At 63.9% G+C, this 57671-nt stretch carries 54 protein-coding genes (2 of these 54 only partly in view); 28 read left to right on the forward strand and 26 right to left on the reverse strand.

The annotated features are described in order from the left end of the window. The 7 genes from ACN0X7_RS01220 to ACN0X7_RS01250 form a co-directional block, all read right to left on the reverse strand. Positions 1–300, reverse strand: partial view of a P1 family peptidase gene (locus ACN0X7_RS01220; protein WP_417513253.1) — the beginning only. Its footprint begins 681 nt before the window's first position; the window shows 300 of its 981 coding nt (coding positions 1–300); it begins with the start codon at positions 298–300; its stop codon lies beyond the left edge, outside the window. A 145-nt stretch (positions 301–445) separates the two neighbouring features. After that, positions 446–820, reverse strand: coding sequence for an endonuclease domain-containing protein (locus ACN0X7_RS01225; RefSeq protein WP_417513255.1), 375 nt, complete (start codon positions 818–820; stop codon positions 446–448). A 65-nt stretch (positions 821–885) separates the two neighbouring features. After that, positions 886–1692: an ABC transporter permease gene (locus ACN0X7_RS01230; protein WP_417513257.1), complete on the reverse strand. Its 807-nt coding sequence runs from the start codon at positions 1690–1692 to the stop codon at positions 886–888. Then, a complete protein-coding gene (locus tag ACN0X7_RS01235) occupies positions 1689–2450 on the reverse strand; it encodes an ATP-binding cassette domain-containing protein (protein WP_417513259.1) in 762 nt (253 codons plus the stop codon). Before ACN0X7_RS01235 ends, ACN0X7_RS01230 begins: the two co-directional genes overlap by 4 nt. 4 nt (positions 2451–2454) lie before the next feature. After that, positions 2455–3336 carry a crotonase/enoyl-CoA hydratase family protein gene (locus ACN0X7_RS01240; RefSeq protein ID WP_417513261.1) on the reverse strand — a complete coding sequence of 294 codons (882 nt, stop codon included), beginning with the start codon at positions 3334–3336 and terminating at the stop codon, positions 2455–2457. A 47-nt stretch (positions 3337–3383) separates the two neighbouring features. Next, positions 3384–4070 carry a hypothetical protein gene (locus tag ACN0X7_RS01245; protein ID WP_417513263.1) on the reverse strand — a complete coding sequence of 229 codons (687 nt, stop codon included), beginning with the start codon at positions 4068–4070 and terminating at the stop codon, positions 3384–3386. Next, complete coding sequence (locus ACN0X7_RS01250; RefSeq protein ID WP_417513265.1) at positions 4067–4834, reverse strand: NAD kinase; 768 nt, start codon at positions 4832–4834, stop codon at positions 4067–4069. Before ACN0X7_RS01250 ends, ACN0X7_RS01245 begins: the two co-directional genes overlap by 4 nt. Positions 4835–4971: 137 nt before the next feature. Between ACN0X7_RS01250 and ACN0X7_RS01255 the strand changes: the two genes are divergently transcribed. After that, entirely contained in the window at positions 4972–5445 is a 474-nt protein-coding gene (locus ACN0X7_RS01255) for a molybdopterin-guanine dinucleotide biosynthesis protein A (protein ID WP_417513267.1), read from the forward strand. A gap of 123 nt (positions 5446–5568) precedes the next feature. Next, positions 5569–7857 (forward strand): CHASE2 domain-containing protein, encoded by a 2289-nt coding sequence (locus tag ACN0X7_RS01260; RefSeq protein ID WP_417513269.1) that lies wholly within the window; start codon positions 5569–5571, stop codon positions 7855–7857. A 2-nt stretch (positions 7858–7859) separates the two neighbouring features. Here ACN0X7_RS01260 and ACN0X7_RS01265 read toward each other — a convergent pair whose 3' ends face one another. The 4 genes from ACN0X7_RS01265 to ACN0X7_RS01280 are packed head-to-tail and all read right to left on the reverse strand — an operon-like array spanning position 7860 to position 14272. Then, entirely contained in the window at positions 7860–8708 is an 849-nt protein-coding gene (locus ACN0X7_RS01265) for a phytoene/squalene synthase family protein (protein WP_417513271.1), read from the reverse strand. Continuing rightward, on the reverse strand, positions 8705–10627 hold the full coding sequence (locus ACN0X7_RS01270; protein ID WP_417513273.1) for an alkyl/aryl-sulfatase: 1923 nt from the start codon (positions 10625–10627) through the stop codon (positions 8705–8707). Before ACN0X7_RS01270 ends, ACN0X7_RS01265 begins: the two co-directional genes overlap by 4 nt. After that, complete coding sequence (locus tag ACN0X7_RS01275; RefSeq protein WP_417513275.1) at positions 10627–12120, reverse strand: indolepyruvate oxidoreductase subunit beta family protein; 1494 nt, start codon at positions 12118–12120, stop codon at positions 10627–10629. The genes ACN0X7_RS01270 and ACN0X7_RS01275 overlap by 1 nt, the downstream gene beginning before the upstream one ends. 1 nt (position 12121) lies before the next feature. Beyond that, on the reverse strand, positions 12122–14272 hold the full coding sequence (locus ACN0X7_RS01280; protein ID WP_417513277.1) for a thiamine pyrophosphate-dependent enzyme: 2151 nt from the start codon (positions 14270–14272) through the stop codon (positions 12122–12124). An 82-nt stretch (positions 14273–14354) separates the two neighbouring features. On the opposite strand from ACN0X7_RS01280, the gene ACN0X7_RS01285 reads away from it, so the two are divergent. From ACN0X7_RS01285 to pntB, 3 genes are all read left to right on the forward strand, one after another. Continuing rightward, entirely contained in the window at positions 14355–15494 is a 1140-nt protein-coding gene (locus ACN0X7_RS01285; protein ID WP_417513278.1) for an NADH:flavin oxidoreductase/NADH oxidase, read from the forward strand. 648 nt (positions 15495–16142) lie between these two features. Beyond that, positions 16143–17696 carry a Re/Si-specific NAD(P)(+) transhydrogenase subunit alpha gene (locus tag ACN0X7_RS01290; RefSeq protein WP_417513711.1) on the forward strand — a complete coding sequence of 518 codons (1554 nt, stop codon included), beginning with the start codon at positions 16143–16145 and terminating at the stop codon, positions 17694–17696. A 15-nt stretch (positions 17697–17711) separates the two neighbouring features. Then, positions 17712–19097 carry a Re/Si-specific NAD(P)(+) transhydrogenase subunit beta gene (gene pntB, locus ACN0X7_RS01295; RefSeq protein ID WP_417513280.1) on the forward strand — a complete coding sequence of 462 codons (1386 nt, stop codon included), beginning with the start codon at positions 17712–17714 and terminating at the stop codon, positions 19095–19097. Between the two features lie 24 nt (positions 19098–19121). Here the strand turns inward: pntB and ACN0X7_RS01300 are convergent, their stop codons facing one another. The 5 genes from ACN0X7_RS01300 to ACN0X7_RS01320 form a co-directional block, all read right to left on the reverse strand. Next, positions 19122–19937 (reverse strand): tetratricopeptide repeat protein, encoded by an 816-nt coding sequence (locus ACN0X7_RS01300; protein ID WP_417513282.1) that lies wholly within the window; start codon positions 19935–19937, stop codon positions 19122–19124. Between the two features lie 87 nt (positions 19938–20024). Further along, positions 20025–21362: a sensor histidine kinase gene (locus ACN0X7_RS01305; protein ID WP_417513284.1), complete on the reverse strand. Its 1338-nt coding sequence runs from the start codon at positions 21360–21362 to the stop codon at positions 20025–20027. Beyond that, complete coding sequence (locus tag ACN0X7_RS01310) at positions 21362–22036, reverse strand: response regulator transcription factor (RefSeq protein ID WP_417513286.1); 675 nt, start codon at positions 22034–22036, stop codon at positions 21362–21364. The genes ACN0X7_RS01305 and ACN0X7_RS01310 overlap by 1 nt, the downstream gene beginning before the upstream one ends. Positions 22037–22040: 4 nt before the next feature. Next, positions 22041–22334, reverse strand: coding sequence for a PepSY domain-containing protein (locus ACN0X7_RS01315; RefSeq protein WP_417513288.1), 294 nt, complete (start codon positions 22332–22334; stop codon positions 22041–22043). Positions 22335–22364: 30 nt separating this feature from the next. Next, positions 22365–23066, reverse strand: a complete 702-nt coding sequence (locus ACN0X7_RS01320; protein WP_417513290.1) for a hypothetical protein — start codon at positions 23064–23066, stop codon at positions 22365–22367. 174 nt (positions 23067–23240) lie between these two features. On the opposite strand from ACN0X7_RS01320, the gene pcaF reads away from it, so the two are divergent. Further along, positions 23241–24446: a 3-oxoadipyl-CoA thiolase gene (gene pcaF / locus ACN0X7_RS01325; protein WP_417513292.1), complete on the forward strand. Its 1206-nt coding sequence runs from the start codon at positions 23241–23243 to the stop codon at positions 24444–24446. Between the two features lie 12 nt (positions 24447–24458). Here pcaF and ACN0X7_RS01330 read toward each other — a convergent pair whose 3' ends face one another. Continuing rightward, entirely contained in the window at positions 24459–25013 is a 555-nt protein-coding gene (locus ACN0X7_RS01330; protein ID WP_417513294.1) for a PAS domain-containing protein, read from the reverse strand. Positions 25014–25207: 194 nt separating this feature from the next. On the opposite strand from ACN0X7_RS01330, the gene ACN0X7_RS01335 reads away from it, so the two are divergent. The 5 genes from ACN0X7_RS01335 to hisI are packed head-to-tail and all read left to right on the forward strand — an operon-like array spanning position 25208 to position 29404. Further along, positions 25208–26161, forward strand: coding sequence for an ABC transporter permease (locus ACN0X7_RS01335; protein ID WP_417513296.1), 954 nt, complete (start codon positions 25208–25210; stop codon positions 26159–26161). Next, positions 26154–27044 carry an ABC transporter permease gene (locus ACN0X7_RS01340; RefSeq protein WP_417513298.1) on the forward strand — a complete coding sequence of 297 codons (891 nt, stop codon included), beginning with the start codon at positions 26154–26156 and terminating at the stop codon, positions 27042–27044. The genes ACN0X7_RS01335 and ACN0X7_RS01340 overlap by 8 nt, the downstream gene beginning before the upstream one ends. Further along, entirely contained in the window at positions 27041–28033 is a 993-nt protein-coding gene (locus ACN0X7_RS01345; RefSeq protein WP_417513300.1) for an ABC transporter ATP-binding protein, read from the forward strand. The genes ACN0X7_RS01340 and ACN0X7_RS01345 overlap by 4 nt, the downstream gene beginning before the upstream one ends. After that, positions 28030–28992, forward strand: a complete 963-nt coding sequence (locus tag ACN0X7_RS01350; RefSeq protein ID WP_417513302.1) for an ABC transporter ATP-binding protein — start codon at positions 28030–28032, stop codon at positions 28990–28992. Before ACN0X7_RS01345 ends, ACN0X7_RS01350 begins: the two co-directional genes overlap by 4 nt. A gap of 40 nt (positions 28993–29032) precedes the next feature. Continuing rightward, positions 29033–29404 carry a phosphoribosyl-AMP cyclohydrolase gene (gene hisI / locus ACN0X7_RS01355; protein ID WP_417513304.1) on the forward strand — a complete coding sequence of 124 codons (372 nt, stop codon included), beginning with the start codon at positions 29033–29035 and terminating at the stop codon, positions 29402–29404. Here the strand turns inward: hisI and ACN0X7_RS01360 are convergent. Further along, complete coding sequence (locus ACN0X7_RS01360; protein WP_417513306.1) at positions 29382–31190, reverse strand: ATP-binding protein; 1809 nt, start codon at positions 31188–31190, stop codon at positions 29382–29384. The genes hisI and ACN0X7_RS01360 overlap by 23 nt on opposite strands. 65 nt (positions 31191–31255) lie before the next feature. Further along, positions 31256–32263, reverse strand: coding sequence for a 4-hydroxyproline epimerase (locus ACN0X7_RS01365; RefSeq protein ID WP_417513308.1), 1008 nt, complete (start codon positions 32261–32263; stop codon positions 31256–31258). A gap of 88 nt (positions 32264–32351) precedes the next feature. Here ACN0X7_RS01365 and ACN0X7_RS01370 point away from each other — a divergent pair, with 88 nt between their 5' ends. Genes ACN0X7_RS01370 through ACN0X7_RS01405 form a run of 8 tightly spaced genes read left to right on the forward strand, consistent with a single transcriptional unit; the run spans position 32352 to position 40723 of the window. Continuing rightward, complete coding sequence (locus tag ACN0X7_RS01370) at positions 32352–33635, forward strand: glycerate kinase type-2 family protein (protein ID WP_417513310.1); 1284 nt, start codon at positions 32352–32354, stop codon at positions 33633–33635. Further along, positions 33625–35043 (forward strand): pyruvate kinase, encoded by a 1419-nt coding sequence (gene pyk / locus ACN0X7_RS01375; RefSeq protein WP_417513312.1) that lies wholly within the window; start codon positions 33625–33627, stop codon positions 35041–35043. The genes ACN0X7_RS01370 and pyk overlap by 11 nt, the downstream gene beginning before the upstream one ends. A gap of 32 nt (positions 35044–35075) precedes the next feature. Continuing rightward, positions 35076–35846 carry an enoyl-CoA hydratase/isomerase family protein gene (locus ACN0X7_RS01380; RefSeq protein WP_417513314.1) on the forward strand — a complete coding sequence of 257 codons (771 nt, stop codon included), beginning with the start codon at positions 35076–35078 and terminating at the stop codon, positions 35844–35846. Between the two features lie 11 nt (positions 35847–35857). Further along, positions 35858–37174, forward strand: coding sequence for an acyclic terpene utilization AtuA family protein (locus ACN0X7_RS01385; protein ID WP_417513316.1), 1317 nt, complete (start codon positions 35858–35860; stop codon positions 37172–37174). Then, complete coding sequence (locus ACN0X7_RS01390) at positions 37171–37482, forward strand: hypothetical protein (protein WP_417513318.1); 312 nt, start codon at positions 37171–37173, stop codon at positions 37480–37482. Before ACN0X7_RS01385 ends, ACN0X7_RS01390 begins: the two co-directional genes overlap by 4 nt. Positions 37483–37524: 42 nt before the next feature. After that, positions 37525–39003, forward strand: a complete 1479-nt coding sequence (locus ACN0X7_RS01395; protein WP_417513320.1) for a P-loop ATPase, Sll1717 family — start codon at positions 37525–37527, stop codon at positions 39001–39003. A 25-nt stretch (positions 39004–39028) separates the two neighbouring features. After that, positions 39029–39652: a LysE family translocator gene (locus tag ACN0X7_RS01400; protein WP_417513322.1), complete on the forward strand. Its 624-nt coding sequence runs from the start codon at positions 39029–39031 to the stop codon at positions 39650–39652. Positions 39653–39703: 51 nt separating this feature from the next. Next, a complete protein-coding gene (locus tag ACN0X7_RS01405; protein ID WP_417513324.1) occupies positions 39704–40723 on the forward strand; it encodes an alpha/beta fold hydrolase in 1020 nt (339 codons plus the stop codon). A 30-nt stretch (positions 40724–40753) separates the two neighbouring features. Here the strand turns inward: ACN0X7_RS01405 and ACN0X7_RS01410 are convergent, their stop codons facing one another. From ACN0X7_RS01410 to ACN0X7_RS01435, 6 genes are all read right to left on the reverse strand, one after another. Further along, positions 40754–41563, reverse strand: coding sequence for a transglutaminase-like domain-containing protein (locus ACN0X7_RS01410; protein WP_417513326.1), 810 nt, complete (start codon positions 41561–41563; stop codon positions 40754–40756). Between the two features lie 88 nt (positions 41564–41651). After that, positions 41652–42854, reverse strand: coding sequence for a pyridoxal phosphate-dependent aminotransferase (locus ACN0X7_RS01415; protein WP_417513328.1), 1203 nt, complete (start codon positions 42852–42854; stop codon positions 41652–41654). A 92-nt stretch (positions 42855–42946) separates the two neighbouring features. Beyond that, positions 42947–43450, reverse strand: coding sequence for a hypothetical protein (locus tag ACN0X7_RS01420; RefSeq protein WP_417513330.1), 504 nt, complete (start codon positions 43448–43450; stop codon positions 42947–42949). After that, a complete protein-coding gene (locus ACN0X7_RS01425; RefSeq protein ID WP_417513332.1) occupies positions 43443–44864 on the reverse strand; it encodes a LutB/LldF family L-lactate oxidation iron-sulfur protein in 1422 nt (473 codons plus the stop codon). Before ACN0X7_RS01425 ends, ACN0X7_RS01420 begins: the two co-directional genes overlap by 8 nt. Before the next feature lie 17 nt (positions 44865–44881). Beyond that, positions 44882–45313 carry a hypothetical protein gene (locus tag ACN0X7_RS01430; protein ID WP_417513334.1) on the reverse strand — a complete coding sequence of 144 codons (432 nt, stop codon included), beginning with the start codon at positions 45311–45313 and terminating at the stop codon, positions 44882–44884. A 63-nt stretch (positions 45314–45376) separates the two neighbouring features. Beyond that, positions 45377–46150 (reverse strand): (Fe-S)-binding protein, encoded by a 774-nt coding sequence (locus ACN0X7_RS01435; protein WP_417513336.1) that lies wholly within the window; start codon positions 46148–46150, stop codon positions 45377–45379. A 151-nt stretch (positions 46151–46301) separates the two neighbouring features. Between ACN0X7_RS01435 and ACN0X7_RS01440 the strand changes: the two genes are divergently transcribed. From ACN0X7_RS01440 to ACN0X7_RS01450, 3 genes are read left to right on the forward strand one after another with little or no spacing between them, the layout of a single operon-like run. Next, positions 46302–48596: a bifunctional salicylyl-CoA 5-hydroxylase/oxidoreductase gene (locus ACN0X7_RS01440; RefSeq protein WP_417513338.1), complete on the forward strand. Its 2295-nt coding sequence runs from the start codon at positions 46302–46304 to the stop codon at positions 48594–48596. Positions 48597–48599: 3 nt separating this feature from the next. Next, a complete protein-coding gene (locus ACN0X7_RS01445; RefSeq protein WP_417513340.1) occupies positions 48600–49079 on the forward strand; it encodes a MarR family winged helix-turn-helix transcriptional regulator in 480 nt (159 codons plus the stop codon). Further along, positions 49076–50710 carry an AMP-binding protein gene (locus ACN0X7_RS01450; protein WP_417513342.1) on the forward strand — a complete coding sequence of 545 codons (1635 nt, stop codon included), beginning with the start codon at positions 49076–49078 and terminating at the stop codon, positions 50708–50710. The genes ACN0X7_RS01445 and ACN0X7_RS01450 overlap by 4 nt, the downstream gene beginning before the upstream one ends. Here the strand turns inward: ACN0X7_RS01450 and ACN0X7_RS01455 are convergent. Then, the gene (locus ACN0X7_RS01455) at positions 50696–51544 is read right to left on the reverse strand and encodes an endonuclease/exonuclease/phosphatase family protein (RefSeq protein WP_417513344.1); all 849 of its coding nucleotides are present in this window, start codon (positions 51542–51544) and stop codon (positions 50696–50698) included. The two genes, ACN0X7_RS01450 and ACN0X7_RS01455, sit on opposite strands and share 15 nt — an antisense overlap. Positions 51545–51741: 197 nt before the next feature. On the opposite strand from ACN0X7_RS01455, the gene dnaK reads away from it, so the two are divergent. The 6 genes from dnaK to ACN0X7_RS01485 all read left to right on the forward strand — a co-directional run. Continuing rightward, a complete protein-coding gene (dnaK, locus tag ACN0X7_RS01460) occupies positions 51742–53673 on the forward strand; it encodes a molecular chaperone DnaK (RefSeq protein ID WP_417513346.1) in 1932 nt (643 codons plus the stop codon). Positions 53674–53836: 163 nt separating this feature from the next. After that, positions 53837–54979, forward strand: a complete 1143-nt coding sequence (dnaJ, locus tag ACN0X7_RS01465; RefSeq protein ID WP_417513348.1) for a molecular chaperone DnaJ — start codon at positions 53837–53839, stop codon at positions 54977–54979. Between the two features lie 24 nt (positions 54980–55003). Continuing rightward, entirely contained in the window at positions 55004–55330 is a 327-nt protein-coding gene (locus tag ACN0X7_RS01470) for a phosphoribosyl-ATP diphosphatase (protein ID WP_417513350.1), read from the forward strand. Positions 55331–55387: 57 nt separating this feature from the next. Continuing rightward, positions 55388–56770 carry an SLC13 family permease gene (locus tag ACN0X7_RS01475; protein ID WP_417513352.1) on the forward strand — a complete coding sequence of 461 codons (1383 nt, stop codon included), beginning with the start codon at positions 55388–55390 and terminating at the stop codon, positions 56768–56770. Then, positions 56763–57182 (forward strand): DUF1489 family protein, encoded by a 420-nt coding sequence (locus ACN0X7_RS01480; RefSeq protein WP_417513354.1) that lies wholly within the window; start codon positions 56763–56765, stop codon positions 57180–57182. Before ACN0X7_RS01475 ends, ACN0X7_RS01480 begins: the two co-directional genes overlap by 8 nt. A gap of 94 nt (positions 57183–57276) precedes the next feature. Next, on the forward strand, positions 57277–57671 hold the 5' end (the start) of the coding sequence (locus ACN0X7_RS01485) for an HD-GYP domain-containing protein (RefSeq protein ID WP_417513356.1). The gene runs 1615 nt beyond the window's last position; only the first 395 of its 2010 coding nucleotides appear in the window; its start codon is at positions 57277–57279; its stop codon lies off the right edge, out of view.

Genomic DNA, 57671 nt, shown 5'->3' on the forward strand with positions numbered 1-57671 from the left:
GCCGCCGATCGGGAAGCCGCGTCCGGCGCTTGCGAGACGGCTCATCACACCGCCCGCCGCTTCCAGCCCGAACGCGGACCCGCCGGACAGGCAGATCGCATGGATATTCTCGACCAGATTGGCGGGATCCATGACGTCGATTTCGCGTGTGCCGGGACCGCCGCCGCGCACGTCGGCAGCGGCAACGGCGGGCTCATCGGGGATCAGGACCGTCGTGCCGGTCAGGGCATCCCTGTCCTCGGCATTGCCGACCTTCAGCCCGGGCACGTCGGTGATGAGGTTCTTCGGTCCGGGTTTCATGGCTTTTCTCCTTTCGGACAGGCGCGCACTCCCTCCGACCGCCTGCGGCGGCCACCTCCCCCTCGCGAGGGGGAGGGGTTGAGACACTTTTCCCTCCCCCTTCGAAGGGGGAGGGTCAGGGTGGGGGTTGAAGCGCTGACGGCATTCACTGCGCTGGACCTCTTCTGACAGACGGCATCGACAGCAGTACATCCTGGATTGTCAGAAGGACGCCTTCGAGGTTTCGGAAGACCTCGAAGTTCGGAAAGCGGATGACACGATAACCTTGCTTTTCAAGCCATTCGGTCCGGCGTCGATCTTCGCGTTCGGTGAGGCCATGCTGGCTGCCGTCCAGTTCGACGATCAGGCGCTTCTCGGCGCAGCAGAAATCGCCGATGAACGGTCCCACCGGATATTGCCTGCGAAAGTGAAAGCCGTCGATCTGGCCGCGTCGCAATCTCGACCAGAGCAGTCTTTCCGCCCGGGTCATTTCGGAACGCAGATGCCTTGCGCGGGCCAGGGTGAAAGGCTGACGCCGCACCCCCCTCCGGCCGCCTGTGGTGGGGACCTCTTCCCCGTGGGGGGGCGGAGCGCTGCCGGACCGCCTCATCCCCTGGGCGGGCCACCGCCGCCTTTCAGGCCGCGCGATGGCGAATAGACGTACAGGGCGGCCGCGCTGACCAGTGCGAGCGCCAGAACCGACCAGCCGAGCGCGGGGCCATTGGACTGCAGGTAGAGCGCGTGGCGGATCAGTTCGACGACGTGCGTGAACGGGTTGATCTGGCAGATCCAGTAGAGGGTCTCGCTGGATTCTTCCATTTTCCAGAGCGGGTAGAGCGCCGATGACAGGAAGAACATCGGGAAGATCACGAAGTTCATGATCCCGGCGAAGTTTTCCAGCTGCCGGATCGTGGCGGCCAGCAGCAGGCCGAGACTGCCCAGCATCAGGCCGCCTAGCACCAGCGCGGGAAAGATCGTCAGCAGGCCGGGAATCGGCAGGTCGATCCCGAACAGCAGGGCGATGATCAGGAATGCATAGACCTGCAGGATCGAGACGAAGGTGCTGGCCAGCAGGCGGCAGAGCAGCAGATACCAGCGGGGCAGGGGCGTGGTCATCAGCATCCGCATCGATCCCATCTCGCGGTCATAGACCATCGACAGCGAACTCTGCATGCCGTTGAACAGCTGGATCATGCCGCACAGGCCGGGGACGATATAGACCTCGTAGACGATGTAGGTCTCGTAGGGTTCGATGATCGACAGGCCCAGCGCGGCCCGGAACCCGGCGGCGAAAACGACCAGCCAGACCAGCGGGCGCACCAGCGCGGCGAAGAAGCGTTCCCGCTGCTGGAAGAAGCGCATGGTCTCACGCACCAGAATGCCCTGAAGGCACAGCAGCCAGATACGGTTCATGCCGCGTCCCCCCGCCGGAGACCCTGCAGCGGTGCCTGCGGCTTGCGCCCCGTCAGGCCGTCGAACATCGCGCCGATGTCATCGGCCTCGTGCCGGTCCAGCAGCTCCATGATCTCGCCCATGGCGCGGACCTCGCCCTGATGCAGCACCGTGACCCAGTCGCCCGCCTTCACCTCGTCGATCAGATGCGTCGCCCAGAGCACGGTCGTGCCCTTCTCCCGGGCCAGCGCATGCACGTCATCGACGATCTGCCGCCGTGTCGGGATGTCCAGCCCGACGGTCGGTTCGTCCAGCAGCAGGACCTTCGGTTCGTGCAGCAGGGCACGGGCGATCTCCAGCCGCCGCCGGTGTCCGCCGTTCAGGGCGCGCACCTTGTCGGCACGGCGGTCGGCGAGGTCGAGGCTTTCCAGTTGCACTTCGATCCGCCGTCCTGATTCCGACGCTCCGATGCCACGCAGGCGGCAGAAATATTTCAGGTTCTGCAGGACCGTCAGGTCCAGATCCAGCGTCTGGGACTGAAAGACGATGCCCAGATCCCGCAGTGCCGCCAGATTGCCGCCTTCGACCGTGTGTCCGGCAATTGCGAGATGGCCGGACTGTACGGACAGCAGCTGGGTCAGCAGGCCGTAGAGCGTGGATTTCCCGGCACCGTTCGGACCGAGCAGCACACCGAAGCGGCCTTCGGGCACCTCGAAACTGGCCTGTTTCAGCGCCTGCTTGCCGCCATAGCTGTGGCTGACACCCTCGACGGTCAGCATCGGGTCACGCCGTGCCGCTCTTTTTCCCGGCACGGCTGCCCAGGATCGGATCCGCGGGCCACAGATCGCCGAAGCTGGCCTCCGTCCTGGAAAGCTGCGCCGCGATTGCCGCGCGGACATCCGGGTTGATCAGCATCGCCGCATTCCAGGTGGCGACATAGTTCAGGCCATCCTGGACGCTGTGATCGCGGGTGTAATTGAGCATTTCCTTGGTGCCGGTCATCGCCAGCGGTGACTTGGAGGCGATTGTCCGGGCGATCTCCATCACGCGGTCCATCATGGCCTCGCGCGTGTCGAAGACATCGTTGTAGAGGCCGTACTGCATGGCGCGATCAGCGGCCATCTTCTCGCCCGTGAAGGCCATCTCGCGGACGACACCTTGCGGCATCAGGTGCGGCATCCGCTGCAGCGAACCGACATCGGCGGCGATGCCGATGTTGATCTCCTGGATGGAGACGAAGGCGTCCCGGCTGGCGTAGCGGCAGTCGCAGGCGCTGATGAGGTCCACGCCGCCGCCGATGCAGGCCCCGTGGATGGCCGCCAGAACCGGCACCCGGCAGCGTTCGATCACGCTGAACGTCTCCTGCATGGACAGTACCGTGCGGCGCAGGCGCTCGCGCTCCCGGCCCGGATCGCCGCCGGAGCCATCCCCGTCGTCGCTTTCGAACAGGCCGGTGAAGTCCTTCAGATCAAGGCCAGCGCAGAAATGCCTGCCGCGTCCCGAGATGACCACACAGCGGATCGACGGGTCGGCGGCGATCGTGTCGAAGGCTTCGATCATCTCGCCCCAGAACGGCCGGTTCATGGCGTTCAGCGCATCGGGACGGTTCAGTTCCAGATGGGCCACACCCGTATCGACGGACAGGGCGAGGGTGGTCAGGGTCATGACGTGCTCCCGGAAGAATTCGAAACACTGTAGCGCCCCGCAGGCGTTCAGATAAGCCGTTCGATACCGGGATGCGTGATTTCCGAGCCGAAGCGTGCCAGCGCCTGATTCAGTTCCCTGCGATAGGCGACATCCTGCACATGCCTGCCGACGAAGGCTTCCAGATCGCCATCGAAGCCTGTGCAGGCCATGACATGCTTCTGCGCCTCGGTCTGGCTGACATCCTTGAGCGGCATCAGCCGCCCTTCCGGCGTGAATGCCCCGTGGACGGACAGATAGGCGAAAGCGCTGTCGGGTTTGCCGTGCACGCCGAGATCCAGATCGAACCCGCTCAGCCGCGACCAGGAATAGCCGACACCGACGGACTCCGTCCCGTGCATGATCTCGATCTGTGCATCGGTCAGCCAGGTCACGTGCACCTGTGCGGTCGCCCCTTCGATCACGGCCAGGGTGGCGGGGATGGAACCGTAGCTCGTGACCCGGGCGGCGAAGACCGGTACCAGATCCCGGATCGTACCGTAGGTCACGGGGATTTCGGCGCTGTCCGCATACTTTTCCGCCAGACGCTGCGGCGATCCGTTCGAGCCCGAGGCGACGACGGGTGTCCGGCCCGCCTGGTCGAACGACGTCAGCGGTTCCATCCGACCCTTGCGGAACAGATAGCTCTGCTCGGGTGGGCTGAACGGATAGCTCAGGCCGTGCGCGATGCGCCGCGCCAGATCGCCCGTAGTCACGGGACGAACTGTTCGTTCAGAATGCGCTCTTCCAGGCTGTGCTCGCTGTCGAAAAGCAGGCGCATGGTGACGTCCTTGGCTTCGGAAACGGTGACCCGCTTCACGTGGCGCACCTCGAACGTGTCGGCGACCGCGCTGACCGGCCGCTTGTACATCTCGCGCACCTCGAAACTGACGGTGGCTTCCTTGGGCAGCAGTGCACCTCGCCAGCGCCGGGGCCTGAAGGCGCTGATCGGCGTCAGGGCCAGCACACCGGCGGTCAGCGGCAGGATCGGACCGTGCGCGGACAGATTGTAGGCCGTGCTGCCCGCGGGCGTCGAAAGCAGCAAGCCGTCGCAGATCAGTTCTTCCATGCGCACGCGTCCGTCGATCTCGATCCGGACCTTCGCCGCCTGCCGGGTCTGGCGCAGCAGCGAGACCTCGTTGATGGCGAGCGCTTCCTGCTTGCCGCCGGATTCCGGTTCGGCGACCATTCTCAGGGGATGAATGCCGGCCATGGTCGCCGCATTGATTCTTTCCAGAAGATTCTCCTCCTGGAACTGGTTCATCAGGAAGCCGATGGTGCCCTTGTTCATGCCGTAGATCGGAATGTCGCGTGCCAGATATTCGTGCAGCATCTGCAGCATGAAGCCGTCGCCGCCCAGCGCGACGATGACGTCGGCCTCTTCGGCGGGAAGGTCGCCGTAGCGCGCGATCAGGGTCTCGGCGGCGCTTTCCGCGGCCGGCGTGTGAGACCATTTGAATGAAATCCGCTCAAACGCCATTGGCGCGCTCCCCCCGGCTTGCCGCAGCCCCCAACGTAGCTCGGCGGAGTATAGCGGCAAGTCCGGCGCTGGCCAGTGCGGCGACCGGCAGCGCTTCGGGTCTTGCGCAATCGGAAGGCCGGAGCAATCATCCCCGCATGAAAAGACTGTTGCTGATTCTGTTCGCGTCGGGCCTGGTCTGGCCGGCGGCCATACAGGCCGACGACCGGCATACTGAATACTACTATCCGGGGCCGGTGACCGAGGAGGTCTACGGCAGCCGCGCCGAGACCATGCCCGAAGCCGAACGGTCGCTGCGGCTGAGGTTCATCACCGGCTTCACGCAGGAGCAACTGAACCGCCCTTATCCGCCCCCGCATGCACTGTTCGCAAAGGGCGCGGACGGCGAGAAGCTGTTGCTGGTCGCCACGGGTGCGGGCAGCTTCGAAAACATCTACCACGCGCGTGCTGTGCTGGCCCAGATGACCGCGATCGCCCGCGGGACGCCGCTGTTCCGCGACATGCAGGTGGAAGACGTGTTCACCTTTTTCGACCTTGCCAAGATGATGGGGTTCACGCAGATCACCGTCTCGGACGGGAAGAGCTTCGCGCATCGCATCAATATTCAGTAGTGTCTGGCCAGACAGTGCGAGGGGCCGTTTCGTGATCGCCGTGCATGCTGTTGTCCGGTGAACCTGATATTTACATCCTGGACGTAGGTTTGCGCGCGACTTGAGGATACAGAGGGGCTGGCCATGAAGAAATTCGGCAGACGGTTGTGGAAGTTCACCGCGTTGCGGTGGCTGGCCTTCATCATTCTGGTCGGCATGGTCTGGCTGCGCGCGCAGGATTACGAGCAGGTCAAGTTCATTCGCCAGAACGTGCTGTTCGACCAGTTCCAGAAATTCGACAACTATGTCCCGCCGGAACGCCACACGGCTATCATCGACATTGACGAAGCCAGTCTGGGCAAGATCGGACAATGGCCATGGTCGCGCTATCAGATTGCGGTGATGGTGCAGATCCTGGGTCAGCTCGGCGCCAAGGTTGTGGGCTTCGATATGGTGTTTGCCGAAAGCGATCGCCTATCCCCGACCGTCTACAGTCAGCAGAATGCGCAATTGCCGCCGGAGATCGCCAAGGCGCTTGCGCAGTTGCCGAACACGGATGCGCAGCTTGCCGCCGTGCTGAAACAGAGCCCGGTCGTGCTGGGCGGGACAACGACGTACCTGCAGATCGAACAGGACAAGGACACCCTGCCGAAGGGCGTGCCGATTCTGGAAGAGAACGGTCCCGGCAAGACATGGCTGCCGCTGTTTCCGTCTCTGGTCCACAACAACCCGATTCTGGAGCAGGCGGCACCCGGGTTCGGGGTTTTCAACACCGATACCAGTTCCGATGGTGTTGTGCGCCGCGTCCCGGCGCTGACCCGTGTCGGACCCCCGAACGAGAGCAGGAAACAAAGCGTCTATGCCAGTCTGGGCATCGAGATGCTGCGTCTGGTGCACCAGTCGAAAGGCGTCATCATCAGCAAGGCCGACAAGGCGTCCGGCATTGCCTCGATCCGGATGCGCTCCAAGATTCGCGAGGACAAGAAACTTGTCATCCCGACGGACGAGCACGGCATCATGTGGGTCCGCTTTCAGGAGCACAATCCCGACATCTACATTCCCGCGCACGAGATCATCCAGATCGATCCGTCCAATCAGGAGAAGATTCAGGAACTGTTCAAGAAGGTGCAGGGCAAATATGTCCTGATCGGTACATCGGCAGAGGGGCTGAAGGATATTCGTGCCACCCCGCTGGAAGGGGCCGTGCCCGGTGTCGAGGTCCATTCCAACATCATCGACATGGTCGAGAACGACGATTTCCTGATCCGGCCGTCCATCGCGTCGGCCATCGAGATGGCGATCATTCTGGTAGCAGGGCTCCTGCTGATCGCTTTCGTGCCGAACCTGTCGGCCATCACGACGGTCGTGTTCTTCATTCCTCTGGTCGGCGTGCTGCTGGGTGGAAGCTGGTACCTCTATCTGGAAGAGTCGCTGCTGGTGGACGGGCTGACCCCCGCGCTGGCCCTGTTCATCCTGTTCGTGCTGCTGGTCTATCAGAAGTTCGCGCGTGAGCAGGCGCAGAAGAAGCAGGTGCGCGGCGCCTTCGCACAGTATCTGTCGCCCGCGCTGGTCGAGCAGCTGGCTGATGACCCCTCCAAGCTGACGCTCGGCGGAGAAACGCGCTCGATGACGTTCCTGTTCTGCGACATCCGCGGCTTCACGCCGATCTCGGAGAGCTTCAAGGGCAATCCGCAGGGCCTCACCAAGCTGATCAACAAGTTCCTGACGCCGATGACCGACATCATCATGGGCAACCATGGCACCATCGACAAATACATGGGCGACTGCATCATGGCGTTCTGGAATGCGCCGCTGGATGATCCTGATCATGCGCGTCACGCCTGCGAATCGACGCTGAAGATGCAGACGGACCTGATCGAACTGAACAAGCAACTGGAGATCGAGGCCAACGAGGAAGGCCGCGTCTTCATCCCCATCCGCATCGGCATCGGCGTGAACACGGGCGAATGCGTGGTTGGCAACATGGGCTCGGAACAGCGCTTCGACTATTCCGTGCTGGGCGATGCGGTGAACCTCGGCGCGCGCATCGAGGGCCAGTCGAAATCATATGGCGTCGAGAACGTCATCGGTGAACTGACCGCCGAGGAAGTGCCCGACTTCGCCATTCTGGAGCTCGACCTGATCGCCGTGAAGGGCAAGGACGAGGCCGTCCGCATCTTCACCATGCTGGGCGGGCCGGAGATGGGCAACGATCCCGACTACATCGCCATCCGCGACGAAACCACCGCCATGATCAACGCCTATCGCGAGCGCCGGTTCGAGGACAGCCAGCGGCACCTCAACAAGTGCCGGGAACTGAAGCCGGAACTGAATGTGCTTTGGGACGATGTCTATCAGCCGCGTCTGGACGAATATCTCGAAAACCCGCCGCCCGAGGACTGGGACGGCGTTTTCCGCGCGACCACGAAGTAACTCTATCCCAGCCAGCGCGCCCGGAAGATCGTTGCAATCCGGGCTGCGTTGCCGGGATCCAGTCCGGGATCGCTCAGATCGAAGTCCGCCTTGCGCAGCCGCCGCAGATAGAGCCGCGCCAGGGCGAGGGGCAACAGGGCAGGGCGTGCTGCCCCGGGCAAGCCTCTGACCTGCCGCGCGTCGCTGACAGATCGGTCGGCGATATCGGCAAGCGCCGTCAGCACCGCCTTCAGTTTCTCCGGATCACGCCGCCCGAGCGACTGCCGCGCATCCATGATGCCGTGGCTGGCCAGCAGCTGGCCGGGCAGCAGCACGCGGCCCTGCACGCCATGAAACGGCACGGCCCGGATGATCCCGGCCAGGGCATAAGCGCGGCCGGCGGGAAGCGCAGTCTCGTGCGCCGGGCCGGTCGTCACGTCCAGTGCGATCAGCGCCAGCCGCATCAGGTTCGATGACGTCGCTTCGGCATACGCGAGCAGCTGGTCGACCGTCTCGAAGGGCGCTTCGTCCATGTCTGCCTCGCGCGCATCGATCAGCCGGGATGCCAGATCGAAGGCCGCATTACCCGCTTGCGGCATCCATGTGGCCAGCGACTCCACGACCGGATGGCGACGCGGATTTCCATTGCGGATTTCCGCCAGCGCGTCCCGCCACCATTGCAGCCGGATCTGCCCCAGCATGGGTTCCGAGACACGTTCGCGCGTGCTGGCCACTTCCAGGTTGAAGCCGTAGAGACCGATCAGCCGGTCGCGCGCCGCGCCGGACGCGAACAGCGCGGTATACAGCCGGTCAGGATCCTTCGCCCTGAGTTCTTCGATCAGTTCGCCGGTCTGGGTATCTCTGTCGCTCAAAGGTGCTCCGGTCCCGGCGTCAGGATGTCGAACTGCATCTCGAACGTGTCCAGCATGGCGAACAGGCCGGTCACGGCGTCCGCATCGCCGTCTATGCTGAGACTGCCGGTCTTGAGGGCATCGGCGACGGAGATCTTGCCGACGATGATCCCGACCAGCACCTCGCGCGGCAGGCTGGCCGTCGCGACCGGACTCGCAGCCTGCTTGTCCATGATGTGGGTCAGCGTCTCGTTGGCGAGCGTCTGGCAGACCGTCTCATCGCGGTCGGTCATGCGCCAGTTGATCTGCCAGCGCTTGCCCAGCGCTTTCTCTGGGTCGAGCCGGACCGAGATGAAATCGAACAGGGTCGTCGTTGCAACGGCACCCAGCAGATCGGGACTGAGCACCGGGCGCGGCGGCAGCTTGACCACGCCGTGCCGAAGCTCCTGCGCTGCGTAAAGGTACGCATTGCGCCAGGTCGCGCTTTCGGCCTGATAGCCAAGCTGTTCGAAGGCATCGGCGGCCAAGTGCCGGGCCTGCTGATTGTTCGGATCGGCAAACAGCACGTGGTAGAGCACCTGCGCGACCCAGCGATACTCACCCTTGTCGAAATCGGCACGGGCCTTGGCCAGAACCTCGTCCGCGCCGCCCATGTAGCCGACATATTTCCGTGCCGCCTTGACCGGAGGCAGGGGATTGAGGTTCGCCGGGTTGCCGTCATACCAGCTGAGGTAACGCTGGAAGACGGCCTTGGAATTGTGGCTGACGGTGCCGTAGTAACCGCGCATCCGCCAGTCCTCGCGCAGGGACGGGGGCAGGTCGAGCACCTCGGCGATTTCGGCAGGCCGCCAGCCGTGGTTCATCAGGCGCACGGTCTGGTCGTGGATGTGCTTGTACAGGTCCCGCTGTCGTTCGAGGAAGTCCGTGACTTCCTGCCGGCCCCAGGTCGGCCAGTGATGCTGGCAGACCAGCACCTCGGTCCTGGCGCCGAACCTTTCGACTGCGTCGGCCAGGAAGTGGGACCAGATGCGGGGATCGCGGACTTCGGAGCCACGCAGGGGACAGAAGTTGTGCAGCAGGGGCGTGGCGTTCTCGGCCATGTTCAGCACGCCCAGTTCGGGGAAGAACATGTGCATCTCGGCGGGAGCCTCGGTGCCCGGTGCTAGGTGGAAATCGACGTTCAGGCCGTCGACGACGTGCCGCTCGACCGGCTCGACAACGACGTGGGTCGGCGCCAGCAGGCCGACCGTGCCCCGTGCGGTGATCTTGCCCAGACCGGCATCGACCTGACCGCGCGGCCCCTTGCGCAGCAGCCCGCCGAATTGGAATTGCGCGCGGCGGGTCATCGGGTTGCCGGCCAGCACGTTTTCGCCGCCGACGGCCTCCAGGAATCCGTCCGGCGCGAAGACCTGTGCCTGCCCGTCGTCAATCAGGTCCTGCGTCAGCACGCCCTTTGCGCCGCCGTAGTGATCGACATGGCTGTGGGTGTAGATCAGGGCCTTCACGGGGCGATCGCCGCGATGCTTGCGATAGAGGGCCAGCCCGGCGGCGGCCACCTCGGCGGTGGTCATGCAGTCGATCAGGATGACGCCGGTGTCGCCCTCGATGATGGTCATGTTGGCCAGATCCAGTCCGCGCACCTGCCAGACCCGGTCGCAGACCTCGAACAGGCCGTTGGCCATGTTCAGACGCGCCATCCGAAGCAGGCTCGGATTGATGGTGTCGATGTCATCCTCGCCGTCCAGAAATCCGTATTCGTTCAGATCCCAGACTTTGGTCCCTTTACCGGTGGCGATGGTGCCGCCTTCCAGACTGGCGACGTGGCCGCGCGCGGCGTTCTCGAAATCGCGCCGGTTCTCGAAATCCAGCTTCTCGGCCAGCGCGGTATTCGCGGCGAGCGTCTGCGCACTGGCAGGCTTCTGTTGTTTTTCATCAGTCATCAGGCAGCCTCTTTTTCGTGTGAGAGCAGGCGTTCCAGACTATCGCCTTCGGGATCATCCCGGGCGGCGTCCAGCAGCGGGCGGAACTGCGCTTCCGGGTCAGGCTGTGCGAGGCAACGGTCAAGCTGCTCCAGCAGCAGCGCATGCTTTGCGACGCCGCGACGGTGCGTGTCAGAATAGCCGCGCACGAGCTTGGCGGACCGGGCGACCAGCAGGGCCGTTCCGCGATCGATGGCGATGCTGCGATCCAGCGCGTCGAGCCAGCGCGTGATCCGTGCCTGCTCGTCGGCATAGCGCAGGGAGCGGGGCCGCCAGCGTTTCAGCTTCGACAGGCACCACATGGGCAGATAGCCGGAGACGGATGTGGTCTTCACGTGCATGCCGACGTTCCATTTGTGACGGACGCCCAGCCTGTCGGACCGCGAGAGGATGCCGCGCCCCAGCCACGGCGGCATCAGCGATGCGACCTCCTCGACACCGGGTTTCAGGAATTCGGTCACGGTGACGATCTGGTCGTCTCCGGCCTGTGCCTCGGCGCGCACGCGATCGATGCGCTCTGGGCGGATCTTCAGATCGGCCACGCGGATCAGGTCCTCGAAAGCCATCCACAGCGCCAGCCGCCGCGCGACCTCGACCGAGACATCGAAACCGGCCATCTGGCCGCCGTGCGCCGCATCCGATTCCGTCACCTTCGCGAGCCGGTCAAGATAGAGGCGGGCGTACCCGATCCCCTGATAGTCGATCAGCCGGTTCACGCCCTGTCGCGCCATATCGCGCACGGGTGCCGGAAGCTCGTCAGCGATGCGTTTCTCCAGCGCACCGCTGGATGCCGTCACAGTTTCGGGTTCCATGGACGCTGCGGGCTGCGCTGCGCCGGAGGCCAGATCGAAGCCGGCCTCGAACCCGCGCAGATTGGCGTCCACCGCAATGCCGCCGTCGATGATCGCCTGGCGCAGCGTGTCGGCCGGGATCGGCATGGCAGCGCTGCCCGCCATGGCTCCCAGCAGAACGGCGTTGATGATGGCGCCAGCTTCCTCTGACAGTTGCTTCAGATCGCTCAGAATGGGCTGCCGTGCCATCTCCCTCGCGGCCTGGATGATGCGGTCCTCGTCGAAGCGCCCGTCCGTGGTCGCCATCTTCTCGACCATGGCGTAGAAGCGGTGGGTCGAGGCGATCAGGGTCGTCCGGTCCGGCGTGATGTAGCCGTTCTCGACCGCGCGCCCGGCTTCCAGAAGTTCGGACGCCACCATCAGGTCGACATTGCCGGGGCTGGCGGTGAGTGCAAAGACCGGGCGGCGCGTATCATCCACCTTCGGCATCATCTCGATGTAATAGGTCGTGGCACCCGTGCGCTGGGCGACACCCGGAATCGACGTCGCCTGCACCCACAGGCCCGTGGCGCGGGCCGCATTGACCACCCAGTCGGCCAGCACGCCGCCACCTTCGCCGCCGATGGCGGCAATCAGCACGGATGTCGGTCGGGTGTTTTCCAACTCAGGCGGCCTTCCGTACGGAAAGGCGGGCGATGATCCGATCGGCGAAGCGCTGGCGAAAGCGGTCCCAGCGGCTGGGATTGCTGACGATGCCGGTGCGATAGAAGGACGGACACAGGACGGCAGCATGGCTGACCTCTCCGCACAGGCCGCAGCCGACGCAGTCGTTGTTCACATGCGCGACCGGGTCGTCTTTCAGGGGATCGGTCGCATCCTTCACCGTCAGCGACGGACAGCCGGACAGGCGGATGCAACTGTGATCGCCGGTGCACACGTCCTCGTCGACGCCGAACCGTTCGCGCACCGACCGTTTGCCGTCGGCGATGCGCTTGCGGATCTCGGGCTTGATCCGGCGTTGCCGGGCGAGCTGGCATTCGCCATCCGCGATGATGACTTTCAGTCCCTTCTTCTTCTCGGTCATGGCAGAGCGCAGCACCGAGATGACCTTCGGCACCGAGTAGGTGCGCACGTGGCGGATCCAGGTCACGCCGACGCCGCGCAGCGCGCGTTCGATATCCTGACCGTCCGGCTGAAAACCGCCGGTGCGGACGCCGCCACCCTTCACCGATGACGGGATCGCCTGATGCCCGGTTGCGGCGGAATAGCCATTGTTCATGATCACCAGCACGCCGTCGTCGCCCTGAAAGACTGCATTGGCCACGCCCGATGTCAGCCCGTTGTGCCAGAAACCGCCGTCGCCCATCATCGACACGGTACGCTGTTCGAAATTCGGACCGATGCCGGACGAACTGGCCAGCCCGAGTCCATAGCCCAGCACCGTGTTGCCGATGTTGAACGGCGGCAGCGTCGAAAAGGTGTGGCAACCGATGTCGGCGGAGACATGAAACTTGCCCACCTCTTTCTCCGCCAGCTTCATGGCGGAAAACACGGGCCGCTCGGGACAACCGGTACAGAAACTCGGCGGGCGGGTCGGCACGGGTTCGCCCAGCAGTTCCTGGCCGCGCGCCCTGTGGCCATCGATCACCGCGCGCTTTTCCAGAACCGGCCTCAGATCGACACCACGGGGCACAGCACCCTCGACGAAATCCGCGACACCGGCCAGCACGACCGCGCCGGTATACTCGCCCGCCATCGGCAGCAGGCCCTTGCCCATCACGCGGGTCTGGACATCCGCCTTTCGCAGCACCGTGTTGATGGCGTCTTCCAGATAGGCGGGCTGGCCTTCCTCGACCACCAGCACCGCGCGCTTCGAGGCGCAGAAGCCGGATACCTCGTCCGGGACCAGCGGATAGGTGACGTTCAGGCAGTAGATCGGAATCCGGGTCTCGCCCCAGGCATCGGCCAGCCCCAGTTGCTGCAGCGCGCGGATGACGGCGTTGTACATGCCGCCCTGACAGATGATGCCGACATCGTCCGCCGACCCGTCGAACACCTCGTTCAGCCGGTTTTCGCGTACGAAGTTCACGGCGGCGGGCCAGCGGGTCTCGATCTTTTCCTTCTCCTGCGCGTAGGTGGATGGCGGCAGGCAGACCTTGGCGTAATCGAACACCGGTTCGGTCAGCCTGTTCACACCGGAGAATTCGCCCTTGCGGTTCGTCTTCGTCGGGAAGCTGCCCTGCACGTGACAGGCGCGGATGCGCAGTTCCAGCATGACCGGGGTCTGCGACGCTTCCGACAGTTCGAAGCCCTTCTCCACCATGCGCACGATGGTCGGATGATCGGGACGGGGATCCAGCAGCCATATCTGCGACTTCATCGCGAAGGCGTGGGAGCGCTCCTGGATGATGGAGGCACCCTCGCCATAGTCCTCGCCGACGACGATCAGCGCGCCGCCGACCACGCCCGCCGACGCCAGATTGGACAGGGCGTCCGAGGCGACGTTGGTCCCGACGGTCGACTTCCAGGTCGCCGCACCGCGAACGGGATAGTTGATGGAGGCGCCGAGCATGGCTGCGGCACCGGCTTCCGACGCGCAGTTCTCCACGTGGACGCCCAGTTCTTCCATGATCGGACGGGCGTCGTTCAGCACGTCGATCAGATGGCTGACGGGCGCACCCTGATAGCCGCCGACATAGGACACGCCGGACTGCAGCAGGGCCTTGGTCACGGCCAGGATGCCTTCGCCCTCGAAGGTGTCGCCGTCGCCCAGCCGCAGCTGCTCGACTTCCTTCGCAAAGCTGCGCTCTGCCATGACCCACTCCCCAAAGTGCTGAAGGTGCTCTATCTGTGCTGGCCAAGACTATCGGGTTAATCGCAGAGGCGGAACAGGTCCCATGAGCAAACTTTTCTCTTCCTTCGATCTGCGCGGGGTCGAACTGGCCAACCGCATCGTGATTTCGCCGATGTGCCAGTACCTGGCGGATGACGGCTCTGCGAACGACTGGCACCTGATGCATCTGGGCAACCTGTCGATGAGCGGGGCATCGCTGCTGTTCACCGAGGCCACGCACGTCAGCGCGCAGGGCCGGATTTCGCACCGGTGCCTGGGGCTCTACTCCGACGAGAACGAGGCGGCGCTCAAGCGCGTGGTCGATTTCTGCCACGAACACGGCACGGCGAAGATGGGCATCCAGATCGGCCACGCGGGCCGCAAGGCCTCGACCCATGTGCCGCTGAAGGGCGGGCAGGCACTGGGGCCGGATGAAGATCCCTGGCAGACGATCGGCCCGTCGGCGATTCCCTATACCGAAAGCTGGCACACGCCGCAGGCCTTCACGGACGCCGACTTCGGCAGGGTCAAGGACGCGTTCGTTCAGGCCACGATCCGCGCGGCACGCATCGGCTTCGATGTGGTCGAACTGCATGGCGGTCACGGCTATCTGCTGCATCAGTTCCTCTCGCCGCTCAGCAACCGGCGCGACGACGGCTATGGCGGCGATACGTCCGGTCGGATGCGGTTCCCGCTGGAAGTGTTCGATGCCGTCCGTGACGCATGGCCCGACGACCGGCCCCTCGGCATTCGTTTGTCGGCAACCGACTGGGTCGAAGGCGGATGGACGCCGGAAGAGACTGTCATCATGGCACGGGAACTGAAGGCGCGCGGCTGCGACTTTGTCGATATCACGACGGCCGGTCTCCATCCGGCGCAGAAGATTCCGGTCGGGCCGGGCTATCAGGTGACGTTCGCGGAACAGGTGCGGCGTGAAGCCGAGGTGACGACCATGGCGGTGGGCATGATCAACCAGGCGCAGCAGGCCGAGGACATCATCGCGGGCGGGCAGGCGGACTTCGTGATGCTGGCCCGGGGCATGATGTACGATCCGCGCTGGGCCTGGCACGCCGCGGAAGAACTGGGGGCGGAAATCGTCTATCCCGAACAGTACGCCCGCGCCAATCCGGCGAAATGGCCGCAGGCCTTTCCGAACCGCCGGGACACGGCCCCGAAAGCGATCAGCGACCCGCGCCAGACTTAGCTACGTACGTACGCACTCCACATTTCTTTACATTTTGTGTTGTGTAAGAAAACGGCTACTATATTTTGTTGTGTGGTCTAAATTTTCAACATAACAAAGAAAGAGCGGATGATGAAAGAAATCAACTTGGTCCCAGGTCAACATGTCAAGTTCAAGAGCATTATTTATGATCATGTGACGGTGGTGAGTGACCGGTGGGGACAGGATGGTCTGCCTCGATTACTGCACCTCGCTAAGGGAGCCAAAACTCCCTCTCTAATCGATTTCACTGAATGTGCTGCCGGAAGGGACTGGTCGGTTTCCCAGCCACTCGTTGTTCGTGATTTTTCCGACATTTTGCGATCCGCTCTTTCGCAAAAATGGAATTACAATCTGGTGAATAGAAACTGTGAGCATTTCGCGAACGAAATTACTGGGTTTGGGCCGAAAAGCCCGCAAGTTCGACTGTTCGCGATAGTAGCACTTGCCAGTCTGGTTGTTGGAGTTCTGGCGTCACGCTAATTTTCATCCCCGTAGTGAATTGGTCGACCGTTTCGCCCGCGACGATATCAAACACCCAAATGCCGCATTTTGATGCTGCATTGCAGCGAGAGGCGACTATAGTCCGGCGGTTTGAACGGTAATCGCAGGATTTTGTACTCAATGGCGATGAAGATCGGTGTTCCGAAAGAAGTCCACGACGGCGAAAAGCGCGTGGCGCTGACGCCTTCGGTGGCGTTGCAGATCAAGAAGTTCGGCTATGAGCTTGCCATCGAGAGCGGCGCAGGCGAGACGGCGGACTTTTCCGACGAGGCCTACAGGGATGCGGGCGTCGAGATAGTCGATGATGCGAAGGCCCTCTGGGACGCGTCAGACATCGTGATGAAGGTACGTGCGCCTGAGGCGCATCCGTCCGGCGTGCATGAAACCGAGTTCATGCGGGAAAACCAGACGCTGATGAGTTTCATCTGGCCGGGTCAGAACCCGGATCTGATGGACCAGATGGCAGCGCGGGGCGGCAATGTCATTGCGATGGACATGGTGCCGCGCATCAGCCGTGCGCAGAAGCTGGACGCCCTGTCGTCGATGGCCAACATCGCGGGCTACCGCGCGGTCATCGAAGCCGCGAACCATTTCGGGCGCTTCTTCACCGGCCAGATCACGGCGGCGGGCAAGGTCCAGCCGGCCAAGGTCATGGTCATCGGTGCCGGTGTCGCCGGACTGTCGGCGGTCGGCACGGCGCGCGGCCTGGGTGCGATCGTCCGCGCCTTCGACACGCGGCCCGAAGTGAAGCAGCAGGTCGAGAGCATGGGTGCCGAGTTCCTGGAGATGGACTTCGAGGAAGACGGCTCCGGCGGTGGCGGCTATGCCAAGGTCATGTCGAAGGAATTCATCGACGCCGAGATGGCGCTGTTCCGTGAACAGTGCGCCGAGGTCGATATCGTCATCACCACGGCACTTATCCCGGGCAAGCCCGCACCGAAACTGATCCTGGCCGACATGGTCGAGATCCTGAAGCCGGGCTCTGTCATCGTCGACCTGGCGTCGGAGCAGGGCGGCAACTGCGAACTGACCGTGCCCGGCGAGGTCGTGGTGCGCCACGGCGTCACGATCATCGGGTACGTGGACCTGCCGAGTCGTCTGGCCGCGCAGTCCAGCCAGCTCTATGCATCGAACCTCCGCCACTTCCTGGATGACCTGACACCCGAGAAGAACGGCGAGCCGAACCACGACATGGAAGACGTCGTCATCCGCGGGGCGACGGTGATCAAGGACGGCACCATCACCTGGCCGCCGCCGCCCGTGCAGGTATCGGCCGCGCCCAAACCGGCCGCACCCAAGCCAAAAGTGGTTGAAGACAAGGATACGGCGAAGAAACGCGGCATCGGCTCGTTCATCGCGCTGGCCGTCGGCGCGGTCGCAATAATCGCGCTGGGGTCCGTCGCACCGCCGGACTTCATGGCGCATTTCACCGTGTTCGTGCTGGCCTGCTTTGTCGGCTATCAGGTGATCTGGAACGTGACGCCCGCGCTGCATACGCCGCTGATGGCGGTGACCAACGCGATCTCGGGCATCATTGTCATCGGCGCGCTGCTGCAGGTCTCCAGCCCATCATGGGTGGTGGGCGTGCTGGCATTTGTTTCGGTGCTGATCGCCACGATCAACATCACCGGCGGCTTTCTTGTGACCCAGCGCATGCTGGGCATGTTCCGCAAAGACTAGGCGAGGGATCAGATCATGGCTCAAGGGCTTGTCACCGTCGCCTACATCGCGGCGTCCATTCTATTCATCCTCGCGCTGAGCGGCCTGTCGAAGCAGGAAACCGCGCGCCGGGGCAACGTGTTCGGCATCGCGGGCATGGCGATCGCCATCGTCGCGACCATCGCCGCGCCGCAGGTGGTCTCCTACGCCATCATCGCCCCGGCCATGATCATCGGTGCGCTGATCGGCGGTTATGTGGCGAAGAAGGTCGAGATGACCGGGATGCCGCAGCTTGTCGCGATCCTGCACAGCTTCGTCGGCCTTGCCGCCGTGCTGGTGGGCATCAACAGCTATATCGATCCGAACAGCGTCTTCACCGGGATCGAGAAAACGATCCACGAGGTCGAGATCTTCCTGGGCGTGTTCATCGGCGCCATCACCTTCACCGGTTCGGTCATCGCCTACGGCAAGCTGGATGGCCGCATTTCCGGCACGCCGCTGATGCTGCCGTTCCGGCACGGCATCAACGCCGGGGCGGTGTTCATCTGCCTGCTGCTCGGCTACTGGTTCCTGGGGGTCGAGGATCATGGCGGCATCTGGCTGCTGCTGCTGATGACGCTGATCGCCTTTGCGGTCGGGGCGCATCTGGTGATGGGCATCGGCGGCGCGGACATGCCGGTGGTGGTCTCCATGCTGAACAGCTATTCCGGCTGGGCGGCGGCGGCGACCGGTTTCATGCTGGGCAACGACCTGCTGATCGTGACCGGCGCCCTGGTCGGCTCGTCGGGCGCGATCCTGTCCTACATCATGTGCCGGGCGATGAACCGGCACTTCGTGGCGGTCATCCTGGGCGGCTTCGGTACCGGCGGCGGTGCTTCCGCGGCGGTGGAAGGCGAGGCGGTTCCGACCAGTCACGACAATGTCGCCGAGATGCTGTCGGAAGCGAACGAGGTCATCATCGTTCCGGGTTACGGCATGGCCGTGGCGCAGGCGCAGCAGACGGTCTCGGAAATCACCCGGCGTCTGAAGGCCAAGGGCGTCAACGTGCGCTTCGCGATCCATCCGGTGGCCGGACGCCTGCCGGGGCACATGAACGTGCTGCTGGCGGAGGCCAAGGTGCCTTATGACATCGTGCTGGAAATGGAAGAGATCAACGAGGACTTCGCCAAGACGGATGTCGTGCTGGTCATCGGCGCGAACGACATCGTCAACCCGGCGGCGCAGGACGATCCGAACAGCCCGATCGCGGGGATGCCCGTTCTGGAATGCTGGAACGCCCGGACGACGGTCGTGCTGAAACGTTCCATGGCGACGGGCTATGCGGGTGTCGACAACCCGCTGTTCTACAAGGACAACACCCGGATGCTGTTCGGCGATGCCAAGGAGAGCCTCGACCTGGTCCTGAGCAAGATCGAGAGCTGATTCATCCGTTGGGCGTCCGCCGCTTCAGAAGGGCGCGCGCCCACCGTTGATGCTCAGTTCCTGGCGCCACTCGCGGGCGATTTCCCGGCAGTGATAGGACTGGTCCAGCGTGATGTCGTCCTGCACGCGGAAGACCCAGTCCGACGCCTCTCGGCGTACGAGCGGATCGACGGCTGAATCGACCGCAAACCGGAAGAAGGCGCAGGCGCGCACCTTGTCGCTGTTGTACCTGTTCCGGCGGAAGAAATAGCGCCCCATCTCGATCTGGGCATCCGACAGTCCGCGAAACGCGGCGGTGCGCAGATATCTCAGTTCGGCGCGCAGATCCGGCGCACGCGCGACATGTGCGCGGTGCATCATCGCCATCCGGTAGGCAGCGCGGGATGAACCGCCTCTGATCGCCTTGCGGTACATGGCGGCGGCCATGTCATAGTTCTGCGAGACGCCCTTGCCGGTCTGATACATGGCACCCAGCGCCAGGGCGGCGCCGGCGTCGCCCTGGTCGGCAGCCTTCCGATACCATCTGGCTGCTTCGCCCAGATCACGCTTCACACCGCGGCCACGCTGGTACATCAAGCCCAGGTTGCGCTGCGCCACCACATCGCCCTCGGCGGCAAGCGCCTTCCATATGCGAACAGCGCCCGCGTAATCGCCCACGCGGTATTCCAGCACACCGACGCACGCGTCGATTTCCAGATCGCCGTCGCAATGGTTCGCGTTCAGCATCGAACGCGAGGGAATCTGTTGTGGCAGTTGCTGGGCCGCAGTCCCGACCGTCAGGGTGGTCAGTACTGCGATTGCAGCCATCGTCCGCTTCAGCGGCTTCTTCATGAACGCCATTACTCTACTCCGGCTGTTTTATGAAACAGATGGGGCCTGCGCGGCGACCGCCAAGCTGCCGCGACATGGTGACCCTGCCGGCGGAGATCAGCACGCCAGGGTGATCGTGATGAGCAGACCGCCGAGGTCCGATCGGCCAAGTTCGAACACGCCCTCGTAGCTCTCCACCATGTCGCGCGCGATCGACAGTCCCATGCCGGTTGCGCCCGGTCCGCCGTCCATGCTGTTGCCGCGCCGCATGGCATCGTCAATGCCCGCGCCGTGAAGGCCTTCCCCGTCATCTTCAATGCGCAGCACCAGCGCGGCATCGACCCGCTCTGCGGAGATACGGACGCGTGTACGGGCGTGGCGCACGGCGTTCTCCAGCAGGTTCCCGACAACATCGTGCAGGTCGGCTTCCTCGACCTTGGCCGAGAGTTGGGGAGCGATGGCTGTGTCGACCTGCAGGCCGGCCTCCTCGATCCGGGGACGGAGCACCCTGACGATGCCCTCGACCACGGGCAGCAGCCGCGTCACGGCGTGCCGCACACCGGGGCCGGCCGAGCGGGCGAGCGCCAGATGATGGTGGACATGGTCGAGTGCCGCCTGCGCCTGTGCGCGGACCTCCCGATCCGAGGCCGTGCCCGATTTTTCCGCCGCCTGGATGATGATGCTCAACGGCGTCTTCAGCGAGTGCGCCAGCGCACCGGCCTGCTCACGGGCGCGGTTGATCAGGTTGGTCTGGGCCGTTTTCAGCGCGTTGACCTCCTGCGCGGCGACGGCCACCTCGTCGGGCACATCCTCGCTCAGCCTTTCGATCTTCCCGGCCCTGAGGTCCGCCATTTCCTGATTGAAGCGGCGCATGGACCGCAGCGACAGGAAGGCGATCAGGGTTGCGGCCAGCAGCGCCAGCAACCCCTCTGCCACCAGCGCCATCAGGAAAAGCCGGCCGATATTCGCCTCGATCCGTTGGAAATCGCTGACATCGAGGCCGACGGTCAGGCTGGCGGGCTTGCCCTCGAACGTGATCGGCAGGCGGATCGTCCTGAGCGTCTGGCCGACCGGGCCGTTCATCTCTCCGAGGACTTCCTGATCGGGCGGTACGGGGCTTGCGGGCAGCGTGGTGTCCCACAACGACCGGGATCGGATCGGGGCCAGGGGCGCGCCGGCGTCCAGGCCGATCTGCCAGTAGGCACCGGAGAAGATCTCCGAGAATCGCGGCGGGCCGAAGCTGGCGAATTCGCCGTCCGCCCGGTTCATGCCCTCACGGGCGTCCGCGGCGACGTGCTGGGCCAGCAGTTGCAGTTCGCGATCCCGAAGGTTCGACAGTTCGCTCTGCAGCAACTGGCGGGCGATCAGGGTGGAGATGATCGTCACGCCCAGAATACCGAGCGCCGACAACAGCAGAATGCGGTAGGTCAGCGGCCAGCGCGTGAGGGCGGACATCACGCGGCCGCAGGATGATCAGCGTCAAATCGATAGCCCAGGCCGCGCACGGTTTCGATCCGCTCCCGACCGATTTTTCGCCGGATGCGGCTGATCAGGACTTCGGTGCCGTTGGACAGCGCTTCGGAGTCAAGATCATGCACGTGATCCATGATCTGGTTCTTGGACATGACCCGCCCGGCATTGTGCGCCAGATAGTTCAGGATGCGGTATTCGTGCGCCGTCAGCCGGACATCCTGACCGTCGACGAAAACCCGCTGGGCAGCGGTGTCGATCTCCAGCGAGCCGAACCGCAGGGACGCTTCTTTCTGTCCCCCGGCGCGGCGCAACTGGGCCCGCACCCTGGCCAGCAGTTCCTCCTGATGGAACGGCTTGGTGATGTAATCGTCCGCGCCCGCGTCCATCCCGGCGACCTTCTCCCGCCAGCCGTCCCGCGCCGTGAGCAGGATCACCGGGGCATCGTTCTTCTCGCGCCGCCAGCCTTTCAGCAGGCTGATGCCGTCTTCGCCCGGCAGATTCACGTCCAGCAGCACCAGATCGAAGGGCGCGATGTCCATAATCTCGGCGGCATCTTCCGCGCTCTCGGCGACGTCGACCGCATAGGAAGCCCGTTCCAGTGTGTCCTTCAGCCCTTCGCGCAGGGCGCGTTCGTCTTCCACCACCAGAATACGCATGATCTCAACCCACCTTGCGGACGTCGCCGGTGGCGGCGTCGGCCTCGAAACGTTGCAGCTTGCCGTCCGGGTAGCGCCACAGAATCCGGTACACGCCCTCATCGAACTTGATCGAGGCCGCCTCGCCACCGCCACTGCTGCGGATCTGCTCCACGATCTGCGACAGGGGCACCTTCTCTGTCTGTGCGATCCCTGTCTGCGCGATGCGGACCGGCTCACCGCTGCCGGCGGCCCAGGCGGGGGCCGCCAGCAGACACGCGAGCGTCAGTGCAATGGCGATGGGTAGTCTGCGGTACACGATCCTGCCTTCTGTTCGCGTTCTTCCCGATCAGCGATTGAAATCGCGGGAAAACCTTCTGTCTCTGTTGGTACGCCGGTTGACCTCATTGTCGGACCTTTCGGCGCGTCTGCCAATGGTCCGGTTGCGCGAAGGGTAACTTTCGACGACGCGGCCGGTTTCCCCGTCGACCCGGACCACGACGGATCCGCGCGAACGGTTGAAGCCGCGCACGGTGTATATGCGATCATCCAGCGTGATTTCACGCACCCGCAAGTCGATATGGGCGTCGGCGATCCGCGCCGCCCTGGTCGCGCTGATCAGGCGGGGCCGGCGCGTGTCGTCGCGGCGGGCGTGTCGTCGTCCCAGACGATCGACCCTTTTGACCCTGGCCGTACGGCCATCGACATTGACGGCGATGCGGCCGAGCCGCGGGCTGAAACCCCGTACGATATAGGTGCGCCCCTGCCGTTCGACGTTGCGGATACGCAGCGGCGTATGCGCGTTGGCGGCCCGGCGGGCACGATCTTCGCTGATCAGCCGGTTGTGATGCTGCCCGCGATTGAGCAGCCGGAAGAAATCCCGGATATCGAACTGATGGTCGCGGCCATCGACGTGCAGGAAGGCACCGGCAGGGCCGCCGGCATGCTGTGCCTCAACCGGTTTCAGGACGCCCGCTTGGGCGGACAGGCTGGTGCCGATCAGAGCTGTCGCGACGACGACGAAGGCTGCTCGGGTTCTGAATGCTGACATCGGGATTCTCCCTTCGATTGTTGTTGCGGAAAACAATCTGGGCGAGTCGCGTGAACGACCTCTCAATTCAGTATTCATTCTCCGTTCAGAACGATTGACGGACGCGTGGTCTTTGATTTCTCAGCGGCAGGCTCTAGGTTTGCCGCTGATCAGTTGAAGCGATGGGAGACCCACATGACCGAAGCCTTTATCTGCGACGCCGTACGGACACCGTTCGGCCGCTTCGGCGGTGCCCTGAAGTCGGTTCGCGCCGATGATCTGGCCGCGCAGCCGATTGCCGCCCTGATGGAGCGCCAGCCGGACGTGGACTGGGCCGCGCTGGACGATGTGATCTACGGCTGCGCCAACCAGGCGGGTGAGGACAACCGCAACGTGGCCCGCATGGCCGCCCTGCTGGCCGGACTGCCGGAATCGGTGCCGGGATCGACCGTCAACCGGCTGTGCGGTTCGTCCATGGATGCGGTGGGTACCGCCGCCCGTTCGATCAAGTCAGGCGATGCGGACTTCCTGATCGCGGGCGGTGTCGAGAGCATGACCCGTGCGCCCTTCGTCATGGGCAAGGCCGAAGCGGCCTTTTCGCGGTCCGCCGACATCTACGACACGACCATCGGCTGGCGCTTCGTCAACCCGATGATGAAGAAGAATTTCGGCGTCGATTCCATGCCGGAGACGGCCGAGAACGTGGCCGAGGAATTCCAGATCAAGCGCGAGGATCAGGACGCCTTCGCCGCCCGCAGCCAGCAGCGCGCGGCGCGGGCGCAGGCCGACGGCATCTTCGCGGACGAGATCGCATCCGTTTCGATCCGTCAGCGCAAGGGCGATCCGATCATCGTCAGCGATGACGAGCATATCCGCGGCGATACGACGGCGGAGAAGCTGGCCAAACTGCCCGCACCGTTCCGCGAAGGCGGCAGCGTGACCGCCGGCAATGCATCGGGCGTCAACGATGGTGCCTGCGCGATGTTCGTGGCCAGCGAGGCCGCCGCCTCCCGCAACGGACTGACGCCGCGGGCCCGGATTCTGGGCATGGCCACACACGGGGTCCCGCCCCGCATCATGGGGTATGGCCCCGCACCGGCTTCGGAAAAGCTGCTCGCACGGCTGGGGCTGGAAATCGGCCAGATCGATGTCATCGAACTGAACGAGGCGTTTGCTGCCCAGGCGCTGGCCGTGACGCGCCAGCTGGGGCTGCCCGACGATGCGGAACATGTGAACCCCAACGGCGGCGCCATCGCACTTGGGCATCCGCTGGGTGCGTCCGGCGCGCGGCTGATCCTGACGGCCGTCAACCAGCTGCATCGCACCGGCGGTCGCTATGCGCTGTGCACCATGTGCATCGGGGTCGGCCAGGGGATCGCCATCGCGCTTGAGAAAGTCTGATCCGGGAACGGCTCAGACGGGTTCGGGGACGCCGAACCCGACATCGACGAAATCGCGTTCGCGGACGTGGAAAAGATCCAGCGGCTGGGCGCGCTGGTCGAGGTCGTGCACGTCCTTTTCGATCAGTTCATCGACGAACATCATCAGCGGCTGCCCCCTGGACCCCGTCAGCGGATAGCCCATCGATTCCCCGACCGTCCGCTTACCCGATCTGTAGCGCGCCTCGATGACGACCCGCATGCCGCAGGGCTGGGTCGCGGTATTCCAGAGGGCACGGTAGGCGGTTGCGCGCCGGTCTTCCGAGACGAACTCCAGGTAATCCCGGCCCGTCGGATCGAAACCGAAGCGCTCGCTGATGGCGGTGCCGATCAGCCGCAATATCGATTTGTCCGGCTGCGAAAGATCGTGCAGCAGGACAAAGGGCAGGACGGTCTTTACCTGGGCCGGATCGAACATGCCGCGCGTCGGTATGGCATCGCCGCTGCGGGCGCGCAGTTCCCACCAGTAATCGTGGTGTCTGCGGCAGTGTGCACCGATCAGCCGTTGTTCGATCTCATTGCGTGTCATGACATGCTTTTTTCTGCTGCGGGTGAGTTTGGTACGCAGTGGTTCAACCGACCTTGTTAGGGAAAGAGGTTGAACGAATGGTTGCTTTCGGATCAACTTCCTTCAATGGCGCTTCAGATTGAAAAGAAAGCGCCAACGGGAGGAACGGTCATGGTGCGAACCGGAGCCGTGCCGGCTTTCGAAGGCTGGCACGCGTGAATTTCGTCTTTCGGAAACTGATGCGGCTGGTCGGCGTCGTTTTCGCCGTCTCCGTGATCACCTTTCTGATGGTCAGTGTCCTGCCGGGCGATGTGGCCTACGCAATCGCCGGCGAAGACGCGACGCTGGACGAGATCAACCGGATCCGCGCGGAACTGGGGCTGAACGATCCGATCCTAATCCGCTACTGGGACTGGGTGATCGGCTGTCTCTCCGGGGATTTCGGCGCAAGCATCCGTACGGGCGAGCCTGTTCTGGAAGCCATTTTCAGCCGTTTGCCGGTGACCATCGAACTGATGGTCCTGTCCCAGGTCTTCGCGGTTCTGCTGGCGATCCCGCTGGGTCTGTATTCGGCGTACCGGGCCGGGTCGCCCGCGGACAAGTCGATCACCACGGTGGGCTTCGTGTTTGTCTCGATCCCCAACTTCGTCTTCGCGCTGATCCTGATCTACGTGTTCGCAACCACGCTCGACCTCTTCCCCGTGTCCAAATACACCCGTATTGACGAGGGCCTGTGGGCCAACCTGCATTCGATGGCCTTGCCTGCGCTGGCGATTGCCGCAGGGGAGTGGGTCGTGCTGATGCGCGTGCTGCGCTCCGACCTGATCAACGTGCTGAAGGAAGACTACATCGCCATGGCCCGTTCCAAGGGTCTGCCGCCGGCCTATGTCCTGTTCCGGCATGCCCTGCGCCCGGCCTCGTTCACGCTGCTGACGATCATCGGCCTGCAGGTCGCCAACGTCATGAGCGGCGCGCTGGTGATCGAGACCATTTTCGCCCTGCCGGGGCTGGGTCGGTTGCTAGTCGAGAACATCTTCGCCCGCGATTTCATGATGGTGCAGGGCTGTGTGCTGTTCATCGCGGTATTCTACACGGTGATCAATTTCTCGGTGGACATGCTCTATGCCGTCATCGATCCGCGGGTCAGGATGGAGCGGCGGCATGGCTGAGGTGGAGGAGAAACCGCGTCGCCGCCGCAGGCTGGGACTGACGTTCTGGCTTTCCGTTGTCTGGCTGATCATCGTCGGACTGGGGGCGCTGACCGCCGATTTCCTGCCGATTGCCGATCCCGCCAACGCCGACTTCCTGTCGGTTGCGCAGCCGATCGGCGCGCAGGGCGAGCAACTGATGCAGCACACCGGCGAGTATGAGGAGCACACTTACTGGCTCGGATCGGACAACATCGGCCGGGATGTGTTCGCGCGTCTGCTCAAGGGGGCCCAGGCGTCGCTTCTCATCGGTCTGCTCTCGCCGCTGATCGGGCTGATCGTGGGCGGCAGTCTGGGTCTGATCGCCGGTTTTTACCGCGGCTGGTCCGAGGCCATCGTGGTGGCCGGGATCGATATCGTGCTGGCCTTCCCGGCGCTGGTGCTGCTGACCGCCGTGATCTTCTACGCCGGAGCCACCACGACGAACGTCATTCTGTCGCTCGGATTTCTCTCGGTCCCCGCGTTCACGCGTGTGGCGCGGGCGACCACGCTGGCGTTCGCGCAGCGGGAGTTCGTGCTGGCCGCGCGGGCCAGCGGGGCGAGCGATTTCCGCATCCTGACGCGGGAACTGCTGCCGAACGTGCTGGTGCCGATGCTGGTCTACGGCCTGCTGGTGACGGCGGTGCTGATCGTGGTCGAGGGCGTGCTGAGCTTTCTGGGCCTGGGCGTTCAGCCTCCCGCGATGTCCTGGGGCACGCTGATCGAATCCGGTCGCGATTTCCTGGAGGACGCCCCGCACATCACCTTCATCCCGGCGGCCGTCATGTGCCTGACCGTGCTGTCATTCAACCTGATCGGAGACCAGTTGCGCAATCTCGGCGACACGCGGGAGAGCCGGCTGTGAGCGGGCCGCTGCTTTCCCTGCAGAATGTGGCAGTGCATTTCGACACGCCGCAGGGGCGCCTGCGGGCGGTCGACGGGGTGGATCTGGAACTGGGCCACGGCCGCACGCTGGGGATCGTCGGCGAGTCGGGCTCCGGCAAGTCGGTGCTGTCGCGCACCATCATGGGACTCTGGCCGTCGAATGCACACCTCGGCACGTCCAGCCGCATAATGCTGGAAGGGCAGGATCTGCTGTCGCTGCCGGAGAAACAGCTTCGCCGGATTCGCGGACCCGAGATATCGATGATCTTTCAGGATCCCATGACTTCCCTCAATCCGGTGATGACCATCGGCCGCCAGATTTCCGAAGCCCCGATCCGGCATCTGGGCAAGTCGAAAGCCGAGGCCCGCGATCTGACCATCGAATTGCTGACGGCGGTCGGCATCCCCCAGCCCGAAGAGCGGATCAGGGCCTATCCGCATCAGTTGTCCGGCGGAATGCGCCAGCGCGTGGCGATTGCCATGGCGCTGGCCTGCCAGCCGAAGCTGCTGATTGCCGACGAACCGACCACGGCGCTGGATGTGACCGTGCAGGCAGAGATCCTGGACCTGCTGGCGCGGCAGACCCGCGAACGGCAGATGGCCCTGATCCTGATCACCCACGATCTGGGCGTGGTCGCGGGACGGACCGACGATGTGGCCGTGATGTATGCCGGGAGGGTGGTGGAGCGCGGGTCGACCCGGCAGTTGTTCGGGGACATGCGCATGCCCTATACCGAGGCGCTGCTGAAATCGATACCGCGCCTGGATGATCCGCCGCACAAGGTGCTCAATACGGTCGGCGGACGGCCACCGAACCTGGTGGCACCGTCTGCCGGCTGCCGGTTCGCGCCGCGGTGCCCCTACGCGGACGCGGGGTGCGAGGCGGCTGAACCGTCGCTTGAACAGGCCGCAGACCCCGGCCATCAGTTCGCCTGCTTCAAACCCCTGAACACCCGGGCTGTGGCATGACCGATCCCGTACTGGAAGTGGAAGGGCTGGTGGTCGAATTCGGGCCGGTGAAAGCCGTTTCCGACATCAGTTTCACGGTCCGGTCCGGCGAGACGCTGGGGCTGGTCGGCGAGTCGGGTTGCGGCAAGTCATCGACCGCGCGCGCGATCATGCAACTGCCCCGGCCCACCGGCGGATCCGTGCGTCTGAGCGGACAGGAACTGACCACGGCCAAGGGGGAGAGGCTGCGGGCGCTGCGCCCGAAACTGCAGATGATCTTTCAGGATCCGATCTCTTCGCTGAACCCCCGGCGCACGGTACTGGAGATCGTCAGCGCACCGCTGGAAGTGATCGGATGGGGGGATCGCGACAGCCGCCGGGGAGCCGTCGTCAAGGCACTGGAAGCCGTCGGGCTCGATCCGGAGATTTCGCTGAACAGGCGGCCTCACGAATTCTCGGGCGGGCAGTGCCAGCGCATCTCGATCGCCCGCGCGCTGGTCCTCGACCCGCAGATGCTGATCTGCGATGAACCGGTTTCGGCGCTGGATGTATCCGTGCAGGCGCAGATCCTCAACCTGCTGCACGAGATGAAGGCCCGCTACAATCTGACCATGCTCTTCATCAGCCACGATCTGGCGGTGGTGAAGAACATCTGCGACCGGGTCGCCGTCATGTACCTCGGCAAGATCTGCGAAGAGGCGGGGTCGGAGGAACTGTACCGCCATCCGCGCCATCCCTACACCAGGGCGCTGCTCGCATCGGTGCCGGAACCGGACCCCGAGATCCGGCCCGAACCGGTGAACCTGACTTCCAGCGAACTGCCGTCGCCGATCAATCCGCCGTCCGGCTGCCGGTTCCGTACGCGGTGCCCGAAGGCACAGGCGGTCTGCGCCGACACCGAGCCGCCGCTGGAAGAACTGGCGCCGGGGCATCGGGTTGCCTGCCATTTCCCGATTGAAGAGCCGGCGGCGAGCGTCTAACCACAGAGCCTGCGGTACAGCACAGGCGCGGAGCGGGAAGATGAGCGGCAGACCAACTTTTATCGACGACCTCGATTTCAATGCCGACGGACTGATTCCGGCCATCGCGCAGCAGCACGATACGGGCGAGGTTCTGATGATGGCGTGGATGAACGCCGCCTCGGTTGCCGAGACGCTGGAAACGGGAAGGGTGTGTTACTGGTCGCGATCGCGACAGCAGTTCTGGCGCAAGGGCGAAAGCTCCGGCCATCGGCAGCACCTGAAGGAACTCCGCTACGACTGCGACGCGGACACGATTCTGCTGCTGGTCGATCAGACCGGACCGGCCTGCCACACCAACCGCAGAAGCTGCTTCTATCGCGCGGTGCGGGACGGCGAGACTGTCGAGATCATGACGCCGGAGGCGACGTAACCTCGATCTCCGAAGCGCCTGTCGACACGCGCGCGGACGGAAAGACCAGCGTTGCCGTCGATCCGACGCCGACCCGGGATTCGAATTCCAGGTGACCGCCGTGCAGTTCGATCATGCGCTTCACCAGCGGCAGGCCCAGGCCCGTGCCCTCCTGCTCCGCGCGGTTCAGCGATGATTCCACCTGACCGAAGGGGCGCATGATCTTGTGCATGTCCTCAGGCGCGACGCCGATGCCCTGATCCGTGACGGCGATGGCCATCCCGTCGTCGTCGGTGCGACGGGCCGTGATCGTGACCTCGCCCTCATGGCGCGAGAACTTGATCGAGTTGCCCACCAGGTTGATCAGCATCTGTTTCAGCACGCGGGCATCCGCCGTCAGTTGCGGCAGATCGTCGGGAATGTCCTTGCGCAACCGGAGTTTGCGCGCGGAGGCCCGCTCGACCAGCATCCGCATGGCGCCGTCGACGATGGTCGGGATATCGATCGCGCTTTCCTGCAGTTCGAACTGCCCGGCCTCGACCTTGGACAGGTCCAGCAGTTCGTTGATGATCTCCAGCAGGTGCGTGCCGCTTTCGTGGATGTCCTTTGCGTGCGTCTTGTAGCGCGGATCGGAATGCGGCCCGAAGCCCTCAATCATGAACAGTTCCGAGAAACCGAGGATCGAGTTCAGCGGCGTGCGCAGCTCATGGCTCATCAGCGCCAGGAACTCCGATTTGGCGCGGTCGGCGGTCTCGGCCCGCACCAGCGCGTCGCTCAGCTCGGTCTCGCGGTTCTTCAGTGCCGACAGATCCAGCAGGGTGGAAACCACGCCGCCCTTGCGGGTGCGGTTGTGGTTCATGGCGATCCAGGTGCCGCTCTGGAATCGCACGACATCGCTGTTGGTGCCGGACTGGTGCTCATTGACGGTCTGGCGGATCCACCGTTCGTAGCCCGTCATGTCGTCCAGCAGGTCCGCAGGCACCATGCCCGCCCGCAGCAGGGTCTCGAACCGGGTGCCGGGCTGCGCCACCTCTGCCGGAAGTCCCAGCATCCGGGCGAACCGGTCGTTGTTCACGGTCAGATGGCCATCCACATCGAACTGGGCAAACCCTTCGGATGTGCTCGCGATGGCGTCCAGCAGGTTGGTCCGCGCCACCGACAGTTCGGAAAGCAGGGCGTCATTGGCGACCCGGGCCTTGATCATGTCCGCGAAAGAGACATAGACGCTGCGCGCCATGGTCAGCAGGACGGCGACATACAGCACGATCATGATGCACAGCATCAGGTACAGCGGGTCGCCGATGGAGACGTATCGTATTGCCAGCGGCAGCACGCAGCCGATGGTGAAGCCGATCGAGGCGGCCGGGACCGTGGCGAGCACCATCGCGCCGCCCGCGCCCATCGCGGCGATGATCAGGCCGATGATCGCCTGCTCGGGCGATGGCTCGACCGGGATCAGCCATGCCGCGCCAGCGCCCCAGATGATACCCTGGATCGTCGCCGCGCGTGCCAGCCGTCGCGGGCCGCGTTCACTGACATGCAGCGGCGGTCTTTGCTTGCGACGGCTGCGCCAGCGGAAGAAAGCGGCCGTCGCCATGATGGTCAGAAGCCCCGCCCAGACGGCGCCGAACAGGCTGTTCTCGTCCGTGCGTGCGATCAGGGCGGTCAGGATGGCGTTCACGGCCAGCGCGATGAACATCAGCGGCGCGCGGTTCACGACCACGGCCATCTGCTGCACGCGAATCTGGACCGCTTCCGGCGTTTCGCCCAGATCGTGACTTACCCAATATGTGCGGAAGCCGGACATCTCGGGGTCGATCGCTCCTTCAGGTTGGCAGGACGTGCCGGTGGAATCTCTCGCAGGTGGTGTTATTACACTACATGAAAGCCGTGGGCGAAAGGATCGCGGGAATCGATGAATATTGTGTTCAGGCCGTGAATATGTGCCCAGCCCCGGATCGAGGGGCGTATGGCCGGTCTGCCCGCGACGTCCAGAACCTCTTCGACACGTCCTTCGAACTGGCTGCCGATGATCGATTCGTGCACGAAGTCTGATCCCTCGGCCAGATCGCCGCGCGCGAAGAGCTGTGCCATGCGCGCCGAGGTGCCGGTGCCGCAAGGGGAGCGGTCGATGGCCTTGTCGCCGTAGAAGACCGCATTTCGCGCGTCAGAGGTTTCGAGCCTGGGCACGCCGGTCCACATGATGTGGCTGACCCCTCTGATGGTCGGGTCTTCCGGATGGATCGCCTCGATCTTCGCATTGATCCGGTCCCGCAGCGGCGGACTCAGGCGCTGGATGTCGCCCGGCGAAAGGTCGGCCATGTCCGTGAAATGCGCCTGCGGTTCGATGATCGCATAGAAATTTCCGCCATAGGCGATGTCGACCGTCAGGCTGCCGAGTTCAGGACAGTCTACCGAAACGCCGGTTTCCAGCAGGAAGCCGGGTACATTGGTGATCCGGACCCACGCGACGTGTCCCCCTTCCAGCGCGTATTCCGCCCGCACCACACCGGCGGGCGTATCCAGCATCAGGACACCGTCCTCCCGCGGGACGACCAGCTTGCGTTCGATGATGGCGGTGACCGTGCCAATGGTCCCGTGGCCGCACATGGGCAGGCAGCCCGAGACCTCAATATACAGTACGCCGATATCGCAGTCGTCGCGGCAGGGCGGCACCAGAATGCTGCCCGACATGACGTCGTGGCCGCGCGGTTCGAACATCAGACCGGTACGGATCCAGTCGTACTCGGCCATGAGATGCTGCCGCTTTTCGCTCATCGTGCCGCCGCGAACGACCGGCGCACCGCCCGCGACGACGCGCACGGGATTGCCGCAGGTATGTCCGTCGATGCAGAAGAATGTGCCTTCGCCTGTGCCCATTCGATCCCCCTCCATGCCGGTGGCCTGTACCGCCGCCCGCATCTATTGTGTGAGCACACAGCCTCGCCGCCAACCGGGAATGCCGCACATGAGCCAGATCGCCGACGACCGTGCGCTGCTGCGCCGCCTGCTGGATGCCGCGATCGACCGGGTCCGGCCGGAAAACTGCGTGGCGCCGTTCCTGCCCGGTCCGGCTGCGGGGAAGACCGTGGTGGTCGGAGGCGGCAAGGCGGGCGGGGCCATGGCCGCCGCGTTCGAGACCGCCTGGGCCGCCGCCGGTCATGCGCCGGTCGAGGGGCTGGTCGTGACCCGCTACGGCTACGCCAAGCCCACCCGGCACATCCGCGTCGTCGAAGCCGCGCATCCGGTGCCCGACGAAGCCGGGCTGAAGGCCACGGCGGACATGCTGGAACTGGTCAGGGGGCTGGGCCCGGACGATCAGGTGATCTGTCTGCTGTCCGGCGGCGGATCGGCACTGCTGACCTGCCCGGCGGAGGGCGTGAGCCTTGCCGACAAGCAGGCGGTGACGAAGGCCCTGCTGCGCTCGGGCGCACCCATTCAGGACATCAATGCGGTCCGCCGTCACCTGTCGGCGATCAAGGGCGGGGGGCTGGCCCGTGCCGCCGGCCCGGCGAAGGTGGTGACCCTGGCAATTTCGGATGTCGTGGGGGACGATCCGCTGGTGATCGCCTCCGGCCCGACCGTGCAGGACCCGACGTCGGCTGCCGATGCGCTGGCCGTACTCGACCGCTGGAAGATCACACCGCCGCCCGCGATCACGGTACATCTGAAAAAGCCGACACAGGCGGAATCATCATTCCCCGACACCGACTATCGCCTGATCGCCACGCCGGGCCAGGCGATGAAGGCGGCGGCGGAGATGGCGCGGGCCAACGGGCTTCAGGTGATGGACCTGGGCGATGCGCTGGAGGGCGAGGCGCGTGACCTGGGCGCACGCCATGCGCGACTCGCCCGCAGCCTGCAGCGTGACACCCAGGATACGCTGATCCTTTCGGGCGGCGAACTGACGGTAACCGTCGCGGGCGAAGGCGGGCAGGGCGGTCCGAACCGGGAATATGCGCTGGGCCTGGCATTGGCGCTGGGCGGCGCGGGCGGCATTACGGCGATCGCGGCGGATACCGATGGCGTCGACGGGTCGGGCGAGGCCGCCGGGGCGCTGGTCGATGCCACGGTATGGCAACGGGCGCGGGACGCCCGTATCAGTCTCGGGGCGATGCTGGCCGCCAACGACAGCCATGCCTGTTTCGAGGCGCTGGGCGATCTTGTCGCAACCGGGCCGACGTTCACCAACGTCAACGACTTCCGTGCCATCATCGTCCGGTCACGCAGGGAGAGGTTTCATGCACCGTAATCGCCAGACCAAGATCCTTGCAACGCTGGGGCCGGGCACATCGACGGCGGCACGCATCGCCAAGCTGTTCGATACCGGTGTCGATGTGTTCCGCTTCAATTTCAGCCACGGCAGCCATGCCGATCACCGCAAGCGCCATCGCATCGTGCGCGCGCTGGAGGAGGCGCGGGGCCGGCCCATCGGCATTCTGGCCGACCTGCAGGGACCGAAGCTGAGGATCGGCGCGTTCGAGAACGGCAGGATCGAGATCAAGCGCGGTCAGAAGCTGCGCCTGGACCTGGATGACAAGCCGGGCACCGCGAAGCGGGTTCAACTGCCGCATCCCGAGATCTTCGAGGCGATGGAGGTTGGCAGCACGCTGCTGCTGGATGACGGGCGGGTCCGGCTGAAGGTGCTGGATCATGATGCGAAATCGGCCGAGACCGAGGTTATCTCGGGATCCGCCCTGTCGAACAACAAGGGCGTCAACGTGCCGGACATGCTGCTGAACCTGGCGGCGCTGTCCGACAAGGACCGCAAGGACCTGGATTTCGCGATCTCGCTGGGCGTGGACTGGCTGGCGCTCAGTTTCGTGCAGCGCGCCGACGATATTGCCGAGGCGCGCAAGCTGACCGGCGGGCAGGCGCACATCATGGCCAAGATCGAGAAGCCGTCGGCGGTCGAGCATATCGACGACATTCTGGAGATCGCGGACGGCATCATGGTGGCGCGCGGCGATCTGGGCGTCGAAACGCCGGTCGTGGGCGTGCCGTCGCTGCAGAAGGCGCTGGTACGTACCGCGAGGTCGATGGGCAAGACCGTCGTCGTCGCCACCCAGATGCTGGAGAGCATGGTCACGAGCCCGTTCCCGACACGGGCGGAGGTCTCGGATGTGGCGACGGCGGTCTATGACGGCGCGGATGCCGTGATGCTGTCGGCGGAAACCGCGGTCGGGGATTTTCCGAACGAGGCCGTGGCGACGATGGACGGCGTGATCGAGGCGACCGAAAACGACAAGCACTATCGCGCCATCCTGGAAGCCGAGCACGCCGTGCCCGAGGCCACCGCCGCGGATGCGATCACGGCGGCGGCGCGGCAGGTGGCGGAGACCATCAAGGCGGCGGCGGTCGTTACCTATACCACCTCGGGTTCGACCACCCTGCGGGCCGCGCGGGAGCGTCCTTCGATGCCGATCCTCTGCCTGACGCCGAAACAGGAGACCTCGCGGCGTCTGACCCTGTCGTGGGGGGTGCGTCCGGTGCTGACCGACGACGCCAGCAACATGGCCGACATGGTCGAGCGGGCCTGCCGCATCGCGCTGCGCGAGGACCTGGCCAAGCCGGGCCAGCGGCTGGTGATCACCGCCGGCGTGCCCTTCGGGACGCCCGGGGCGACGAATATCCTGCGCATCGCGTGGGTGGACGGGTAACATAGACCGAGCTTGCACCTGGGGAGGACGCAATGAGCTGGAAGAATGTCGAGATCGAGAAACGAGGCCCGCTGGCCATCGTCACCATGGACCGGAAGGAAAAGCTGAACGCCTTCAATCCGACGCTGATGCGGGAGATGACCGAAGTCGCGCGCAGCTTCCATGGCGATCAGGAGACGCAGGCGGTCGTGCTGACGGGTCCGAAGGACTATTTCAGCGCCGGTGCCGACCTGACCGATACCGAAATGTGGCAGATGGACGGTCTGACCGACGTGCAATTGCGCGACCGGTTCTATCTGGGCGTCCGTCTGAGCGAGGCCTGGGAAACCATGCCCCAGATCACCGTCTGCGCGATCGAGAAGCTGGCGGTCGGCGCCGGCGTCGCCCTGCCGCTGGCCTGTGACTGGCGGGTGATGGGCAAGGGGGCCTACCTCTATGTGCCCGAGATCAAGATCGGCCTGAACCTGCAATGGGGCGCCCAGCCCCGGCTGACGCGGCTTGTCGGTCCGGCCCGCGCGAAACGGATCATCATCCTGTGCGAGCGCATGTACGCCGATCAGGCGCTGGACTGGGGCCTGGTCGATGAGGTTGCCGAGGATGGGCAGGCGAAGGAGAAGGCCATCGAACTGGCGTTGCGCTCGACCGAGATGCCAGCCGCCGCCGTGCGCATGGTTAAGGAAGCGGTGAACGCCACGGCGAACGCCCTGAACCATGTCGCCAGCTATGCCGATGCGGACCAGAGCTGGCTGACCAGCACGATGTCGGCCGCCCGCGAGGCGCGGAAGAACTTCGGCAGCAAATGAGCAGCGGGACGATGCGTATCGGCTGCGGTGCCGGGTTCTCTTCCGACCGGCTGGACGGGGCTGTCGATCTGGCCCGCGATGGCGAACTGGATGCGCTGGTGTTCGAGTGCGTCGGCGAACGCACGCTGGCCTTCGGGCACCGGGACCGGCGTGCCGACCCGCAGAAGGGCTACAACCCGCAGCTTGAAACCAGGCTGAAGGCGGTCTGGCCGCTGACACTGGCGGGTGGATGCACCATCGTCACCAACATGGGGGTCGCCAATCCCTTGCGCGCGGCGGAAGTCGCCATGGGACTGGGGATCGAAGGCGCGTCGGTGGCCGCCGTGCTGGGCGACGATGTAACCGACCGGATCGGACCGGAGACGCCGCTGGACGGCGGCGCGATGACGGTCGCCGATGTGGACCGGACCCTGCTGGGGGCCAACGCCTACATCGGTGCGGACGCCCTGCTGCCTGCCATCGAGAGCGGGGCTTCACTGGTGATCGGCGGGCGTCTGGCCGATCCGTCCATGTTCCTGTCGCTGCTGCGCCATCGCTTCGGCTGGGCCGGTGACGACTGGCAGCGGATGGGCGCGGGCACGCTGGTCGGGCATCTGATGGAATGCGGGACGCAGATCACCGGCGGCTACTTCGCCGACCCCGGCTACAAGGACGTACCGGACCTCGCGATGGTCGGCTATCCCATCGCCGAGATCGACGCCGACGGCACCGTGACCATCACCAAGCTGACCGACGCGGGCGGCATGGTCACCTCGGCGACGGTGAAGGAGCAGGTGATGTACGAGGTGCATGACCCCGCGCGCTATCTGACACCCGATGTCACCGCCGATTTCAGCGGCGTGCGGATCGATGACCGCGGGCAGGACCGCGTGACGGTCAGCGGTGCGGGCGGGGCGACGCGTCCGGATACGCTGAAGGTGACCGTGGCCTTCGACGGCGGATTGCTGGCTGAAGGCGAGGTCTCCTATGCCGGGCGCGGGGCCATCGATCGCGCGCGGCTGGCGGGCGAGGTCGCCGAGCACCGTCTGCGCAAGGTGCACGGCTTCACCGAAGATCTGCGCGTCGACCTGATCGGCGTCAGCAGCCTGCACGCGCATCAGGACTATGGCGTGCCGTCCGCCGAGACCGACGTGCGCCTGCGCATCGCCGGGCGGTTCATGGATCGCGAACGGGCCGACAACCTGCTGTGGGAGGTCGAATCCCTGCTCTGCTGCGGCCCGGCGGGCGGTGGCGGCTTCCGGGGACGCGTGACGCCCTCGGTCGTGACCCACGACGCCTTCCTGCCTCGGGGTGATGTGCCGACGCGCATCGAGGTGTTCGGGCCATGAGCAGGACCATTCCCCTCCGCGAGATCGCCCACGCCCGCGCCGGCGACAAGGGCAACACCTCCAACATCTCGGTCTGGGTGAACGACCCGGCGGATTATGACCTCGTCCGGACGCAGGTGACGGCGGAAGCCGTGAAGGCCCATTTCGGCGATCAGGTGAAGGGCACGGTCACGCGCCACGAACTGCCCAACCTGCATGGTCTGAACTTCGTCATGACCGATGCACTGGACGGCGGCGTCAACGGCTCGCTGAACCTGGACGGCCACGGCAAGAGCTGGAGTGCAATTCTGCTGGAAATTTGCCTATAATATGGATTGGGCATTTTCTAAATTTCGAGCGTGGAAACGACCATGATCAATTTTGATGATAATACATTACATGAACTATTTGGTGCAGAAGATGCGGAAAACGAATCTAGAGAACGTCTAAAATCGTATTTTTTCCGAAACAAGGCTTATGAGAACCTTACATCGGGGCGTCCGATTAGGGTGCTGGTTGGACACAAAGGGGTTGGTAAAAGTGCGTTATTGAAGGTGGCGTATTATGAAGATGTAGAAAATAATAGGATGGCTTTATGGATACAACCCAATGAATTGCGTGGTATTGCGACGGAATCAGGGGGAGATCTTAATTCTTTAATTGAATCTTGGAAACACAAGATACTGAGCGTAATTTACACAAATATATGTGAGAATTTTATAGAAACAAAAGGGAGGAATTTTAACGAAAATATCGGAAAAACCGCCAAATCATTATTTAGATCGATTGACGAGATTCTTAGAAAAAGGGGAGGGAATGTCCAAGATATTGTCTCCAATCAAATAATAGATCGATATATGAATAAAGGTGAGATAATTGTGTATATTGATGATTTGGATAGGGGGTGGGAAGCTCGTCGAGAAGATATCGTCAGAATATCAGCGCTTTTAAATGCAATAAGAGATCTTGTCGGATCGGAAGAAAAATTGAAGTTCCGATTGGGATTGAGGTCAGATGTTTATTATTTGGTAAGAACATCTGATGAATCGACTGATAAAATAGAAAGACAGATTATTCCGTTAATTTGGAACAACCATGAAATACTTGTGATGTTTGCTAAGAGAATTGAGTCATATTTTGGCAGATCAGTGAATGAGGGAGAGCTTATTTGTAAACAACAGAGGGAGGTTGCCAGATATTTTGATCCAGTAATTGAATCTCGTTTTCAGGGAATGGGGAAATGGGAGAATGTTGCAGTGCACCGCGTGCTTTTGTCGTTAACGCGTAAAAGGCCGCGTGATCTTGTAAAGCTTCTATATGGTTCGGGTAGAGAGGCGCAACGTAATGGTCATTCGAAAATAGCCACTATGGACCTCCGGGGCACATTTGAAGCGTACTCGGGAGAAAGACTTCAAGATATAATTAACGAGTTTCGATCAGAGCTGCAAAATATAGAACAGTTAATTTACGGAATGAAGCCAAATGCTATCAGAAAGCGAAAAAAAGAAGAGCTTAAAACTCGAACATCGGACAATTATCTTTTTACAAATGATCAATTGGTGACGAAAATAAAAAACATCATGAGGCAGGCAAATTTCGCTTTCGTAAATGGTAATCGAGTTGATGCAAATTCCTTGGCTGAATTTCTTTATAAAATCGATTTCATTACCGCTCGTGTTGATGATGATGGTCATATAATACGAAGATTTTTTGACCAAAATAGAATATTGCAGAATCAATTTACAGATTTTGGATTCAATTGGGAAATACATCCAGCGTATAGATGGGCTTTGCAGCCGACCGATGTGCGCGACATATTTAGGAAGTTGGATCTAGAGGGGCGAGAATGACTCAATTATATTTCAAAATTTTTTGATGCCGCTTGAACTCTGGATCGCGTTTGCGTTGGCGAGTGCGGCGCTGCTGGCCATTCCGGGGCCGACGGTGATGCTGGTCGTCTCCTATGCGCTGGGGCGCGGTAGGTCGAGCGGCTGGGCCAGTGTGCCCGGCGTGACCCTGGGCGATTTCACCGCCATGACGGCGTCGCTGCTGGGGGCGGGGGCGATCCTGGCCACGTCGGCGACCCTGTTCACCGTGCTGAAGCTGGTCGGCGCGGCCTACCTGATCTGGCTGGGCATCAAGCTGTGGCGCGCGAAGCCCGAACTGGATCCCGTGACAGCCGGAACCGCGAAAGGCGGCAACCGGGCGATCTTCTGGCACGCCTATTTCGTGACCGCCCTGAACCCGAAGGGCATCGTCTTCTTCGTCGCCTTCGTGCCGCAGTTCATCGACCCGGCGGCACCCGGCCTGCTGCAGTTCGTCATCCTGGAAGCCACCTTCCTGACGCTGGCCGCGTTGAACGTGACACTGTGGGTGGTCGCCGCAGGCAGCCTGCGCGAGCGGTTCCGCGAACCCCGGACGCTGAGGCTGGTCAACCGCATCGGCGGCAGCTTCCTGATCGGTGCCGGACTGCTGACAGCGGCCATGCGGCGGGCGTAGTATCTGCGGTCGCGGTCGCACGGTTGGCGGCGCCGGGTGAGGGAGGCCATCATGATTACCGAACATGCGGTGAAGTCCGCGCGCCACACGACCTTCTACCTGGCCTCAGGCCCGGACGATGGCACGCCGATCATCTTCGTGCATGGCTGGCCGGAGCTGTCGATCTCCTGGCGTGGACAGTTGCCTGTCTTCGGCGGACTTGGTTTTCGCGCCATCGCGCCGGACATGCGCGGATACGGCCGGTCATCCTGCTACGACACGCATGGTGACTATTGCCTGGAAGAGATCGTGGCGGACATGGTCGAACTGCTGGATCACATCGGGGCCGAGCGTGCGATCTGGGTCGGCCATGACTGGGGCGCGCCCGTCGTCTGGGCGATGGCGCAGCACCACCCCGAACGCTGCCTCGGGATCGCGAACCTGTGTGTGCCCTACCTTCCGGAAGCCCTGTCGCCGGAGACGCTGGCGCCGCTGGTGAACCGCGATATCTACCCCGAGGACCGGTTCCCGGTCGGGCAGTGGGACTACTTCCTGTACTATCGGGAGAACTTCGAGGCGGCCTGCGCGGCGTTCGAGGCCGACCCGGCCGCCACCGTCCGCATCCTGTTCCGCTCGGGCAGTCCGGACGTGATGGACAAGCCGGGACGGACGGCATCGGTGCGGGCGTCCAACGGCTGGTTCGGCGGCGGCGGCGCGCCGGACTTGCCGCGCGATGCGAATGTCATCTCCGCGGCGGAGGAGGCGGCCTACGCGGCGGCGCTGACGCGGAACGGGTTCTTCGGGCCGGACAGCTGGTACATGAACGGCGACGCCAATCAGGCCTTCGCAGAGCAGGCCCGTGACCGGTGGCGGCTGACGATGCCGGTGCTGTTCATCCACGCGAAATACGATGTGACCTGCGAGACGCTGGTTTCCCGTCTTGCCGATCCGATGCGGGAATGGTGCTCCGATCTGACGGAGCATACCGTCGAAAGCGGCCACTGGATGGCGCAGGAGAGGCCGCGCGACGTCAACAGCGCGCTGGCAAGATGGCTGGGGCGCAAGCTGCCCGAGTACTGGCGGGGATCGTGAAACCGGCCCGCGTCGAGCGACCCGGACCGCTCAGCCCGCGATTTCTTCCGTTATGACCTCGAAGCCCGTCAGTTCGTTCGGCCCGAACGTGTGGGTCAGCGGCACGTCGGCGGCGTCGCGGCCGGTGGCGATCAGAATACGACCGATCATGGGCGTGTTGTTGCGTGGATCGAAGGTCTGCCAGCGTCCGCTGAGATAGACCTCCATCCAGGCCGCGAAATCGCCGGGCGGATGGGGCAGCGGTTTACCGATGTCGCTGAGATAGCCGGTGCAGTAGCGGGTCGGGATGTTCATGCAGCGGCAGAGCGCCACGGCCAGATGGGTATAGTCGCGGCAGACGCCACGGCCCTCTTGCAGGGCTTCGGCGGCCGTCCGGGTCGCGCGGGAATGCTGATAGCCGAAGGTGATGTGATTGTGCACGAAATCGCAGATCGCCTGCACCCGCGCCCACCCCAGCGGCGTGTTGCCGAACTGCTGCCAGGCGAAGTCCGACAGCTTGTCCGTCTCGCAGTAGCGGCTGCCGAGCATGTACATCAGCACGTCCGGCGGCAGGTCCTCGACCGGAGTCTGCCAGGCATTCATGTCGACGGGATCGGGTTCGCCCGAATCCTGGATGACGGTTTCCGTGGTCAGGACGAACTGGCCGGGCGGTGCCACCAGGCGGCTGCACCAGTTGCCGAAGCTGTCGCGATAGCTGGTGATCGGAACGGCGGGAATGCTGTGCAGGTGATCGGGCCGTTCCAGCATGCCGACGCGTGAATGATGGACGTTCAGAAGCATGATCATCGGCGTCGGCTGATGCATCTGATAGGTGAAGGTCGTGCCAAGTTGTATGCGCATGCCGCCACGATAGCACGGCTGCGCCGTCAGCGCTGGAATGATGCCCGCCCCGCCGGGACGGTACCGGCGGGGAGCGGACGATCAGACGTTATTTCAGCGCGGCGCATGCCTTCTGGATACGGGTGCAGGCCTCGGTCAGCGCCTCGGTCGAGGTCGCGTAGGAGATGCGGAAGTGCGGCGTCAGGCCGAAGGCCTCGCCCTGCACCGTCGCCACGCCGGCACTTTCCAGCAGATAGGTCACGAAGTCCGTATCGTTCGTGATCTTCTTGCCGTCGGGCGTGGTCTTGCCGATGCAGCCCGCGCAGGACGGGTAGACGTAGAAGGCACCTTCCGGCGTCGGGCAGTGCAGCCCCACGGCCTCATTCAGCATGCGCACGACCAGATCGCGGCGGTCCTGAAACACCGCGTTGCGCTCGGCAATATAGTCGTTCGGGCCGGTCAGCGCCTCGACCGCGGCGGCCTGGCTGACCGATGACGGGTTCGACGTCGACTGCGACTGGATCTTGTTCATGGCCTTGATCAGTTCGACCGGACCGCCGGCATAGCCGATGCGCCAGCCGGTCATGGCATAGGCCTTGGAGACGCCGTTGACAGTCAGCGTCCGGTCGTACAGATCGGGGCAGACCTCGGCGATGGTGGTGTATTCGAAGCCGCCGTAGACGAGGTGTTCATACATGTCGTCGGTCATGATCCAGACATGCTCGTGCTTCTTCAGGACCTCGCCCAGCGCGGCCAGTTCCTCGCGGCTGTAGGCGGCACCGGTCGGGTTGGAGGGGCTGTTCAGGATCAGCCACTTGGTCTTCGGCGTGATGGCCTTGTCCAGCGCCTCCGGCGACAGCTTGAAGCCCTGGTTCGGTCCGGCCTCGACAAAGGCGGGCTCGCCGCCGGCCAGCAGCACCATATCCGGATAGGACACCCAGTAGGGTGCGGGGATCAGGACCTCGTCGCCCTCGTTCATCGTCGCCATCAGGGCGTTGTAAAGCACCTGCTTGCCGCCGGTGCCGACGATGATCTGGTCGGGCGTGTAGTCCAGATTGTTCTCGCGCTTGAACTTGCCGACGATGGCCTGGCGCAGTTCGGGCGTACCGCCGACGTCGGTGTACTTCGTCTGGCCGTTGCGGATCGCGTTGATCGCGGCTTCCTTGATGTTGTCGGGCGTGTCGAAATCGGGCTCACCGGCACCGAGACCGATCACGTCTTTCCCGGCGGCCTTCAGTTCGCGGGCTTTCGCCGTGACCGCGATGGTCGGCGAGGGCTTGATGCGGCTGAGCGACGACGCGAGGATCGACATGGTAGTTCTCCGTTCTGGAATCCGCCCCTCCGTCTGAAGGGCGCGCGGACCCTACGCCCGGGAAGCCCTCAATTCAAGAAAAGCCGGACGCGTCAAAACATCAGGGCGCGGCGTATGTACTGCCGCCATTCGCCTCGGGGGGACTGGCAGATGCGGTCCTCGCCGGACGGCAGGATGATCGCCAGCGCGCCGGCCTGCCAGAGGCGGATGAAAAGCTCGGGCGAGGACAGCGCGGCACGGTGCATCGGTCCACCCTGTATCGGCTTGATGTAGCTGCGATAGAACATGACCAGCGCCAGCAGAACCAGCGCGAAGCTGAGAAAGCTCCATGTCATCGGCGTGCCGAAGACACGCACCTGAATGGCTTCCAGGTCGAGCGCCTGCGAGGTGAAGAACCAGACCAGCAGAATGGCCAGCCCGGCCTTCATGAAATGATCGCGGATCAGTACGGCACGATCGCCCACCTCGGCGGCCAGTGCCGCCCTGAAACCGTCCACCTTGCGCGCCCTGCGATAGCTGACATGCAGCCGGGCCTGCCCGGTTTCCAGTCCCTGTCGCAGCGCGTCGATCAGCGGCGCGTCGTCGCTGTCAGCCACGATCGCCCGCCTTCCAGCGATCGATGAAAGTGCGCCCTTCGGGTGCCGGCATGTCGCGGCCTCTGGTCCAGCCGCCGGCGAAGGGCAGGCTCTCGAACCGTCCGCCGCGCACGCTGCCCGCGCGGCCCATGGCCCGCATGGCGACCCGCGCGCCCAGGCGATAGGCCCACGGATGCCGGGCGGCCCAGGACCACAGCTTCAGGCCATAGCGCTCCTTCGCGGGCGGCAGACCCTTCTCGAAGGCTTCCTCGCGCCAGTGCCGCATGATCTTCGGCAGCGGAATACGCATCGGGCAGACTTCCTGGCAGCGCCCGCAGAAGGTCGACGCATTCGGCAGGTGACGGCTTTCCTCGATGCCCAGGAAATGCGGGTCCAGTGCCGCGCCGATGGGGCCGGGATAGACCCAGCCATAGGCGTGCCCGCCGACCGCCGTATAGACCGGGCAGTGGTTCATGCAGGCGCCGCATCGGATGCAGCGCAGCAGGTCCTGCTTTTCGGTGCCCAGCAGGTCGGAGCGGCCATTGTCCAGCAGTACGACGTGGAAGCCCTCCGGCCCGTCCAGATCGCCTTCGCGTTTCGGGCCGGTCGACAGCGTCGTGTAGGCCGACATCTCCTGACCGGTCGCCGAACGCGCCAGCACGCGCAGGATCGTCGAGACGTCCTCCAGCGTCGGCACCACCTTGTCGATGGACGAGATGACGATGTGCGCCTTCGGCAGCATCTGGGTCAGGTCGCCGTTGCCTTCGTTGGTGACGATGATGGTCGATCCGGTTTCGGCGATCAGGAAGTTCGCGCCCGTGATGCCCACGTCGGCGTCGAAGTATTTCTGCCGCAGGACCTCGCGCGCCTCGTTCACCAGATCCTCGGCCTCGGTCAGCCGCTCGGTCTTGCCGTACTGGCCGTGATGTGCGTGGAAAAGGTCCGAGACCTGGTCCTTGGTCTTGTGGACAGCCGGGCCGATGATGTGGCTGGGCGGTTCCTTGGCCAGCTGGATGATATATTCGCCCAGATCGGTCTCGATGGGTTCGATCCCGTTGGCTTCCAGATGATCGTTCAGCGCGATTTCCTCGGCGACCATGGACTTGCCCTTGGTGACCGTCTTCGCGCCGTAGTCGCGGCAGAGATCCAGAATGGTCTGGCGGGCCTCCTCGGGCGTCGCGCAGAAATGCACGGTGCCGCCCTGGGCCGTGACCCGTTCCTCGAACATGGCCAGATAGAGGTCCAGATTGGCCAGGATGTGGTTCTTCAGGTCGACGCCCGCATCGCGCATGGCCTCGAACTCGCCCAGACCGTCGGCGGCGCGCTGCCGGGCCGCGACGAAGCCGGTCTGCAGGTTCTTCAGCGCCGATTGCAGATGCGGGTCCTGAATGGCCTTGGCGGCTGATTCCCTGAAGCGGTGGGAGGTGGTCTGCATTTTCTGCGTCCTACGCCCTATTTCCCTGTTGCCGGATGCTTCGGTGTCCGACCGAGATAACTCGAGATAATCCCCAAAGCTGCAATGTAAGCGAGGAAGAAGGTAGCATATCCTATTCCTGTGGACCCTTGATATTCGATTGTCTGCCCTTGAAGGCTCAGATAGCTAAGGATTATGGCAATGATGCCTATAACCCAGATATATGGAATTACTTTCTTCCCATCGAGGGATTTGAAAATCGCATATACGGAGATCCAAACAATCACCCAAACTGTCGCCTCCAATAATGAAGAGATGGCAATTACTGTCGATAGATTTGAATCTTTCATTGTGGAAGCAACTATGAAAATCAATGGAGTCGCAAGGAATTTTGACGCGATCAGCGCAATCATGAACGCGAGAATGTATTTCCATTTCGGCTGAGATTTGCGCTGCACTAATTCAGTCATGGTTGTGCCTTCCCCTCCCCTGTTGCTGAGATAAATCTGAGCTTGTTTTGTAGCAGTATGTGTTTACTCGGCCTCCCCGATGGCGGGCGTGTCGGTCATGCCGGCCAGCACTTCGGCGACGTGCCGCGCCTTCACGGTCGAGCTGTCGCGCTTCAGCTTGCCCGCCATGTTCAGCAGGCAGCCCATGTCGCCCGCCAGCAGCAGGTCCGCCTCGGTCGCGGCGATGTCGTCGGCCTTGCGCCGGACCATTTCCAGCGAGACGTCTGAATACTTGATGCAGAAGGTGCCGCCGAAGCCGCAGCAGGTCTCGGCGGTCGGCAGTTCGGTCAGGCTCAGGCCGTCGACCGTACCCAGCAGGCGGCGCGGCTGTTGCTTGATCTTCAGTTCGCGCAGGCCCGAGCAGCTGTCGTGATAGGTCACGGATGCGTCCAGTTTCGCCTGCACTTCGGTCACGCCGCAGATGTCGGTCAGGAAGCTGACAAGCTCGTGCGTCTTCGCCGACAGCGACTTCGCCCGCAACTGCCAGTCCGGTTCGTCGGCAAACAATTCGGCATAGTGATGGCTGATCATCCCGCCGCAGGAACCGGACGGGGCCACGACATAGTCGAATCCCTCGAATGCCTCGATCACCTGACGGGCGATCTCGCGGGTACTCCTGCGGTCGCCGGAATTGTAGGCGGGCTGGCCGCAGCAGGTCTGGGTCAGGGGCACATCGACGGTGCAGCCCGCCTGCTCCAGCAGCTTCACCGCCGCGAAGCCGACGGTCGGCCGGTACAGGTCCACCAGACAGGTGACGAACAGCCCGACGTTCGGGCGGGATGTTTTCTGCATGCTCATGCGCCTGTCATAGCGCAGATTTCCGACGGTGTGCAGCCGCTTCTCGCAAGATCGGCGCGCAAATTGTTGAGGGTCAAATATTTCAAACTTGAAATAAATCAGTTGCGTGCATACCGTCGTTCCCGATGCACAAACATGTGGAGCGTGGCGGATGAAAGTGGCGTGTCTGGGCGGCGGTCCTGCGGGGCTGTATTTCGCGATCTCGATGAAGCTGCGCGATCCGTCGCACGAGGTGGTGGTCTTCGAACGCAACCGGCCCGACGACACCTTCGGCTGGGGCGTGGTGCTGTCCGAGGAGACGCTCGGGAATCTGGCCGCGAATGACGCCAGATCCGCCGAGGCCATCCGCGAGCATTTCGCCTACTGGGATGACATCGCGGTCGTGCACAGGGGCACACGCACGGTCTCGACAGGGCACGGGTTCTGCGGGATCGGGCGGATGCGGCTGCTGCTGCTGCTGCAGGACCGCGCCCGCGAACTGGGCGTCGATCTGCGGTTCGAGACGGAAGTGCAGAGCGCGGCGGACTGTGCCGCCGACTTCGACGTCGTGGTGGCCTGCGATGGCCTGAATTCGAAGGTCCGCAAGGAGTTCGCCGATCGGTTCCGCCCGGACGTGGACCTGCGCAAGCTGAAGTTCGTCTGGCTCGGCACGCAGCAGAAATTCGATCAGGCGTTCACCTTCATCTTCGAGGAGACGCCGAAGGGCTGGGTCTGGGCGCACGCCTACCAGTTCGACAATGACACCGCGACCTTCATCGCCGAATGCTCGGAAGAGACCTTCGCGGCCTATGGTTTCGGCGAGATGAGCCAGCAGGAAAGCATCGCTGTCCTGCAGGAGATCTTCCGGGACCATCTGGACGGACATGCGCTGATGACCAACGCCAACCACATTCGCGGGTCGGCCTGGATCAACTTCCCCCGCGTGCTCTGCGAAAGCTGGCACCATGAGAATATTGTCCTGATGGGCGATGCGGCGGCGACCGCGCACTTCTCCATTGGCTCCGGCACCAAGCTGGCACTGGAAAGCGGGATTGCGCTGGCCGATTACCTGCACAGCGAACCGTCGGTGGAACGGGCGTTCGCGAAGTATGAGGACGAGCGACGCACCGAGGTCCTGAAGCTGCAGTCTGCCGCGCGGAACTCGATGGAATGGTTCGAGGACGTGGAGCGCTACCTGCATCTGGACCCGGTCCAGTTCAACTACTCCCTGCTGACCCGCTCGCAGCGGATCAGTCACGAAAACCTGCGGCTGAGGGATGCGGACTGGCTGGAGAGCGCCGAGGGCTGGTTCCAGCAGCAGGCGGGTATCGGATCGAACGAGCCGGTGCGCGCGCCCATGTTCGCGCCCTACCGCCTGCGGGACATGCGCCTCAAGAACCGCGTCGTGGTCTCGCCGATGGCGCAGTACAAGGCGGTCGACGGCTGTCCGACCGACTGGCACCTGGTGCATCTGGGCGAGCGCGCGAAGGGCGGGGCCGGGCTGGTCTATACCGAGATGACCTGCGTTTCCGCCGATGGCCGGATCTCTCCGGGCTGTCCGGGTCTCTATGCGCCTGCTCACGAAACGGCCTGGAAGCGGATCGTCGATTTCGTGCACGCCGAAACCGATGCGAAGATCTGCTGCCAGATCGGCCACGCAGGGCGCAAGGGCTCGACGCAGCTGGGCTGGGAGGAGATGGACGCGCCGCTGGCCGACGGCAACTGGCCGCTGATCTCGGCATCCGCGATTCCCTGGTCGGACCGTAACCAGACGCCGAAGGAGATGGATCGCGCCGACATGGACCGGGTGCGTGATCAGTTCGTCGCGGCGACGGAGATGGCGGCGCGCGCCGGTTTCGACATGATCGAACTGCATGCGGCGCATGGCTATCTGATCTCGTCGTTCATTTCCGGGGTCTCGAACAGCCGGACGGATGACTATGGCGGCACACTGGAGAACCGGCTGCGCTATCCGCTGGAGGTCTTCAGGGCCACGCGGGCGGCCTGGCCTGACGGGAAGCCGATGTCGGTCCGGATCTCGGCGCACGACTGGCGGGGCGACGATGGCATCACGCCGGACGATGCCGTCGAGATCGCACGCGCCTTCACGGACGCCGGTGCAGATATCATCGACGTGTCGGCGGGCCAGACCTCGGTCGAGGCTGATCCGGTCTATGGCCGCATGTTCCAGACGCCGTTCAGCGACCGGATCCGGAATGCCGCCGGGATCCCGACCATGGCGGTGGGCAACATCTACGAGCCCGATCACGTGAACTCGATCCTGATGGCGGGACGGGCCGACCTGGTCTGTCTGGCGCGGCCGCATCTGTCCGATCCCTACTGGACGTTGCGGGCCGGTGCCGAAATCGGTGACCGGCATGAGAAATGGCCGGCGCCCTATGAAGCGGGTCGTGATCAGCTCTGGCGTCTGGCCGAGCGAATCGAACCACAAGCCGTGAAGGTCTGAGCCATGCCGTCTCCCGCACGCCGCAGTCCGAATGACAGCCCGTCGAAACACCGGCTCCGGCTCTGGCTGCGGCTGTTGAAGCTGTCGCGGATGATCGAGAGCGAGATCCGGGAGCGGATGCGGGCCGAGCATGCGACGACGCTGCCGCGTTTCGATGTCATGGCGGCACTCTATCGTGCCGAACAGGGCCTGAAGATGAGTGAACTGTCGGGCGCGCTGCGGGTGTCGAATGGCAATGTCACCGGCATTGTCGACCGGCTGGTCGCGGACGGGCAGGTGGTGCGCGCGCAGGTCGAGGGCGACCGGCGGGCGATGCTGGTGCGGCTGACGGGCAAGGGGCGCGAGGCCTTTGCCGCCCAGGCTGTCCAGCACGAGCGCTGGATCGACACGTTGCTGTCCGACGTGACGTCGGGCGAGGCACAAACGCTGGCCGCCAGCCTCCGGCGCATCGCCGATCAGATCGAGCAGGGAGCAGGATCATGACCTCACCGACCCGGACACTCGGCCCGACAGGCCATACCGACACCTTCGCGCGGGATCATCTGCCGGCTGAAGACCAGCAGCCGGATTTCCTGCTCTCGGGCTTCGACTATCCCGACCATATCAACGTGGGTGTCGAACTGACCGATCGCCTGGTTGCACAGGGGTTCGGTGACAACACCGCGCTGATCGGGAACGGCCGCCGCCGCACCTACAAGGAACTGGCCGACTGGACCAACCGGATCGCCCACGCGCTGATCGAGGACTATGGCGTCCGGCCCGGCAACCGCGTGCTGATCCGGTCGGCCAACAATCCGGCGATGGTGGCTTGCTGGCTGGCCGCGACCAAGGCCGGCGCGGTGGTCGTGAACACCATGCCGATGCTGCGGGCGGCGGAACTGTCGAAGATCGTCGACAAGGCCGAGATCAGGCTGGCGCTGTGCGACACCCGCCTGATGGATGAACTGGTCGCCTGCGCGAAGGGCAACCGGTTCCTGGAAAAGGTCGTCGGGTTCGACGGCACGGCCAACCATGACGCCGAACTGGATCGCGTCGCGCTGAACAAGCCGGTCAAGTTCGATGCGGTGAAGACCGGGCGGGACGACGTCGCGCTGCTGGGCTTCACGTCGGGCACCACGGGCGAGCCGAAGGCGACCATGCACTTTCACCGTGACCTGCTGATCATCGCGGACGGCTATGCGAAAGAGGTTCTGGGGGTGACGCCGGACGATGTCTTCGTCGGCTCTCCGCCGCTGGCCTTTACCTTCGGACTGGGCGGGCTGGCGGTGTTCCCGCTGCGGTTTGGCGCGACGGCCACATTGCTGGAACAGGCGACGCCGCCGAACATGGTCGAGATCATCGAGACCTACAAGGCGACCGTCTGCTTTACCGCGCCGACGGCCTATCGCGCGATGCTGGCGGCGATGGAGGAGGGGGCGGACCTGTCATCCCTGCGGGCCGCCGTATCGGCAGGCGAGACACTGCCCGCACCGGTCTACGAGGACTGGATGGCCAAGACGGGCAAGCCGATGCTCGACGGGATCGGCGCGACCGAGATGCTGCACATCTTCATCACCAACCGGTTCGATGACCACCGTCCGGCCTGCACCGGCAGGGTCGTCACCGGCTATGAAGCGAAGATCATCGACGATGACGGCAATGACGTGCCGGACGGCACGGTCGGGCGTCTGGCCGTGCGCGGGCCGACCGGATGCCGTTATCTCTCGGACGACCGCCAGGCCAGCTATGTGATCGAGGGCTGGAACATCACCGGCGACAGTTTCGTGCGCGATGCGGACGGCTACTTCCACTTTGCCGCGCGGAACGACGACATGATCATCTCGTCGGGCTACAACATCGCCGGACCGGAGGTGGAGGCAGCGCTGCTGTCCCATCCGGACGTTGCTGAATGCGGCGTGGTCGGCGTGCCCGACGATGAACGCGGCGCGATCGTTCAGGCGCATGTGGTGCTGAAGGACGGGGTGCAGGCAAATGATGCCACGGCCAAACGGCTGCAGGATCACGTGAAAGCCGCCATCGCGCCCTACAAGTATCCGCGTTCCGTGCTGTTCATCGACGCCCTGCCCAAGACCGAGACCGGCAAGATCCAGCGCTTCCGGCTACGCGGGAGCTGAGATATCGACCAGCAGGCCGTAGTGGTCCGACAGCGGAACCGTCCGGCCGTCCGCTGTCTTCACCACGGGTTCGGTCATGAAGGTCGAAGTGCCGACCCGGCACCCCGATGGCAGACCTCGCGCCCAGATCAGGTCGATGTCCTGATCCGGGTAGGTTTCGGAATGGGGCACAAGCGGGTTTGCGTTGGACCAGGTTGCGCACGCGTCCGCGGCCCGGCGGTCGGTGGTCAGCGACAGGTCGCGCCAGCCGCGACCGGTCAGGACCGCATGGGTTTCCGGTTCGTGCAGCGCACTGGCGTTGAAGTCGCCGCCCAGCAGCATCGGCATCTCCGGTTCATGTTCCATCAGATCCAGCGCCATGGCGATCTGTTTGCGACGGTGCGGCGGCGCCCGGTCCGCGGTGGACTGTCGTCCGCGCCCGTCGTAGCTGGTGTGCAGGTTCCCGACACGCAGCGGTCCGAACGGCGTCTCGACCTGCACGGAAAGACAGCCTTTCATGGCGATGGCGATTTCGACCCAGTCGAGCGCGGGGAACGCGATGTGGCGCGGCGTGCCCACGCGCCAGCCGGTCCGCACGAGGATCGCGAGGCCGGTGTCGCGCAGATGGCGCGGGCCATGGATTGCGCGGTACCCCGACAGGCGCGAGAGCAGGCTTCGGACCTGCCAGCCATACGCCTCCTGAAGCAACCAGACATCGACCCGGTCGCGCCGGGCCGAAATGGCCTCGACGGTCGGTCCGGCACGTGCCGATGCATGTGCTACCGCGTCTTTCAGTTTGATACCGGCGAGCCCCAGCCGGGCCTGCCCGATATTCCACGTCGCGATGCGCAGCATCTTGTGCCTTTGAATGGGAGTCTCCGGGTTGCGAGCCATGGTGTCGGAACCTATATAGCCTTCGACGGCGGGATGGTATCCGGGGATCAACACGGATATCGACCGCACCAAACCTTTGTCGAACCACTATGTCTAACTCGGGGATGTGGGCGGCGCCTGATGGGCCTACCGCATCGGCCAAACATGAAGAGGCATGAATGTCTAAAGTAATCGGAATTGACCTCGGCACCACGAACTCGTGCGTGGCCGTGATGGATGGCAGCAACGCCAAAGTGATCGAGAACGCCGAAGGCGCGCGCACGACGCCGTCGATGGTCGCCTTCTCGGATGATGGCGAGCGTCTGGTGGGCCAGGCTGCAAAGCGGCAGGCCGTGACCAATCCGTCGAATACCCTGTTTGCAATCAAGCGGCTGATCGGTCGCGCGCACAACGACCCGGTCGTTGCCGACGCGCAGAAGACCTCGCCTTTCGATATCGTGAAATCCGACAGCGGCGATGCCTGGGTGCAGGCGGGCGGCGAGAAGTACGCCCCGTCCCAGATATCGGCCTTCATCCTGCAGAAGATGAAGGAAACTGCTGAATCCTATCTGGGCGAGACGGTGACGCAGGCCGTCATCACGGTCCCCGCCTATTTCAACGACTCGCAGCGTCAGGCCACCAAGGACGCCGGCAAGATCGCCGGTCTGGAAGTGCTGCGCATCATCAACGAACCGACGGCGGCGGCGCTGGCCTATGGCCTCGACAAGTCCGGCGACGGCAAGATGATCGCAGTTTACGACCTGGGCGGCGGTACCTTCGACGTTTCGATCCTGGAAATCGGTGACGGCGTGTTCGAGGTGCGCTCGACCAACGGCGACACCTATCTGGGTGGTGAAGACTTCGACATGGCGCTGGTCAACTATTTCGCCGACGAGTTCAAGAAGGAGAACTCGATCGACCTGCGCAGCGACAAGCTGGCCCTGCAGCGTCTGAAGGAAGCTGCGGAGAAGGCCAAGATCGAGCTGTCGTCGTCGACGCAGACCGACATCAACCTGCCGTACATCACCGCTGACCAGTCCGGTCCGAAGCACCTGACGCTGAAGCTGACCCGCGCCAAGTTCGAGAGCCTGGTCGGTGATCTGATCAAGCGCACGGTGGCGCCGATGAAGGCCGCGCTGAAGGATGCGGGGCTGTCGGCGGGCGACATCGACGAGGTCGTCATGGTCGGCGGCATGACCCGCATGCCCAAGGTCATCGAGACCGTGCACGAATTCTTCGGCAAGGAACCGCACCGCGGTGTGAACCCCGACGAGGTCGTGGCGCTGGGCGCGGCGATCCAGGCCGGTGTGCTGCAGGGCGACGTGAAGGACGTGCTGCTGCTGGACGTCACGCCGCTGTCGCTGGGTATCGAGACGCTGGGCGGCGTGTTCACACGCCTGATCGACCGCAACACGACGATCCCGACCAAGAAGAGCCAGGTTTTCTCGACCGCAGAAGACGGCCAGTCCGCCGTGACCATCCGGGTGTTCCAGGGTGAGCGCGAAATGGCTGCCGACAACAAGATACTCGGTCAGTTCGATCTGGTCGGTATCCCGTCGGCACCGCGCGGTGTGCCGCAGATCGAGGTCACCTTCGACATCGATGCCAACGGTATCGTCAACGTGTCCGCCAAGGACAAGGCGACCAACAAGGAACAGGCGATCCGGATCGAGGCGTCCGGCGGTCTGTCCGATGGCGAGATCGACCAGATGGTCAAGGATGCGGAAGCCAATGCCGACGCGGACAAGAAGCGCCGCGAGCAGGCCGAGGCCCGCAACCAGGCCGAGGGCCTGATCAATTCGACCGAGAAGACCATGGCCGAACTGGGCGACAAGGTAGCCGCCGACGACAAGGCGAACATCGAGACGGCGATCACCGACCTGCGCACCGCGCTGGAAGGTGACGATGTCGAGGAGATCAACGCCAAGTCCCAGGCGCTGGCACAGCTCTCGATGAAGCTGGGTGAGCAGCTCTACGCACAGCAGGGCGAGGGCGCCGAGGACGGCGCGTCGACGGACCAGCCTGGCGATGAGCAGGCAAAGGCCGACGACGATATCGTCGATGCCGACTTCGAGGAAGTCGACGACGACGACAAGAAGAAGTCGGCCTGACCGGATGCATGATGGAAGCGGCCTGGTTCTGCCGGGCCGCTTTCCTTTGTGGTTGACGGGGACGGTCGGACAAGCGCTTCGTGTTCGATATGCACGGCGGATCGTTTCGGCAGCAGATGTTCCCGGTTGCTCCTGAATTCATCGCAGACATGAAAAGCTATTGATGGCCAGATCCGATTATTATGACTTGCTGGGCGTGGAACGCGACGCTGACGAAGCGACACTGAAGCGCGCCTACCGCAAGAAGGCGATGCAGTATCACCCGGACAGGAATCCGGGCGATGCGCAGGCAGAGCAGACCTTCAAGGAACTTTCCGAAGCCTACGACATCCTGCGCGACCCCGAAAAACGCGCGGCCTATGACCGGTTCGGCCACGCCGCGTTCGAACAGGGCGGCATGGGCGGGCGTGGCGCGTCCGGTGCCGACTTCGCGCATTCCTTCTCGGACATCTTCGACGATCTGTTCGGCGAGTTCATGGGCGGCGGGCGCGGGCGGCGCGGCGGACCGGCCCGGGGCGATGACCTGCGCTACAACCTTGAGATCACGCTCGACGATGCGTTCATCGGCAAGCAGGTCCAGATCACGATCCCTGCGGCCAAGAACTGCGAAACCTGCTCCGGCACGGGTGCCAAGCCCGGCTCTGCCCCCGTCACCTGCAGCGGGTGCCAGGGGGCTGGCAAGGTCCGCGTCCAGCAGGGCTTCTTCATGATCGAGCGCACCTGCCCGCAGTGTGGCGGACAGGGGCAGGTCATCCAGGATCCCTGCGGCGACTGCCACGGTCAGGGCATGATCGAGGAAGAAAAGACGCTGTCGGTGAATGTGCCGCCGGGCGTCGAGGAAGGCACGCGTATTCGCCTCTCGGGCGAGGGCGGTGCGGGCGCGCGCGGCGGCCCGCCCGGCGATCTCTATATTTTCCTGACGCTGGCGCCGCACCCGATTTTCGAACGCGACGGCATGAACCTCTATTGCCGGGTGCCGATACCGATGACGACGGCGGTGCTGGGCGGATCGGTCGAGGTGCCGTCGATCGACGGCGGCCGCACCAAGGTGACCATTCCCGCCGGGACGCAGAGCGGCAAGCAGTTCCGGCTCCGCTCCAAGGGGATGCCGCAACTGCGCGGCGGTGCATACGGTGATCTGCATATCGAGACCCAGGTCGAGGTGCCGGTGAATCTGACAAAGCGTCAGAAGGAACTGATGAAGGAATTCGCCGAGGAAGAGGCGTCATCCAGCCGGGCGAACAGCCCCGAGACCGAAGGTTTCATGGGCAAGGTCAAGGAATTCTGGTCCGATCTGACCGACTGACCGGTTGCGCGGGGGGGTACGCACATGGCGAACGATTTCGATATCCTGCAACGCCTGTTCGACGTGGCCGAACAGCGCAAGACGTCGGACCCGGCTGAATCCTACGTCGCGAAACTTCACCACAAGGGCGTCGGCAAGATCGCCCAGAAGGTGGGGGAAGAAGGTCTGGAAACGGCACTCGCTGCGGTCTCGCAGGGTCGCGCGGACACCATCCTGGAAAGCGCTGACCTGCTGTTTCACCTGACGATCCTCTGGTCCCACCTGGGCATCCAGCCCGATGAGGTCATGGAGGTGCTGCGTGCGCGCGAAGGCACCTCCGGGCTTGCCGAGAAGGCGTCACGCCAGCCATAGTCGGTATCCCCGAATCCGGGGGTTGTCTCCCTCGTTCTGGATGCCGCAGGAACACGCTTGGCCCTTCGTATCAATCATCTGCTGGCGATGCCGTTCTTTGCGGCGGCGATCTTCGTCCTGACGCTGCCGGAGGCGACGATGCCGTCCGGTGCTGCCCTGGGCGGCGCACTTGCGCTTGCCGTCGTCGGCATGTGGGCGACGGGAATTCTGGCCGAACATGTCACCACGCTGCTGTTCTTCCTGGCGGCCATGGTCTTTGGGATTGCCGAGGCTCCGGCGGTGTTCTCCGGGTTTTCGGCCGGCGCGTTCTGGCTGCTGTTCGGCGGCATGATCCTGGGGTCCGCCGTGGGCAAGACCGGACTTGGCGCGCGGCTGGCGCGGGCGATGGCGCTGCGCATGGGGGTGTCCTATTCCGGCATCCTCGTCGGCATTGTCGCGGTCGCGCTGGCGCTGTCCTTTGTCATGCCGTCATCGACCGGACGCGTGGTGCTGCTGATGCCCGTGGCGGTCAGTCTGGCGGAGGCTTTCCGTTTCGAGCCGGGCAGCAACGGACGCCTCGGCATCACGATCACCGCCGCGCTGGCCGCCGTGATTCCGGGCTTCGGCATCCTGCCCGCCAATGTTCCCAATCTGGTGATGCTGGGCAATGCGGACACGCTGTACGGGCTGCACATCACCTATGGCGAGTTCCTGTTTCTGCATTTTCCTGTGCTGGGACTGCTGAAGGCCGCCTTCATCGTGCTGATCACCCGGACCATGTTTCCCGACAGGTTGCCGGATATCGGTGCCGCCGATACCGTATCCACCCGGCTGGGGCCGGAGGAAAAACGGCTCGCGATCATTCTGGTCGGCGCGCTGGCGCTGTGGGCGACCGACTTCCTGCACGGCGTCTCGCCCGCCTGGGTGGCGCTGTTCGCGGGCGTGCTCTGTTTCCTGCCGCCGTTCAGTCTGATCTCAGCCGAGAAGATCGGCGATGCGATCCAGATCAGGCCGCTGCTGTTCATCGCGGGCGTGCTGTCGCTGGGGGCCGTCGTCACGTCGAGCGGGTTTGCCGACCGGGTCGCCGAGGCATTCCTTTCCATTGCCGGTCTGCAGCCGGATGATGATTTCGGCAACTTCGCCACCATCGTCGGTGCGTCGATCGTTACCAGCCTGCTGGGCACGGCACCGACCGTACCTGCCGTCTGGACGCCGCTGGCGGGCGAGCTTGCCACTGCCATGGACCTGCCGCTGAAAAGCGTGGTGATGATGCAGTTGCTGGCCTTCTCGACGGTGATCCTGCCGTATCAGGTGCCGCCCGTGGTCGTCGGCCTGCAGCTGGGCGGCGTGCCAATGGCGCAGGGGGTGAAGGCGACGCTGGTGCTGGCCGTCGTCACCCTGCTGATCCTGCTGCCGCTGGACTATCTCTGGTGGCAGGCGCTGGGCATGTTCGATGGCTGATCGCGTTCATCTGGTCAAACTGTGCGTCGGCGTGGATCGCGTCGAACAGCTTGAAAGTTATCAGGCTGCGCGCGCGGCCCGCGGCGAAATCCTGCGCCATGTCACCCGCAATCGGCCGCGCCGCGATGACGAGGTGCTGAACGGCGGATCGCTCTACTGGGTGATCGCCGGCGCGATCCGGGTGCGGCAGCGCATCATCGACCTTGAGCGTATCCAGACCGATGACGGCATGAAGTGCGGCCTGGTGTTCGACGCGGAACTGGTGCGCACCGAACCGTGGGCGCGGCGACCGCATCAGGGCTGGCGCTATCTGGAAGCGAAAGATGCACCGCCCGATCTGCGGCCCGGTCAGGTGGAGGACGATCTGCCGGAAGAGTTGCGTGCGCATCTCAGGGAAATCGGACTTTCCTGAACCGGCGATTAATCCGGTGCAAAGGAAGCGTTAACCCTGTCCGGTCATAGTCGGATGTTCTCTCACATCATCCGTATTGCGGAGCGCCAGACAGATGACGGACGCAGTTGCCACCGGGCCAGCCGATCCAATTCGCCGCGAACGCCGGAGCATCCGGAGGCGCGCCTTTCTGGCGCTGGCCACACTGATCGGTATCTCGGTCGCCGCGATGGCGGGCATCCTGATCTATGCCGACAATGAAAGCGACCGCCTGCGTGCGGAGTGGGAAGTGCGGCTGGGCATTGTGGCGGACAGCCGTGTAGCGGCGGTCGAAGGCTGGCTGAACCAGCGCCGCCGGGAGGTCGCATCTCTGGCATCGAACAGGGCCGTCCAGTTCTTTCTGATCGACCGGGCGGACCCGGATGTGCCATCCGAGGCCGTGGACAGCCGCCTGATCTATGTCGAGGACCTGCTGGTCGGAGAGGCCGTGCGCGCCGGATATGAAGGCGC

The organism is Minwuia sp., assembly GCF_048263705.1.
Classification (GTDB): domain Bacteria; phylum Pseudomonadota; class Alphaproteobacteria; order Minwuiales; family Minwuiaceae; genus Minwuia.

Coding starts and splice junctions, on each gene's coding strand:
- ACN0X7_RS01370 (WP_417513310.1), top strand. CDS start 32,352: ATGAGCCAGATCGCCGACGACCGTGCGCTGCTGCGCCGCCTGCTGGAT.
- ACN0X7_RS01390 (WP_417513318.1), top strand. CDS start 37,171: ATGAGCAGGACCATTCCCCTCCGCGAGATCGCCCACGCCCGCGCCGGC.
- ACN0X7_RS01415 (WP_417513328.1), bottom strand. CDS start 42,854: ATGTCGATCCTCGCGTCGTCGCTCAGCCGCATCAAGCCCTCGCCGACC.
- ACN0X7_RS01320 (WP_417513290.1), bottom strand. CDS start 23,066: ATGTCAGCATTCAGAACCCGAGCAGCCTTCGTCGTCGTCGCGACAGCT.
- pyk (WP_417513312.1), top strand. CDS start 33,625: ATGCACCGTAATCGCCAGACCAAGATCCTTGCAACGCTGGGGCCGGGC.
- ACN0X7_RS01395 (WP_417513320.1), top strand. CDS start 37,525: ATGATCAATTTTGATGATAATACATTACATGAACTATTTGGTGCAGAA.
- ACN0X7_RS01300 (WP_417513282.1), bottom strand. CDS start 19,937: ATGGCGTTCATGAAGAAGCCGCTGAAGCGGACGATGGCTGCAATCGCA.
- ACN0X7_RS01230 (WP_417513257.1), bottom strand. CDS start 1,692: ATGAACCGTATCTGGCTGCTGTGCCTTCAGGGCATTCTGGTGCGTGAG.
- ACN0X7_RS01470 (WP_417513350.1), top strand. CDS start 55,004: ATGGCGAACGATTTCGATATCCTGCAACGCCTGTTCGACGTGGCCGAA.
- hisI (WP_417513304.1), top strand. CDS start 29,033: ATGAGCGGCAGACCAACTTTTATCGACGACCTCGATTTCAATGCCGAC.
- ACN0X7_RS01480 (WP_417513354.1), top strand. CDS start 56,763: ATGGCTGATCGCGTTCATCTGGTCAAACTGTGCGTCGGCGTGGATCGC.
- ACN0X7_RS01430 (WP_417513334.1), bottom strand. CDS start 45,313: ATGACTGAATTAGTGCAGCGCAAATCTCAGCCGAAATGGAAATACATT.
- ACN0X7_RS01440 (WP_417513338.1), top strand. CDS start 46,302: ATGAAAGTGGCGTGTCTGGGCGGCGGTCCTGCGGGGCTGTATTTCGCG.
- ACN0X7_RS01260 (WP_417513269.1), top strand. CDS start 5,569: ATGAAGAAATTCGGCAGACGGTTGTGGAAGTTCACCGCGTTGCGGTGG.
- ACN0X7_RS01425 (WP_417513332.1), bottom strand. CDS start 44,864: ATGCAGACCACCTCCCACCGCTTCAGGGAATCAGCCGCCAAGGCCATT.
- ACN0X7_RS01340 (WP_417513298.1), top strand. CDS start 26,154: ATGGCTGAGGTGGAGGAGAAACCGCGTCGCCGCCGCAGGCTGGGACTG.
- ACN0X7_RS01235 (WP_417513259.1), bottom strand. CDS start 2,450: ATGCTGACCGTCGAGGGTGTCAGCCACAGCTATGGCGGCAAGCAGGCG.
- ACN0X7_RS01290 (WP_417513711.1), top strand. CDS start 16,143: ATGAAGATCGGTGTTCCGAAAGAAGTCCACGACGGCGAAAAGCGCGTG.
- ACN0X7_RS01455 (WP_417513344.1), bottom strand. CDS start 51,544: ATGCTGCGCATCGCGACGTGGAATATCGGGCAGGCCCGGCTGGGGCTC.
- ACN0X7_RS01310 (WP_417513286.1), bottom strand. CDS start 22,036: ATGCGTATTCTGGTGGTGGAAGACGAACGCGCCCTGCGCGAAGGGCTG.
- ACN0X7_RS01270 (WP_417513273.1), bottom strand. CDS start 10,627: ATGACTGATGAAAAACAACAGAAGCCTGCCAGTGCGCAGACGCTCGCC.
- ACN0X7_RS01285 (WP_417513278.1), top strand. CDS start 14,355: ATGAGCAAACTTTTCTCTTCCTTCGATCTGCGCGGGGTCGAACTGGCC.
- pcaF (WP_417513292.1), top strand. CDS start 23,241: ATGACCGAAGCCTTTATCTGCGACGCCGTACGGACACCGTTCGGCCGC.
- ACN0X7_RS01250 (WP_417513265.1), bottom strand. CDS start 4,834: ATGGCGTTTGAGCGGATTTCATTCAAATGGTCTCACACGCCGGCCGCG.
- ACN0X7_RS01350 (WP_417513302.1), top strand. CDS start 28,030: ATGACCGATCCCGTACTGGAAGTGGAAGGGCTGGTGGTCGAATTCGGG.
- ACN0X7_RS01255 (WP_417513267.1), top strand. CDS start 4,972: ATGAAAAGACTGTTGCTGATTCTGTTCGCGTCGGGCCTGGTCTGGCCG.
- ACN0X7_RS01435 (WP_417513336.1), bottom strand. CDS start 46,150: ATGAGCATGCAGAAAACATCCCGCCCGAACGTCGGGCTGTTCGTCACC.
- ACN0X7_RS01305 (WP_417513284.1), bottom strand. CDS start 21,362: ATGTCCGCCCTCACGCGCTGGCCGCTGACCTACCGCATTCTGCTGTTG.
- pntB (WP_417513280.1), top strand. CDS start 17,712: ATGGCTCAAGGGCTTGTCACCGTCGCCTACATCGCGGCGTCCATTCTA.
- ACN0X7_RS01240 (WP_417513261.1), bottom strand. CDS start 3,336: ATGACCCTGACCACCCTCGCCCTGTCCGTCGATACGGGTGTGGCCCAT.
- ACN0X7_RS01280 (WP_417513277.1), bottom strand. CDS start 14,272: ATGGCAGAGCGCAGCTTTGCGAAGGAAGTCGAGCAGCTGCGGCTGGGC.
- ACN0X7_RS01360 (WP_417513306.1), bottom strand. CDS start 31,190: ATGTCCGGCTTCCGCACATATTGGGTAAGTCACGATCTGGGCGAAACG.
- ACN0X7_RS01365 (WP_417513308.1), bottom strand. CDS start 32,263: ATGGGCACAGGCGAAGGCACATTCTTCTGCATCGACGGACATACCTGC.
- ACN0X7_RS01330 (WP_417513294.1), bottom strand. CDS start 25,013: ATGACACGCAATGAGATCGAACAACGGCTGATCGGTGCACACTGCCGC.
- ACN0X7_RS01400 (WP_417513322.1), top strand. CDS start 39,029: ATGCCGCTTGAACTCTGGATCGCGTTTGCGTTGGCGAGTGCGGCGCTG.
- ACN0X7_RS01405 (WP_417513324.1), top strand. CDS start 39,704: ATGATTACCGAACATGCGGTGAAGTCCGCGCGCCACACGACCTTCTAC.
- ACN0X7_RS01380 (WP_417513314.1), top strand. CDS start 35,076: ATGAGCTGGAAGAATGTCGAGATCGAGAAACGAGGCCCGCTGGCCATC.
- ACN0X7_RS01385 (WP_417513316.1), top strand. CDS start 35,858: ATGCGTATCGGCTGCGGTGCCGGGTTCTCTTCCGACCGGCTGGACGGG.
- ACN0X7_RS01445 (WP_417513340.1), top strand. CDS start 48,600: ATGCCGTCTCCCGCACGCCGCAGTCCGAATGACAGCCCGTCGAAACAC.
- ACN0X7_RS01450 (WP_417513342.1), top strand. CDS start 49,076: ATGACCTCACCGACCCGGACACTCGGCCCGACAGGCCATACCGACACC.
- ACN0X7_RS01410 (WP_417513326.1), bottom strand. CDS start 41,563: ATGCGCATACAACTTGGCACGACCTTCACCTATCAGATGCATCAGCCG.
- dnaK (WP_417513346.1), top strand. CDS start 51,742: ATGTCTAAAGTAATCGGAATTGACCTCGGCACCACGAACTCGTGCGTG.
- dnaJ (WP_417513348.1), top strand. CDS start 53,837: ATGGCCAGATCCGATTATTATGACTTGCTGGGCGTGGAACGCGACGCT.